We start from the raw sequence: 56,211 nt of genomic DNA on the forward strand, positions 1-56,211 counted from the left end.
CCGGAAATCGTGGCGAGCCCGCGCCGGCTGACCGTGCCGCTCAAGCGTACGAATCCGCGCGATGCCGCCGACCCGGGCTGGGTCGCGGTATCCTGGGATGAGGCGCTGACCGAGATCGCCGGGCGGCTCGGCGCGATCCGCGCCGAGAGCGGCGCCGAAGCGGTCGCCTTTGGTGTCACCACGCCGAGCGGCACGCCGATGGTGGACAGCTTCGAGTGGGTCGAGCGCTTCATCCGCGGCTTCGGCAGCCCAAATCTCATCTACGCGGTCGAGATCTGCGGCTGGCACAAGGACTATGCCCACGCCCTGACCTTCGGCCGGGGCATCGGCTTTCCCGATTACGACAATGCGGATGCCATCGTGTTGTGGGGCCACAATCCGGCCCGCACCTGGCTCGCCCAGGCGACGCGGATCGCCGACGCGCGGCGGCGTGGCGCGAAGGTGGTGGTCGTCGATCCCAAGCCGAATGGATCGGGCCAGCAGGCGGACCTCTGGCTGCGCATCCGACCGGGTGCCGATGCCGTGCTGGCGCTGGGCGCGATCCGTCACCTCATCGCGACCAGCGCGTACGACGTGGATTTTGTCAATGCATGGACCAACGGGCCGCTGCTGGTCGATTGCGCGACGGGACGCCTTCTTCGCGCCGACGCGCTATGGCCGGAAGGCGCGCCGGACAGCTTCGTTCGCCTCGACGCAACAGGCTCACCTGTGCCTTGCGATACGCGCTACGCACCAGAGACCGGCGGCCAACTGCACGGAACATTGTCCATCCGCGCGCGCGACGACCGCCTGATCGCGGCGAAGACTGCGTTCGAACTGCTGGCGGAGAGGGTCGCCGACTACACGCCTGAGCGTGTCGCCGCGCTGACCTGGCTTCCTATTGACGACGTTGAAGCCTTCAACGCTCTGTTCGCTGGTCGGCCGCGGCTGGCCTACCACTCCTGGACCGGCGTCGGCCAGCACAGCAACGCGACCGCAATTGAGCGCGCGATCGCGACGCTCTATGCGCTGACGGGCGCCTGCGATCGGCCCGGCGGCAATCGCTGGCCGGTCGCGCTGCCGACCCGCACCCTCAACGACCACGACATCCTGCCGCCGGAGCAGCAGGCCAAGGCGCTTGGCCTTGCCGAACTGCCGCTCGGCCCGCCGGCGAAGGGGTGGATCACGGCGCGCGATTTCAGCAGGGCCGTGCTCGATGGCGAGCCTTACCCGGTGCGCGCGCTGGTCGCCTTCGGTACCAATTTCGTGGTCTCGCAGGGGCACTCGGAGCGAAACCGCGCGGCGCTCAATGCGCTCGAATTCCAGGTTCATATCGATATGTTCATGAACCCGACCGCGGAGAGCGCCGATTTCGTTCTCCCGGCGAGCACGCCGTGGGAGCGGGACGCGCTTAAGATCGGTTTCGAGATCACGCAGGAGGCGGTCGAAACCGTGCAGTTTCGTCCGCGCATGGTCGAGCCTGTCGGCGACGTGAAGGCTGATTATGAGATCGCCGCGGCGCTGGCGCTGAAGCTCGGGATGAGTGAGTTGTTCTTCGGCGGCGACATCAAAGCCGGCTGGAATTATCAGTTGGCGCCGCTCGGCATCGGCGTCGACGACTTGCGCCGCCATCCGGAGGGACGCCGCTTCCCGCAGAGCTTCCGCGACGGGAAATACGCCACGGTGCGGGACGATGGGACCGTGACAGGCTTTGCAACGCCGACGCGCCGCGTCGAGCTCTATTCCGAGCTTATGCTCGGACACGGCTATGATCCCTTGCCGGATCACGTCGAACCTGCCGAAAGCCCACTCGTGGCGGCGGACGAACGCTTCCCGCTCGTGCTCACGACGGCGAAGAGCGGATGGTTCGTGCACACGTCATATCGCCACGTCGCCTCGCTGCGGCGAAAGTCGCCCGATCCCGCCGTCGAGATCAGTCCGCAGCTCGCCGCAGCGCGCGGGCTTGTGGAAGGCGACTGGGCCGTGGTGGCGACGCGCGGTGGCGACGTGCGCTTGAAAGTGCGGCTCAATGCGGCGCTCGACGAGCGGGTCGTCGTTGCCGAATTCGGCTGGTGGGAGGACTGTCCGCCGCTTGGCCGCGATAGCTCCGCGGCCGTCGGCAGTCGCACGCGCAACATCAATGCGGTGCTGCACGACGATGCGCGCGATCCCGTCAGCGGCTCAGTTCCGCTGCGCGCGACGGTCTGCGACATCAAGCGCGACGCCGTGGCAAGCCGTGGCGTGTGGAGCGGTCGACGGCGGTTCGTCGTCGGCGGTCGGCGCACTGAAACGGACAATGTCGTTGCATTTGATTTGCTTCCGCACGACGGCTGTCCGTTGCCGGACTTCCTGCCGGGCCAGCATGTCATGACCTCGCTGCCCGGTTTTCCGGAGGAGCGGGCCTATTCCTTGACCGGGCCTGGTGGCACGCCGGGCGTGCTCTCGATCGCAGTGAAAGGGCGCTTCTTCGACGAAGCGCGCGGTAACGACGCGCCGTTCTTCATGCCGGATCGCCTGCACGGTCTCGCCGTTGGGGACGAAGTCATGGTGGAGCCGCCGGGTGGCATCTTCACGCCGCCACTGAGAGGGCCACGCCCGTTGATCTTCCTCGCTGCCGGCATCGGCATCACGCCGTTCATGAGTCATCTCGAGACGTTGCAACGCGTTGCGCCGCCCGACCGCGTTCCCGAGATCCTGCTGCTCCACGGCTGCCGCAGCAGCCGCGAGCATCCGTTTGCACAACGGCTCGCGGAGCTGGAAGCCGCCACGCCCGAGCTGAAGCGGGTGACGTTCTATTCCGCGCCGCTTGCACATGATCGGGTCGGTCGCGATTCGTTGCTCGAGGGGCGGCTTGATCTTGAGCTGGTCAAGCCATGGTCGGCGCGGCGTCCGCTTGTCTACATCTGCGGCTCGCCGGAGTTCGTCGCGGCTCAGGTCGAGGCGGTGGCGGCGCTCGGCGTGCCGCGCTTCGACATCTTTGCTGAAAGCTTTGTGTCGCCGCCAACGGTCCCGAGTGACCTCGTTCCGCGCACCATTCGGCTCGCCCAGAGCGAGCGGAGTTTTTCCTGGGGGCCGGAGCAGGGGACGCTGCTCGACGCGGCGAATGCGGCTGGCGTCTCGCTGCCGAGCGGCTGCCGCGTCGGTCAATGCGAGAGCTGTGCGGTGCAGGTCGTCGATGGGCAGTTCACGCATCTCACGCCCGTCGATGGAAGCGAGGGACAATGCCTCGCCTGCCAGGCCGTGCCCCTGACCGATCTCACGCTCGCACTTTGAATACCAACGCAGACCTGAAGGCTGTCGCCGCGTCACCAGAAGGGGGATTAGATTGATGACGAACGCAACGCATGACCAGACCATAGCCTTACCAAAACCTGTTGCTGATAACATCATGGCCCGCTTCTCGCAGGCTCTGGTGGCCTTCGCGGAGCGCTGGTTTCCGGATGCTTATGTTTTTGTATTGATCGCGGTGATTGCGGTTGCGGTCGGCGCGATCCTGCATGGCGGCTCGCCGCTCGCGGTCAGTCGTGCCTTCGGCGACGGGTTCTGGAATCTGATTCCGTTCACCATGCAGATGGCGCTGGTCGCGATCGGCGGCTATGTGGTGGCGATGTCGCCGCCGGTGGCCGCGCTCCTTGCGCGGCTCGCCAGTGTGCCGAAGACCGGCCGCGGCGCGGTGGTCTTCGTCGGTATGCTCAGCATCTTCCTGTCGTTGCTGAACTGGGGGCTGAGCCTGATCTTCTCCGGTCTGCTGGTGCGCGAGATCGCGCGGCGCTCTGACATCCGGCTCGACTACCGCGCGGCCGGAGCCGCCGGCTATCTCGGGCTTGGCTGCGGCTTCACGCTCGGCATCACGTCGTCGGCCGCGCAGCTTCAGGCCAACGCCGGCAGCATTCCTGCGTCGCTACTGCCGATCACCGGCGTGATCGGTTTCTCGGAAACCATCCTGACTTGGCAGAATATGGTCACCGTCGTGGCGGTGACGGTGATATCGGCGATGATCTGCTATTTCACCACGCCGGCACCTGAACGGGCCAAGACCGCGGAGGATCTCGGCGTTGCTCTCGGCGACGATCGCATCGAGGCGAAGAAGCCGGCCCGCCCCGGCGACTGGCTGGAGTTCAGCCCGATCCTGACGATCCTGATTGCCGTTCTCGCCTGCGGGTGGCTCTGGCAGACGTTCGAATCCGGCAATCCGCTGATCACCCTGTCGGGGCTGAACACCTACAACTTCGTCTTCCTCATTCTCGGCATCGTGCTGCACTGGCGGCCGCGCAGCCTGATCGAATCTTTCTCCAAGGCGATGCCGAGCGTTTCGGGCGTGCTGCTGCAGTTTCCATTCTATGCCGGCATCGCGCAGATCCTGACCAAGGTGCCGAACAGCCACGGCACGACCTTGTCCGACACGATCGCGCACTGGTTCGTCGGCGCCTCCAGCAATTCTACCGTGTTTTCGTTCCTGGTCGGAATCTACTCGGCGCTGCTCGGCTTCTTCGTGCCGTCGGCCGGTGGCAAGTGGATCATCGAGGCGCCTTATATCATGAAGGCAGCCAACGACATCGGCGCGCATTTGGGCTGGACGGTGATGGTCTACAACATCGCTGAGACCCTGCCGAACTTCATCAACCCGTTCTGGATGCTGCCGCTGCTCGGTATTCTCGGGCTGAAGTCGAAGGATCTGATCGGCTATACGTCGGTGCAGTTCTTCATCCACTTCCCGATCGTGATGCTGCTGGCCGCCATCCTGATGGCGACCTTCAGCTATCACCCGCCGATTCTGCCCTGAGTCGGCCTGGCCGGACGCTGGGCGTCCCGACGTCGGGTCGGCGAAAGGCCCGCAGATAATACCTCGCCATGAAAATACGAGGCGGTGGCCGCTGCGGCCACTGCACGCCATGGAATGGACGCATATCTCCAGCTCAGATGCATCGGCCTTGGCGCGGCAGGATGCCGAGGCCTGAATGCCGAAAACCGGAGAATGAAGCGTTATGATTAACACTATGGGCGCATCACAGGGCAGTGGGAATCATCCCGAGCCCACCCGTCACGACTGGACCCGCGCTGAGGCCGAAGTCTTCTACGACCTGCCGTTCTCCGACCTGATGTTTCGCGCGCAGACGATCCATCGCGCACATTTCGATCCCAATCATGTCGAGACCGCGAGCCTGCTCAGCATCAAGACCGGCGGCTGCCCGGAGGATTGCGGCTATTGCTCGCAGAGCGCTCACTACGACACCGGCCTGAAGGCGACACGCCTGATGGACAAGGCGGACGTGATCGCGACCGCGAAGCGTGCCAAGGATGCCGGTGCGGAGCGCTTCTGCATGGCCGCGGCGTGGCGCAATCCGAAGGATCGCGATCTCGACCAGGTCTGCGAGATGGTCAGCGCCGTCAAAGGCCTCGGCATGGAGACCTGCGTCACACTGGGCATGCTGACGCCTGCGCAGGCGAGCCGACTCCACGACGCCGGGCTCGATTTCTACAATCACAACGTCGATACATCCCCGGAGCACTACGACCGGATCATCACCACGCGGACACTGCAGGATCGGATCGATACGCTCAGCCATGTGCGCGAGGCCGGCATCAAGGTCTGCTGCGGCGGCATCATCGGCATGGGTGAACAGGTCACCGACCGGCTCGGCATGCTCGTGCTGCTCGCCAATCTGCCGACCCATCCCGAGAGCGTTCCGATCAACCTCTGGAACGAGGTCAAGGGCGTCCCGGTCAATACCACCGCGGAGCGACCGGATCCAATCGCGGTTGCACGCCTCGTCGCGGTCGCCCGCATCATGATGCCGAGGAGCGTGGTGCGGCTCTCCGCCGGACGGCAGTACATGACCGACGAATTGCAGGCGCTCTGTTTCCTCGCTGGCGCCAATTCGATCTTCATCGGCGACGTGCTTCTGACCACGCGCAATCCGCAGCGCGACCGCGACGCCGAGCTGCTCGATCGGCTCGGCATCAACTCAGGGTTGGAGCGGAACAGGCAGGTTGTGCCCGCCGAGCAATCAACGCGCATCGCTCAAGCGGGATGACGCTGATCTCGCGCAGAGCCCGAGCCGTGTCCTGTGCGAAACAGCCTTGCGTCCGCGGGTCAGGATGCCGCAGCAAGCGGCGGCGACACGACCTCCGGCTCCGCCGTGACCTGCGCGGGCGCGGTTGCGAGCCGGAAACGGATGCCGTGCAGGCTGTAGGTCAGGGGGATGCCGCGGAAATCGTCGTGGAACGCCCTGATGCGGCGAGCCAACTCGGCGGCGCTGATGCCGGCGGGAAGCTCGCACATCTCCCGGTACATCCGCCGCGTGCTCTTGACCCCGCACCAAACGATCGGCAACGCGCTCGCCGGCGAGGGATCGCAGGCGAGGTCGCCCGACATCCGCCAGAACAGATGGGCCAGCCGCACATAGGCCATCTGCTCCAGCCCGCGCACGCTGATCTTGTCGGGGATGATGAAGGACTCGACCCCGATGATCGGGCCGGAATCGACCTGCTCGGCCATCACATGGGCCGTGGCGCCGAACGTGCGCGACCCATCGTAGAGCGCAAAATGCGCCGGTGCCCAACCGGGATATTGCGGTGGGCCGGGATGGAAGTTGTAGGCGCCATGGCCGAGTGCCGCGAGGATCGTGTGCGGCACGATCACGCCGGTGGTGAATGCCAGCAGGCGAGCCTCGCGCAGCACCTCGGTCTCGATCGCGGCGAGGTCATCGGCGGTGACCGCGCAGCGGAACGACAGGGCGGTATTGTGTGCCTTCAACAGCTCGCGGAGTGCGAATTGCTGGTCGGCAACGCCGGTCAGAAGGATGATGGTCTTCATGATGCTTTTCGTCCTCCCCTCTGTCATTTGCTGGCCGAGATCATCCACGTTGTCCGGTCATGACCACAACGCTTCCGCTATTCCGCGATTGCCCTACCGTCCGGAACAGATCGGCGGGGAGCGTCTGCCACGGCGCAATCTCGATGATCCGGTTATTCGCGCTCCGGGCTGCCGACTTGGCCGCGCGAATATCGTCCTGCCAGGAGCACAGCGAGAGCTCGAGCCGGCCGAATCCGCCACAATCGGCGGCGAACGCGCCGGTCAACGCTTCGATGCTGGCCGCTACCTCGCGCGCATCGCTGGTTGCGATGTCGCGCATGATCACGGTGACCACGTCGCTCGCCATTGCCTCTGACTTCACCACGATCATGGAGTCGCGACCGCCGCTGCGGCTGGCGCGTCGTGCGGTTCGCATCGCCATGCCGAATTCGGCGTCAGGCCCGAGGTCGGAGTTGTCGGCAGGCAGATTGTGAACGACCGTGGTGTGCCGGGGCGTGCCGACGTCTTCGGCCGGCACATGATACGAGCGTGGCAGCCACACCGTATCGAGCGGCATCTGCGACGAGGTCAGGCTCCAGGCCTGATCGAGCAGGTAACCTTCCCAGACCTGCGGATAGGCGCTGGCGATATGATGCCAGGTCTGCAGCAGCGCCTCGGCTGCGGGGGAGCGCCCGAGAAAGAGGGTGCGAGCCGACATCTCCCACCGGTTCCACTTGTGAAGCGCGACGTCGCAATCAAGACTCGAAGGTAGCCGCGGCGGCTCGGTGAGCGTTGCGTTGGCCTCGATGAAGAGCAGCGGCTCGCGGTGCTCGTGCCACATCCGCAGCATGAAGGCGGTCTTTTCGGATGCGCGTATGTGCCCGCCGTCGGCCGTCTCGATCGGTGCGATGTCAGAGGCGATCTCGAACTCGGCCAGCTTGTCGCGAAGCCAGCGTACTTGATCGTCCCCACATGCGCGGGGATAGCAGGAAACCACGCGCAGCGGCGTATCGTTCGGAGGACCGCCGTCGAGCGCGATCGCGCGCCAGTTGAGACCGCCCCACCACATCTCATGCGGGCCATCGAGGCTCGGCCCGATCGTCCCGAAGTCTGTCAACTTGGACTTCAGGAAATCGAACGCCGGATTTTCGCCGAAGGGGATTACAACCGCAGAATTGGCCCGAAGCGACCGATAAAGCATTTCGGCAGCGGGCCCGCTGGGCGGCTCGACGACCACGACGACGCCGCTATCCCGGACCGGATCCGAGGCGCCTTGATGGCAGGTGGCGTTGCCAAGCCGCTCTACCAGCCATACGAGCCGGCGGCGCTGGGCTGCACCGAGGCGGATGCCGTTCGACGACAGCAACTGGTCGAGATTGTCCCGCAAGCCTTCCGCTTGCGTCATGTCAGCCGATGTCATGCCCACGCCTACCCCTCGTTAACTATTACGTGCGGGGCGGCCAGATCAGGCGGACAAATCAATGGCTGTTCGTCGCGGACGCACGCCAGGAGAGCGTTGCGGCCGGGGCGCCGTCGATGCTGCAGTCTTCGACCGCAAGAATGCGGTCGTGGCTCAACGATGCCAGGGCCACGGTGTAGATCGCGATATCGTCCTCGAAGGCATCGACCGGGATGAGCAACATGCCGTCGTCGTTGGTGGCGCGGAAGTGACGGCCGTTCCTCTCGATGCCTGCATAGACGAGCCGCCCCTCGCGGATCGCCGCCACATTCGAAGCTTCGGCAGCCTTCGCGGTGGTCTCGCCGGACTGGACGACCACGCCATGGAGCATGCCTTCGCGCACGAGCTTCGCCAGCGGGAGCGCGATCGTCGTGATGGCCATGCGGCGCGACAGCGGGATGCGCAGCCGAAGCTCGCCGAGGCCGCTGTGATAGACGTCGACGGCTTCGAGAGAGGCCTTACCGTCACCGCCAAACAGGCCGACCTGCAGCGTGCCGCATCGCGCCTCGCCGAATACGTTCGGCGGCAGACGGTTGGCGCCGAACAGCGCGTAAAGGTAGCCGTACGATGGCGACAGCGCCGCAAAACTGCCGGCAAGCCACATCGGGGGCGCTGGCGCCGTGCAGGCAGTGCCGATACCGCGCGCGATGACGCAGTTGTTGGCGAAGTTGGCGTCGAGCAACGGTGCCAACGCCTGGGTGCCGAGATTGACGTCGTGCATGAATCCGCCGAGCAGCACGAGCTCGTCGTCGTCGGGCAGCAGCAGGAGGCGTCCGAGGATGGCGGCGGTCCAGCGTGCGGTCGTTGCCGCGTCGTCATAGGGTCGCAATGCGTAACGCGGTGCGAGCTCGCGGGCACGCGAGGTGTAGCTCAGCGCTCCGGCCTGGATCTCGGCGCCGAGAGCCAGTTGCGTGGCCGGGCGCTGGTCGCCCTCGCGCAGGACCGCGCCATCCCGATAATCTCGCGCCGATCCTTCGCCGGAACAGCAGAGCTGTTCGAGCAATGCGACGTTGCGGATCAGCATGCGCTTGACATGCGGTGTGACGATGCGATCGGAGATCAATCCTTGCGCGGTGTCGTCATCTGCGATGTCGTCGAAGGCATCGTCGAGCGTCAAAAGATAGGCACCGTGCAGGCGGATGCGAATGCCTTCGCGGTCGAAGATGCGCCGCAGCGACTTCTGAACGCTGGCGGAATAGCCGAGGTCCACGAGGATCAGGTCGGTGCAATGGTCGAAATCCGGGATCGTCGCGCGCAGATGAGCGAGCAGACGCGCGCGGACGCCGGCGGCCATGTCGGTGATCTCGCTTGTGTCCATCAGACTAGGCAGGGCGTCGGCGAGATCACGGCCGCTTGCGATGCCATCGGGATATTGCGCGAAGAATGCCATCACCGCCGGTGACTGCACCTTGACGATATCCACGAATGTCGCTGCGTCGATCTTGACCACCCGGCTCAGCAACTCGATGAGAGGTTCGAGTGTATCGGCCGATCCGACCAGGCTGACGCGGCGGTTGATCTCGAGGTAGGCGCCGCTTCCGTCGTGAGCGTCTTGCCAGACGCGATGCGGCAGAAATCCGTCGCGGCCGAGAAAGCCGACTGCGACCCGCGCGCCTTGCTCGGCCAGAACCGTGCGTCGCGCGTCAATGAACGCATCGAATGCCGCCATCACCGGCCCCAGCACGGTCACTCCGAGATGAAAGCCGGAGGACTGTTGTGCGCTTTGCGCCGTGACCGCGCGCCGCAGTGTGCGGGCGCCGTGATCGAGCCGCGATGGCTGCGCAGGGCACAGTAATTCGAACATCGATGTCTCGCGCTGCAACTTCGAGGCTAGTGCCGCGCTCGCCTGCGGATAGTAGCGCGGGCGGATGCCGTGACGCCGCGCGCTCTTGATGTCGGCTTTCTCGTTGTCGCCGATGTGGAACGAGCTTGCTGCGTCGACGCCCTGCTCGGCGAGATAGGTCGCAAACAGCGTCTCGCTCTTGCTGCTGTGATGGTCGCAGGACGCGTAGAGGAAGTCCCAGGTCAGCCCGGGGCTGCAGACGCGGAGCAGCTCCGCGAGCTGATCGGAGTTCCAGTAGGTGTCGGAAATGAAGCCGACGCGAAAACCGCTGCGTCTCATGTCCAGATATTGCTGGATCATTTCCGGATTGACGCGACAGAGCTCGAGTTCGGCCTGAAACTCGATCTCGGCGAGATCCTGCAACGCATCGCGGTTCAGGCCGAACAGCTTGAACGGAAAGTACTTGTAGATGTCTGCGATGTGGACTTCCGCAGAATCGCGACGTTCCGCGGCGAGCTTGCGCGCGCGTGCTTCGGCCTGGATTCGATGCTGAACGAAACTGACGGACATATGCGGAAATTTTTCAGCAATGCACGAAAGCTGAAAAACTCTTTCAAATACGCCATCCGGCGTCGTGCATGCGCGCAACAGAAATGTATCGAAAACATCGAACGAACATGCAGAAACATTTCGCGCGCGACGCGTCGCGTCGAGCGTCATGATCGTCATGCGCAAAGCCTCGCCAATCCTCATGCGTTGAACGCATCGTTGCGACAAATCAGGCGCGACGATTCAAAAAAGTTGCCGCGAGATTCCAAAACGCGCGCTTCACGACTGACAGATTCAAAAAAATCGATAACGTCGAATTGGTGATTCGGAAAAAATTGCCTAGTCGCTTTCATCGAATGCAAGCGAGCGACCACGCGATGATCGATGATCCGCATGCTGCGCGCATGCCTGTGTTCGAGTAGCGTTAGTTGGTGTGACCACAGCGTTTTCCGGCGCGATCATCTGTACCGCGGAAATCAAGGCGATGCTGAACGACCGCTCTCAACCATGCCGAAGTCTTCCCCGCGCGCCGGCGAGCCGGCATCTTTTGCCGGGCGGGCGGCAAAAATCGCCAGCTAAGCATTTGAAAAACAACGAAAAAAGTTCGCCTGAATTGCTCAGCCTCTGCGTTCAACGCTCAGAAGCCGCATGGGATGTGTGCCATCGGCGTGGGTTGGAGAGTGGGGGATGAGCTACGCGCTTGATATAAGGGCACCGGCCGAGGTCGAGACGGCGAGCGCTGCGGTCGCGCCGATTGAGGCGACGACCTCTCCATGGAGCGACGTTCCCACGGTCGCCGATGCCGTCCCGCTCGACACCGTCGAGATCCACGACGAAGACAAGGAGTTGCTGGACCGTCTTGCCGCCGGCGACGAGGCAGCCTTTCGTCTGCTCGTCGAGCGTCACGTCGATCGTGCTTACGCCATCGCGCTGCGCATCGTCGGCAATGCCGCCGATGCCGAGGACGTGGTTCAGGACACCATGCTGAAGGTGTGGACGCATCGCGGCCGCTGGCAGCACGGCCGCGCCAAGTTCTCGACCTGGCTCTATCGCGTGGTCAGCAACCGCTGCATCGACCTGCGCCGCAAGCCGCGCACCGAGAATGTCGACGCGGTGCCCGAGGTCGCCGACACGCAGCTCGACGCCTCGAGCGTCATCGAGCGCAACGAGATCGGCAATCTCCTTGAAGTTGCGATGCAGCGGCTGCCCGAGCAGCAGCGTGTCGCGGTGATCCTTTCCTATCATGAGAACATGAGCAACGGCGAGATCGCCGAGGTCATGGACACCACCGTGGCTGCGGTAGAGTCGCTGTTGAAGCGTGGGCGGCAACAGTTGCGAGAGATGCTGCGAAGACACGAGCGCGACTTGCGCAAGGCGTTTACCGACTGCTAACCATAAGCCTGGCTTCTGAAGATTTCGCGCCTGACCACCCGCGGCCGCTCCGTTTGATCGGTCGGACGGGGGCTGGATCCGCGTCACCTCTCTTTCACGATGCGGCATCCATGCCCATCAGCACAGGAGCTCTATATGCCCGCAATTTCCACCAATACGGCGGCCAACGCCGCGGTGCGCTACCTGAATATCAACTCGCAGCAGGAAACCAGCGCGCTCTCGAAGCTGTCGAGCGGTTCGCGCATCACCTCGGCGTCCGACGACGCTGCCGGCCTCGCGATCTCGACCCGCATCTCGTCCGACATTACCACGCTGCAGCAGGCCGCGACCAACGCGTCGCAGGCCACCTCGATCCTGCAGACCGCCGATGGCGGCGCGTCCAACATCTCCGACATCCTCGCCCGCATGAAGTCGCTGGCCTCGGAGTCCGCCTCGGGTACCGTGACCGACTCCAGCCGCGCCTATATCAACTCGGAATTCTCACAGCTCAAGGGTGAAATCGACTCGATTTCCTCGGGCACTCGTTACAGCAGCCAGAGCTTGCTGGACGGTTCGAGCGTGTTCTCCTCGGGCGTCTCGGTGCTGGTCGGGTCGACCTCGGCCGACACCATCACGATCACCCTGTCGACCCTGACCGCGTCCTCGCTCGGCCTGACCTCGCTCGACGTCAGCTCGCTGTCCGACGCCACCAGCGCGCTGTCGGCGCTCGATACCGCGATCGACACCGTGTCGTCCGCCCGCGCCGAGATCGGCGCCCAGGAATCGCGCTTCAACTTCAGTGCCGACTCGATCTCGACCCAGACCCAGAACCTGCAGTCGGCCAATTCGGCGATCAGGGACGTCGATATCGCCGCCGAGCAGGCGACGCTGTCTTCGGCTGAAGTGAAGACCCAGGCCGCGGTGTCGGCGGAAACCGCGGCAAACCAGATGCCGCAGTACCTGCTGAAGCTGCTCGGCTAATAGCCAACCTGGAGCGGGCCGGCCCAGTGCCGGCCCGTTTCCCATTGCGATGGACGTGTTGACATGACGGTAAGCAGCGCGACCACGGGCAGCACGTCTTCTGCCAGCACGAGTGCAGCGAGCTCGGCGAGCAACGTCACGACCACCGGCACGACCAATTCGACCAGCATCGACTGGAGCGCTCTGATCCAGGCCGAGGTCGACGCCAAGCTGGCGCAGGCGACCTCGATCACGACCAAGATCACGGCGAACCAGGCCAAGATTTCCGCTTACCAGACGCTGCAGACCGAGCTTTCGACGCTGGCCTCGGGGCTGACATCGCTCTCTACGTCGATCGTCAATTCGCTCGCGACCAATGCCTTCGCGACGCGCGCGGCCACCATCTCCTCGACCGGCGATGTCAGCGCCTCCTCGGCGCTGTCGATGAGCGTCAACAACGGCGCGGCGACCGGCGACCACACGCTCCAGATCACCCAGCTTGCGACCGCGCAGAAGGTGATCGGCGCCGCGCAGTCGAGCGCCACGACCGCGCTCGGCTATTCCGGAACGTTCTCGCTCGGGCTGGCTGGCGGCAGCAGCGCCGCCATCACCGTTAACAGCGGCATGTCCATGCAGGACGTCGTCGACGCCATCAACGCGCAAAGCTCGACCACCAATGTGCAGGCCTCGATCGTTCAGGTGTCGAGCGGCTCCTATGAGATGGTGCTGACTGGAACGGAGGATGCGGCCGACATCACCTATTCATCGACATCGGGCGACGACGTTCTCAACAAGCTTGGCGTCACCGATTCGACCGGCGCATTCACCGATGTGCTGCAGAAGGCCCAATCGGCGGAGTTCGCTCTCGACGGCATTTCGCTGACGCGCAACAGCAACGATATTTCCGACGTCCTGTCCGGGGTCACCTTCGACCTGTTGCAGCCGACGCCGACCGGCACGACGCTGAACATCAGCATCGGCGCCGACACCAGTCAGATAACCACGGCGCTGCAGACGTTCGTGACGGACTACAACGCGTTCCGCGATCAGGTCATCGCACAGTCCGCCACTAACTCGGACGGCACGGCATCGTCGAGCGCGGTGCTGTTCGGCGACAGCACGATGCGCGATATCATGACGCAGCTCCAGCAGGTGTTGAGCGGTTCGGTCGGCGGCATGACCATGGCCGACCTCGGCCTGTCCTTCAACTCGAACAACGAGCTGCAGCTCGACACCGGAACTTTATCCACCGTGCTGTCGACCAATCTGAGCGGCGTGACACAGCTCCTGTCGGCGCAAACCACCACGTCGTCGAGCCAGCTCAACGTCGTCAACACCGGGACGTCGCCGCAGTCATTCACGCTCGACCTTGCGGTTGATTCCAGCGGCAATTTGACGTCGGCGTCGGTCAATGGTGACAGCTCGCAATTCTCGGTGATGGGCGACAGCATCATCGGCAATGCGGGAACGATCTATGCCGGCATGGCCTTCACCTACACCGGCTCGACCTCGCAATCGATCACCGTCACCTCGACCTCGGGCCTGGCGGCGCAGATCTATCAGATTGCCAACACCAATGCGATCACCACCGGATCGCTGCAGACGATGATCTCCAATCTGCAATCGCAGGACACTGACATGCAGCAGCAGGTCAGCACCATCCAGAGCAACGCCGCGACCTATCAGGCGCAGTTGCAGACCCAATATGCGAACTACCAGGCGGCGATCGAGAGTGCGAACAACACGCTCGGCTACCTGCAAGCGCTCCTGAACGCGGGATCCAAGAACTGATGACACAAAACGCCACGGCCCATCGCGCCAACAATGCCTATCGATCCGCCGCGGTGGCGGTCCCGCCGCTGAAGGCGGTGGTGATGTTGTGCGACGGTGCGATCACGCTGCTGCAGAAGGCGCAGGAGGCGCACGAGGCCAAGCGGTTCGAGGAAGGTCATGACTACCTGACCCGGGCCACCGCGATCCTGCGCGGGCTGAGCCACAATCTCGACTTCACCCGCGGCGGCGCCCTGGCTGACCGGCTGTACCGGACCTACAACGCCCTGATCATGGCGTGCCTGCGCACCTACGGACGGCCGCACGCCAAGGAAAGCTTCCGGCGCATCATCGCCAGCCTGACGGAACTCCGCGACGCCTGGAAGTATGTCGACGCGACCGCTGGGGCCGCCAAGGCCAATATGGCCGAATCAGTCCTCCGGGGCTGAGCCGTCCGCCGGATTGCGAATCAGCCGGCGTGGCCCGAGCCCGAGGCTCGGAGTGGCCGACAGCCATTCCGGCGTGAAACGACAGTTCGGTGGACACGATGTTCGGTCTGATGCCTTGACGGCGGAAATTGATTTCCGCCGTCCCGCGAATGCTTTATGACGGCCTTGGCGACGAGGCTGGATCTGCGCGCGCGATGGATGTTGCGACATTCGAGGACCTGATCGACCGGCTGGGGGACGACTTGTCCCGCTGGCCCGACGATCAACGGCTGGCTGCCGGGCAGCTTCTGGCGTCTTCGGCGGAGGCGCGGGCGCTTTACGAGGAGGCGGGCACGGTCCGCCGGGCATTGCAGGCGCCGCCGGTCCGGGCGCCTGCCGGCCTTGTCGATCGCATCGTGCTTGCGGCAGAGAAATTGCCGAGGGAGCCGGCCGCTCCTGTGGACGAGCCGAAGGACGCTGAAACTTCGGGCGAATCCGCGCCGGCCGGAAAGGTCCTACCTGTGCTGCTCCTGGCACTCTGCCTGTTTCCCGCACTGGCGCCGCCGGCGCTGCTGGGCGAGCCGGGCCCGCCGATCAGCCTGTCGCTCTGATCACCTCGGGCTTGGTCCCGTCTGACTCTCGCGCTCCACTCCGCGCGCGTATGGCAAGCCGCCAAAAGAGCCTGTTGCGCGACGCGCACGGCAAATTCTGCCGATTAATCAAGTGATTCCGTACGCATGAATCCGCGCCTGAATTCGGCGCGTCATCCGTTTCATCTGCGAACGACCTTCTCGACCACGATGTTCACACGCGTTCCGTCGCTTTAGCCCGCGGCGAAGAGAGTCTTGTCATGACCGTATCCTCGGCCACATCAGCAGCAACCTCGTCCGCGGCGTCGACGTCAGCGTCGAGCGCGTCGATGGGGATGAGCTCGACCGACTTTCTCAATTTGCTGGTCAGCGAGTTGCAGAACCAGGATCCGCTCAACGCGACGAGCACGACCGACTTCATCAATCAGCTCACTTCCTACGCCAATTTCACCGAGCAGCAGTCGATCAACAGCAGCATGACGTCGCTCGCGAGTTCGTTCTCGAGCCTCGTGACGCTCAACTCGGTCAACTATATCGGCCACACCGTTGAAGCGAAGACGAATACGGCGGAGCTGACCAATGGCTCGGCCACGTTCGGCTACTCGCTCTCGTCGGCGGCGTCCAACGTGTCGATCGCGATCCAGGACTCGTCGGGCAATACGGTGTGGACCGGCAGTGGCACCGGAAACGCTGGTTCGAACACCTTCACCTGGAATGGCCAGACCACGAACGGCACGCAGCTCAGCAATGGCGGCCAGTACACGATCCAGGTGACGGCGACCGACTCCACCGGCAACTCGCTGCTCAACTACGCGACGATGACCGGAACGGTGACCGGGATCGATGCTTCCGGCTCGACGCCGTCGCTGCTCGTGAACGGCGTTCCCATCAGCGCCGCCAACATCATCGGCGTCTCGTCCTGATTGTATCCGGAGTGACATCATGAGTCTTACTGGCGCACTTTCCTCGGCAATTTCGGCGCTCAACTCGCAGAGCCAGTCATTGGCGATGATCTCCGACAACATCTCCAATGCCGATACCACGGGTTACAAGACCACCTCGGCGATGTTCGAGGATCTGGTGACCGCGTCGAGCAGCGCGACCTCGTACACGTCGGGCGGCGTCACGGTGTCCGGCCGCGCCAATATCACCCAGCAGGGGTTGCTGTCTGCAACCACCAACGCCACCGACGTCGCGATTCAGGGCGCAGGCTTCTTCGCGGCGACCGACGCGAAAGCCGGCGGCTCCACCTACTATACCCGAAACGGCGCGTTCACTACTGACAATGCGGGCTACCTCGTCAACAACGGCTATTACCTCGAGGGTTGGCGCACCGACGCGCAGGGCAATATCGTCGGCAACGCCTCGGCCGCGAGCCTGACGCCGATCAACACACAGGTGGCTTCCACCAGCGGCAGCGCGACTACCAAGACGACGATTGCGGCCAACCTGCCGTCGGATGCGGCGGTGAATGCCACATTCACCAGTTCGATGACCGTCTACGACTCGCTCGGGACCGCGAACTCGATCCAGATCACATGGGAGAAGACGGCTGCCAACACCTGGACCGCAAGCCTCGGCAATCCGACACTCGCCGCCGACTCGAGCACAACGACCGGCACCACGAGCGGTTCGGTGACGATCGAGTTCAATAGCGACGGTTCGCTTGCCTCGACGACGCCGAGCCCACCGACGATCTCCGTAACCGGCTGGACTGACGGAGCCAGCAACAGCGCGATCGCGCTCAATCTCGGCACCGTCGGCAAGACCGACGGATTGACCCAGTACGCGTCGGGCCAGACCACGCCGGCGGTCAATCTGACGGGCATCAACTCGGATGGCCTTGCCTACGGCAAGTTGAGCAGCATTTCGGTCGGCAAGAACGGCGTGGTCAATGCGACGTACTCCAACGGCCAGACCATCGCGATCTACAAGATCGCGGTCGCGACGTTCAGCGATCCGAACGGGCTGACCGCGGGCAGCAACGGCATGTATTCGTCGACGGTGGATTCCGGCAATGCAACGCTGCAGACCTCGGGCACCAATGGTGCTGGCACGATCTACGGAAGCGAGCTCGAATCGAGCACCACCGACACCAGCGGCCAGTTCTCCAACATGATCTCCGCGCAGCAAGCTTATTCGGCGGCCTCGCAGGTGATCACCACTGTCAATAAGATGTTCGATACGCTGATCTCGGCGGTGTCGCGATGATAGTCCCCGCAAACAATGAGAGCATGCACTTGCTGCTCAGGCTTCGGCGGCTTCAGGCGCGCGCTGCTTCCGTGCAGCCCGATGACCGGGCCCAGCTCTGCGCGCTGCTCGACGACATCGCAATAGTGCGAGACCGGTTGATGCGCGAATGTGTACGGCTCGACAATGAAATCAACCGGGCAATGTCTCGGGCAACGGCCATCACCGCTTACGGGCGCGGCGCGCAATCGGTCCGCGCCCTGCGCCGCGGACACTAACACGGACGGGAGTGACAACATGAAACCGGCAGCCAACATCAAGCTCAATCCCGCTGACGGCGACGGGCGTGCAAAGGCGTTGATCGCGCTGATCGACGGCCTGATCGCTGTCGTGAACGAGGAGAACGCCGAACTCGCCAAGGGCCTGCCGGCGTCGCGATTGAAGCAGGTCGATGAAAAGAACAGACTTGCCAACTTGTTCGAGCAGAGTGTGGCCGAGGCCGTGGACAAGACGGCAAACCTCAATGTCCCGGATCGCGTACTGCGCGAGCAGCTCATGGAACGGATCCTGCGGCTGCGCGCAGCCATGGACGAGAACGTCATGCGGCTGCGCGCGGCGATCGAGGCCAGCAACCGCCGGATCGAGGCGATCATGCAGGCGATCCGCGAGCAGATCGCCACCGTGTCGCCGTATGGCGCCAGCGGCCGTCGCGTTACTTCCGCGATGTCCTATGGGACCAACGTACAGGCCTGATCGAGCCCGCCAGGGGAGTTCGTCGTGTCTTCGCTCAACATCGCGCAAAGTATTGCGTTTAGCGGGCTCTCGGCCACGCAGGTGCAGATCAGCGTGGCCTCGGCTAACATCTCCAACGCCGACACCAAGGGCTATACCGACAAGACTGCCAACCAGATCAGCAACGTCACCGCCGGCGTCGGCACCGGAGTCACCGTCACGGGAATCAGCAGTGCCGTCGACAAGTTGCTTCTGAAGTCGCTGGTCGGGGCCACGTCCGATCTCGGCGCTGCCAACACCGCCAACAACTATTTGACCCAGCTCGAGCAGCTCTACGGCAGCACCTCGAGCGCTAGCAGTTCCTCGACCGGGACATCGCTCGCCAATTCGCTGGCGGCATTCCAGACGGCGCTGACATCACTTGCGAGCACGCCGAACAATGCGTCGCTGCAATCAAATGCGATCGCGGCGCTCGATGCCGTCACGACGCAACTGCAGAATACGTCTAGCGGAATCCAGAAGCTGCGCGCCAATGCCGACAAGGATATCGCATCGTCGGTCACCGACATCAATTCGGACCTGCAGCAGATCTCCGACCTGAACGCGCAGATCAAGCAGGAAACCGCGGCGGGGCAATCGACTGCGGATCTGGAGGACCAGCGCAACTCTGCGGTGCAGGACCTCGCGGCGATGATGAATGTGAGCTACTTCACCGCGTCGAACGGCGATCTGCAGGTCTATACCAGTTCGGGGCAGGCCCTGGTCGATAGCACCGCGCACCCGCTGAGCTATACGCCGGCATCGAGTGTCACGGCGTCAACCGCCTATACCCCAGGATCCTCCTCAAGCGGCTTCAGCGGCATCACGGTGAACGGCGTCGACATCACCTCGCAGATCACCTCCGGCAATGTCGGCGCCCTGATCACGCTGCGCGACCAGACGCTGCCGAACGCGCAATCGCAGCTCGACGAGCTGGCGCAGCAGCTTGCCTCGAGCGTCAACGCGGTCTCGAACCAGGGCACCGCGGTGCCGCCGCCGACCAGCCTGACCGGAGCGACCACGGTGAGCAGCACGACACCGCTATCGGCCACCGGCACGGTGCGCCTCGCGGTCGTGGACCAAAACGGAAACCTGGTCTCCTATCAGGACATCAACTTGGCATCTTATACGAATGTCGGCGATCTCGTCGACGCGATCAATCACGGGACCTCTGGGGTTACGGCGTCGATCAATGCCAACGGACGGCTGATGCTCACGGCAAGCGGATCAGGCAACGGCGTCTCGATCAACGAGATGACGAGCTCGGTCGGCTCAGGCCAGGGATTCTCGGACTACTTCGGCCTCAATGACCTGATCACCGGGACGAATGCATCGAGCATTGCGGTGCGTAGCGACATCCTGAGCGGGGCCGCCGGGCTGCCGACGGCGACGCTGGATTCGTCCTCGTCGCCGAGCGTCGGAAATTCCGTGCTGTCGTCCGGCTCCGTCACGGTGCTCAATGCGCTGCAGGGCACGCTGACGGGATCGACGAACTTCGCCATGGCCGGCGGCTTGGGGGCCACGACCGCCTCGTTCTCCGATTACGCAGCCTCCATCGTAGCCAACGTCGCCAGCAAGGCGACCCAGGCGTCGGCGACCTATGCCGCGAAGCAGACGGCACAATCGACCTACGCGAGCTCGCTGTCCTCGCAGTCCGGTGTCAATATCGACGAGGAGACGGCAAATCTGAGCACGCTGCAGAACAAGTACACGGCGGCTTCCGAGCTGATCCAGGTGATCAACAGCATGTTCTCGTCATTGATCACCGCACTGCAGTCGACGGGCTGAGGTGGAGGGTACGGTCATGGTGATGCGTGTAGCCACCTTTGCGCTGTCAGACCAGATGATCGCGAGCGCGCTGCGGATGCAGGCGGTGATGGCCAATGAGCAGGTCCAGGAATCGTCCGGGCAGAAATCGCAGGATTTCGCCGGCTATGGCGCCGACGCCGAGCGCGTGATCAACCTGCAGGTCTCGGTGACGCGTTCGCAGTCCTACATCGACGCCGCCAACGTCGCCGATAGCAAGGTGCAGGTGATGTATTCGGCGGTCGGAACGATGACCAACATCATCACCCAGCTTCGCACCCAGCTCAGCGCCGCCACCACCGGCAGCAGCACGGCGACCACGTCGGTGATCAACTCGGCCCAGCAGGCGCTGTCGCAGATGGGCGGGCTGCTCAACACGCAGTGTGACGGGCAGTACGTCTTCAGCGGCGCCCGCACCGATACGGCGCCGGTTGATTTGACAGGTTTTTCGAGCGGGACAGGATCGCTGACGACGTCCGATACCAGCTACTACCATGGTGACAGCGAGATCGCGTCGGTCCGGGTCGCGGACAACCAGACCGTCTCCTACGGCGTCACCGCGGACAATTCGGCCTTCGAGCAGGTGATGCGGGTGCTGAAATTCGTCGGCAACAGCACATCGCTGTCATCGAGCGATATCTCGCAGGCACTGGACCTCGCGGGCAGCGCGCTCGATGCGGTGTCCACCGTGCAGGCGAAACTCTCGACCGCGGCATCGCAAATCGAAACGGCGGGCGCGAGCCAGAGCGACTACCAGAATTTCGCCCAAACCCTGGGCGGCGACCTCACCAATGTCGACGTCGCGGCCGTCACTGCGCAACTGTCGACCTACCAGACGCAGTTGACCGCGTCCTACTCGGCGATCGCCAAGATCCAGAGCCTCAGCCTGGCGAACTACTTGAAGTAGCCGGCCTCGACGCGTGGTCCGGTCCTACCGGTTCAGGATCTTCAGCCATACGTCGCCGAGGATGATCGGCTCGCGTGGAGCGAGGTAGGTGAGGCCGGCCGCCTGACCGAGCTCGGCGATCTTGCCACCGGCCTGCAAGTCCGAGAGTACCTTGTTCACCGCGTCCAGCAGCGTCCTGTCGCTGTCGAGCGCGACGTAACCGCGATTGGCGCCGATCGGATAGTAATATCCGGACGCAGTGATCTTGGTGTCGGGATGGCTTGCGCGGTAGGCATCGAACCGACGCATGTCGAGCAGCGTCGCATCGAACTCGCCGCTTTCGATCGAGCCGAGCAGATCGCTGCGGCCCGGAACAAGGTGAGTGATATCGTCGATCAGCTTGCCCTTGTCGAAGGTCATGAGGACGGCATCGCCCAGCGCTCCGCTCTCGATTCCGATCCGGAGGCCGGCGAGATCACCGATGCCGGCGACCTTGCGGTCCCTGGCCTTGGGGCCGAGCACGACTGTCATCGGCGAATAGATGTAGGGCTGGCTCGGCACCAGCACGCCAATCGGAATCCTCCGGCGATGGTCGTCCCGGGTGGCGCCGTCGAAGTCCGGCAGCTTGGCGGTCTTGACGCCGGGCACCACGAGGGAATCCTTGGTCAGGGCGTAGCCGCCGACCAGGGAGCACCGGCCGTCCGACAGCAGCGCGTTGGCCTCGAGCGAGGGGCTGGAATCCTCGTCGAGCTTGGTTTCGAACCACTGGATCTTCAGTGGGCGCCCAAGCCGTTCGGCGATCGCTTGCGCGAGCGCCACATCGAAGCCCTGGTCGGGCTTGCCGCGATGATGCACGGAGAGAGGTGGAAGATCCTCGTCGAGGCACACCTTGAGCGGTTCGTCGGCGGCCCGCACCGCGGTCGCCATCGCCAATGCAAGGAGGAGGGCGGTCACCGAGCCGGCGAGGAAGGCCCTCATGGACTCCTCCGGCTCGACACGAAGGCCCAGACGTCGGCGATTTCCTGGTCCGTTAGAATGTCCGCCCAGGGCGGCATCCTGCCGTTCTTTCCCTGCTTCACGGTGGTCACGAAGCGCGTCTTGTCGTCAGGAAATGCGCGCAGGTCCGGCGTGATGGTTCCGGAGTTGACCATGTTGGGGCCATGGCAATGCGAGCAGTTCTTCGCGTAGGTCACCTTGCCCTGGTCGACCTGACCCTGAAGGTCAATTGCACTGGGTTGCTGAGCGGCGGCCGCAATCTGCACGATCGAGGCCGTCGCGACGGCGGCGAGGATCGCCGCCGTCAACAGAGTTGCTCTTTCCGTCACGTCCGCTCCGCGCTCAGTGCTTGACCGCGAAGACCCAGAGCGAGCCGCCGGGCGGCACCTTGGCAAGCCGCTCGTCACCGGAGAACAGCGAGTAGACACCGCCATAGCCTGACGTGACGGCGACGTATTGCACGCCGTCCTGCTGCCAGGTCACCGGTTGACCCTCGATGCCCGAGCCGGTCTGGAACTGCCACAGCTTCTTGCCGTTCTCGGCGTCGAAGGCCTCGAACTCGCCGGTTAATGCGCCGGTGAAGACAACGCCGCCTGCGGTCGACAGCACGCCGGAAAAGCGCGGAATGTCGCTCGGTGCTTCCCACTTCGCTTTGCCGGTCAAGGGATCGATCGCCTTGAGATGACCGCGCGGGCCGTCACCCCATTCCCAGGGATCGGTCAGGTCCATGCCGAGATACCACTCGCCCTGCTTGAAGGTGACGGGTTCGGCCTTGTACCTGCCGCCGAATGCGAGCGTGTTCGCGTAGGCGAGGCCGGTCTGCGGGTTGTACGACATCGGCTCCCAGTTCTTGCCGCCGAGGATCGACGGGTAGACGGTGACCTTCTTGCCGTCGCGCGCGTCCTTGGCGACGTCGGTCTCGATCGGGCGGCCGGTTTTCATGTCGATACCGGTGGCCCAGTTGACCTTCACATAAGGATTGGCCGCGAGCAGCTTTCCATTGGTGCGGTCGAGCACATAGAAGAAGCCGTTGCGGTTGGCGTCCATCAGCACCTTGGTCGGCTTGCCCTCGACATTCATGTCGGCAAGCACCATTTCGGCCACCGAGTCGTAGTCGAATGGGTTGTTCGGCGAGAACTGGTAGTGCCACCTGATCTTGCCGGTCTTCGGATCGAGCGCGAGCACCGAGCAGGTGTAGAGGTTGTCGCCGGGGCGCACGGCCGCATTGAACGGGCCGGGATTGCCGATGCCCCAATACACCGTGTTCAGCTCCGGATCGTAGGAGCCGGTGATCCAGGTCGAGCCGCCGCCGAGCTTCCAGGTGTCGCCCTTCCAGGTATCGCCGCCGGGCTCGTCAGGGGTCGGGATCGAGTAGGTGCGCCAGAGTCGCTTGCCGGTCGCCGGATCCCAGCCGTCGATGAAGCCGCGGGTGCCGAATTCGGCGCCCGAGATGCCGGTGATGACCACGCCGTCGGCGACCAGCGGGGCCACCGTCATCGAGTAGCCTTCCTTGATGTCGGCGGCCTTCTGACGCCACAGCTCCTTGCCGGTCTTGGCATCGAGCGCGATCACATTGGCGTCGAGCGTGGTGCGGAACACCTTGCCGTCGTACAGCGCGGCGCCGCGGTTGATGATGCCGCAGCAGACGATGCGTGGCGTCTCTGCGGGATATTCGACCTTGCTCTTCCAGATCTGCTTGCCGGTCTTGGCGTCGACCGCGATCGTCGCGTTGTGCGTGGTGAGGTAGATGACGCCCTGATAGACCAGCGGTTGCGATTCCTCGCTGCGGTCGTCGTTGAGACTGTAATTCCAGACCGGGACCAGATTCTTGATGGTCTCCTTATTGATCTGGTTCAGCGTCGAGAAGCGCTGAAGATTGTAGCCCATGCCGTAATTGAGAACATTTGAAGTATCAGTCGAACCCTTAACCAACTGCTCGGTGGTTTGGGCGCTTGCACCGTACGATGCAAAGACTACGAGGCTTGCGGCCAGCGCAATGCGTTTCATCCGTTCCTCCCAATGGACTTTAACTTGCACGCCTATTCCTGACGTTGCAGTTGCAACCATCCGCTGGAAAGCAAAACGCGTCAATACGGAAACGCGCGTCAAGCCGTGCTGTCGGAGCAGCGAAGCTTCGAGCGCTCGTTTTTTCCACAAATGCCTCGACGGCTTACCGCGCCGTGGAATACTCGGCACCAGCGGGCGCGACCGCTCGCAGCCGTCCTGGAATGGATCAACTCGATGGTGCGTGCCGGCAGGCGGTCGGACGTGGCTTGGTGCCACGCTTGTCGGGCGGCACGTTGCAATTGTCGATGCGCTGCTCGTCCGTCCATTTGCGGCCGAGCCGTTCCTTGCCGGTCAGCGTACCCTGCAGGGTCGTCTGTCCCACTGGAGCAGGGTGCCCGCCCTGGGCGGACGCGGATGCGACCAGACAGAGTGCGAAGAAGCAGCCCAAGGCGTTCCGATCAATGCAGCACATGATTGGCCTCGTTCGCTTATATAGTGCGTTGCAATCGAGAAGCATCGCGAGATGATCACATGGGCTGTTTCTTTCCACCCGAAACCCGACAGCAGCCCGCGGTCTGTACAAGCTGTGCAAAGCTGCGCTGAAATCTGCTATGATCAGCCTCGACGAGTAGGCCACGTTTCGCGTCGCGGTCCGAGCGAGAGGGGACGAATGATGATATCGCGTCGATCCGTTGCTCTGGCGTTGCTCGCAGCCGTTCTGTCCGGCCCCGCACTGGCAGCATCCCGCCGCACCAGTGCGCTCAAGATGCTCGACCCGGACAATGACGGCACCGTCGATCTTGCCGAGGCCAAGAAGGCTGCTGCCGACCTGTTTGCAAGGCTCGATCATGATCACGACGGTACGCTCGACGCGCGCGAACTGAAGGGGCGGCTGACCGCAAAGGAGCTGGCTGCGGCAGATCCCGATCACGACGCCACGCTCACGCTCAACGAATATCTCGCGGTCGTCGAACAGCGCTTCAACGCAGCCGACCCGGACAAGGACGGGACGTTGGACGCGAAGGAGTTGAATTCGCGCGCCGGGCGTGCGTTGCTGCGCCTGCTCAAATAACGGTGCGGGCGCCGGTCTCTGCGGTCTATTGGGGGCGCGTCGCAGGCTACCTCGCTCCGGCTGCAGCCATGACAAAAAAAATTGCGATTTCGCTCCTGGACAAGACACGATTGAAATGGCTGGGGGACAGGGATTGCCTCCGCGCCTGGCCGAAGCCGGAAAATGCCTGACGGAACAGTGTCGGCCGTTGCCCTGGACCGCTTGTGCCCAGGCGGATCCGGCTGCGCCATCGGTCAAGGCACATGTCCAGCAGGGAAGTCGGCCGTTATCGCGTCGGCTTGCGCCGGGCTGGAGGCGGCCCTAGCTTTCGCCCCCGGCGCGAGTCTCGCGCCAGCTTACTTGGGAGCACGCGAATGACCTGGAAAACTCCGAAGATCGTCGAAGTGCCGGTGGGCATGGAAATCAACATGTACGCCTGCGCAGCGCGCAAGTGAGTCGAGACGATCTGCCCGGCTCGTGCAGCTTGCTGTATCGAGCCGCGGCAGGCGTCCGCGCTTCGGCAGCGAATGTGCTGCCGTTCTAAACCATCGATCGCCGCGATCGGCACGGAGAGCGGCTTGCGAGCCGATGTGCGCCCGTAGCCAGATTTGCTTACCGCCATACGCCTGAGCTAGGGTGGAGCCTCCTTGCAGGGGCGGGTTTTCAAGTCGATCCGATGGCTTTCGGACTGAACCAGGTTCGGTGGACAGAGACCATATGTGCTGCGACCGCGATCGTCGCCGCGCTGCTGCCGTTTGCCGTGCGAGCCGAAGGCATCGATACCGAGCACATCTTCGGGTTCATGATCGGATCGGATGTCGGCACCGTCGGCGAGCGCGAATTCCAAAGCGTGACTACGGGTCGCTTCGCCAAGGATAGCGGGACTTATCGCGCGATGAGCCAGCAGCTCGAAGCCGAGTTCGTTCCAATGCAGGATTTCCGCGTCGAGGTCGGAACGACGTTCATGGCCCATGACATCGCCGGCGTACCGGGGCTCGATGATCGCCGCCAACTATCCTGGCAAGGCCTGTCAGTCGATCTCCGTTACCGCTTTCTTGATCGCGAGACCGCGCCGTTCGGCATGACGCTGGCGATGGAGACACATGCCGATCGCGTCGACGAGACGACCGCGGCGGTGGTTCGCAGCTATGGCACGGAATTCACTGCGGCGTTCGACCGCGAGGTGATCCCGAATGTTGCCGTGGCCGCTCTCAATCTGAGCTACGAGCCGGAATGGACCCGCGTGCCCGCGACGGGCTCGGCCGAACGGGATGCCACCGTCGGCGCGGCATTGGGGCTGATGGTGCAGGTGCGGCCCGGCGTCCTGCTCGGAGGCGAGGCGCGCTACTTCAGGAAATATGACGGGATCGGCCTCGATGCGTTCGCGGGACAGGCGCTCTTCATCGGCCCCACCGCGTATTTTCAGCTCTCGGAGAGCTCCCGCCTGACCGCCGCCTGGGGCATCCAGGCCTGGGGGCAACGCCCAGGAAGCAACGCCACGCTGGACCTCGTCAACTTCGAGCGCCACCAGGCACGCCTGGTGTTCGGCGTCAATTTCTAGAGCATGATCCGGAAAAGTCTGAAGCGGTTCTCCGAAAGGATCGTGTCAAACAAATAGCTCTCGCTTTAGGGGCCGGTTCCTGCGTTCTTTCACGGGGCTGTGAAACCGCGGATTGCGTGATTGCGGACTTCGCCGCATTATCCGGCGATGGGCACGTTTTGAGGAGTGCACATGAACCTGATCGACCTAATCGTCACGGTATGTGCCGTGATGTCGCCTGCCACCTGCGAGGAGAAGCACCTGGTGTTTGACTGGCAGGGATCGCTGCAGCAATGCGCGATGGCTGCGCCGCCCTATATCGCGCAATGGATCGGCGAGCACCCGAAATGGACAGCGGTGAAATGGCGGTGCGAATACCCGCATGCCAACGACCACGCTGGCGCGGGCGGCGATACGCCGGCGGGTTAGAGCCGTTTTTCGGGTCTGATTGAATCAGAACCGAAGCTCTAGATTCTTGTTTTGACGCGCTCACGCGAACCGGTATCGACTTCGCTCGAAAACGCTCTAGGCGCTTACTTGTTGCAGTCCTTCAGGTCCTTGTCGGAGACCGAGAACACCGCGTCGGCCTTGATCTCGATGTCGCGGACAAAGCACTGCCTGGAGCCGGCGTAGCTGACCTTGGCATCATAGCGGCCGGGCTCGACGCCGATGATGCGCAGGCGCTCGTCGTGGTCGACCTCCTTGTCCTTGTCGTTCAGTGTCTGGTTGGGACCCCACTCGTTCTTGCCGGCCGGCGACAGCTCAAAGCCCGAAATCGTCGCGCTGGTCAGATTCCACAGGCGGATGCCTTTGCCCTTGCTTTGCGCGAGCGCCAGGCCCGGCACGGCGAGCAGCGAGACAGCAACCACGATCAACGCACGCGACATCGAGAAGCCTCCCTGGAGTTTCCTGAAGGATGAACGCGCCTCACATATTTGCAAGGTCCAACTGCAAGAGCCGCGTCTTGATTTCGGTGATCTCCTGCTCGCTTCGCGTCGCCCGCGGTGTGGCAATCGTTTCGACGTGGAGGATCCGGGCCGGCCGTGCCGACAGGAAGAACAGCCGGTCGCCGAGGCGGACCGCATCATCAAGATCGTGGGTAACCAGCAGCGTCATCATCTTTCGGCTGGCGACCAGCGTGGCGATCTGGTCCCGCAGCCGTCCGGCAAGTGCGCTGTCGAGCGAAGCCAGCGGCTCGTCGAGGATGAGGAAATCCGGCTCTATGGCAATGGCCCGCGCCAGCGCGACGCGCCGGGCGAGGCCGAGCGACAATTCGCCCGGGAAATGGCCGCGGTGCGCGCTCAATTCCAGCAGCGCGAACAGCGTCGCCAGCCTGCTGCCGTCGACATGAGGCGCGGCAAGTCGCACGTTCTCCTCGACAGAACGCCAGGGCAGCAGCCGCGGCTCCTGAAACACCATGCCGAGCCGAACGGCTGCTGAGCGCACGACCTTGCCCTGGTAGTTGCGGTCGAGGCCGGCGAGAATCCTGAGCAGGGTGCTCTTGCCGCAGCCCGAGGGACCGAACACCACGCCGACTTCGCCGGCGTTCAGCGTAAAGGTGATGTTGCCGAGCACGTCGTGGCGCTTGCCGGCCGCGTTCTCGAAGCTCTTGCCCGTGATATTGACGTCAAGCTGCACGGAGCCGCCACCGCGATAGCCTGGTTTCAAACGGCTGCACCAGCAGGGTTTCGATGACCAGCACGACCGCCGCAAAGCTCAGCGAGTAGGCAAGCAGCAGCGGGATGTCGAAGAGCTGGAAGGCGACGCCGATCTCGAAGCCCACGCCATTCGGCCGGCCCAGCAGCTCGGCGACCAGTACGATCTTCCAGACCAGCGAGAGTCCGGATCGCGCAGCGGCCGCGACGTAGGGCGCAAGCTGCGGCAGGATCACGTGCCGGTACAGCCGACCGCGCGGAAACGCAAACGCCGTCGCCATCTCGTCCAGTGCCGGGTCGAGCGCGCGGGCGCCCTCGCGCAGGGTGACGACGGCGGTCGGCAGCTTGTTGATGGCGATCGCCGCGATCGCCGCAACCTCGGTGAGCCCGGCCCAGATATAGGCGAGCACGATGACGACGAGCGCCGGCAGGTTGAGCAACAGGATCAGCCAGGGATCACCGAGCCGGTTGACCAGTTGGACCCGGCCCATCGCGTAGCCGATCGCCGAGCCGATCGCCATCGCCAGCGTGAAGGCCAGCGCGACGCGCGCCAGTGTCGCGCCGAGATTGAGGAACAGGGCCCCGGACCGCGCCTCGGCGATCATCGCCGTCAGCACCACGGGCGGCGCCGGCAATTTCGCCTCGCCGATCAAGAGCGAGGCAATCCACCAGGTCGCAATGAACAACACGAATGACAGGAGACGCAGCACCTCAGTCTCCGGGATTGGCTTGATAGAAGGTGCCGGGGTCGAGCTCGGCCGCGGTCCCGACCAGCTCGCGACCGTCGATCTGCGCCAGCACGCGGTACAACACGCGCGCATCGGCCTCCTCCTCGGCGACCGTGCGGCGCGGAATGCCTTCGCGATAGCGGTCGCGATAGGCATGCAGGGTGGCGGCGTCGGGTGCGCCGGTCAGCGGCGCGATCACATCCCATTCGGCATCCGATGTGGCAAGGATTTCCTTTGCCGCGCGTGTCATGGCGATGAAGCGGGCGACCATGTCACGGTGGGCGCTGGCCCAGGCTTCGTCGAAGACGTAGCCGATCATCGCAATCCGTCCTTTGGCGCCGAGCTTCTTGAGGACGTCTTCCATGCCGGCGAGGCGGCGAAAGCCCTTGGCCTCGAGCGCGGCACAGAAATTCCAGTAGTTGAGGACAGCGTCCATCTCGCCGCCGAGCGTCTTGGCAGCGAGTAGCGGCGGGGCGCCGTAGACGACGGTCGATTGCGACTTCAGGTCGATGCCGTCCTGCTTCAGCGACGCCTGCAGCAGCAGCCAGTTTTTGTCGATCGCCCCACCGGCGACGGCGAGCTTGCGCCCCCTGAGGTCGGCGAGCGTCTTGATCGGGGAAGAGGCCGGGACCATCACGGCGCCGAGTGCGCTCGAATAGGGGTAGAATTGCAGCTTGGCGCCGAGCGACCGCTCGCGCGATACCCAGGGCCAGTCGGACACCATCACATCGGCCGTGCCGGCACGTAGCGCGATCTTGCCGGCCTCGGGACTTGCGAGCTCGACGATGTCGATCGACAGATTGGCTTTCTTGTCGAGACCGTGGGAGCGGATGACCGCCAGTTCCCAGGCCAGCGTCCCGGTCTTCTGCGCTGCAATGCGGATTGTCTCCGCGCCACAGGAGGTGCCGACCTGCATGACGGCCAGAACGGCCGCGGCCAGCAGCATGCGAACAGAACCCTTCATCGTCTCGTGAGCCACTTCCCCGAATGTTTTCTTTTCTGTCGTCGACTCATAGCATAGCCTGCGGCCGAAGAAGAGGAAGCAGGACCATGGCACGAGCTGGCATGCTAGGACCGATTGTCGCCGTCTCGGCCGTGCTCGCCGCGACCGGCATGCGCGCGCGGGCCGACGAGATCAACGACTATCCGACCTCGGCACGTGCCGAATACGTGTTCGGTTGCATGAAGGCCAATGGCGAGACCCGGCAGACGCTCGACCAGTGTTCCTGCTCCGTCGACGTCGTTGCCTCGCTCATCCCCTATGAGCGCTACGTCACCGCCGAGACGGTATTGAGCATGTCGCAGGTGCGCGGCAATCTGGGAACGCAGTTCCGCTCGTCCGAGCAGGCGACGAGTGCGCTCAACGACTTGCGGCGCGCGCAGGCGGAAGCCGAAGTCAGGTGCTTCTAACGGCCCGTCGTGGTGCAGAGAGTCGGGCGAACCGCGAAGCCCGGGGTGCGCCCTGCGTTCTTCGAGGCGGCCGCGTTGTGGCACCCTCAGGAGGAGGGAAACCAGTAGAATCTCGCGGCTGAAACGTCAGGTCCCGGAAGCGTCGGCATTCCATTGGTGCTCGAAGACATGCCCGTCGGTGTCCTTGGCCTCGGCGCGGAAGTGCTTTGCGCCGTTCGAAACATAGGTAAAGCGGATATTGGGATCCTCGGAAATCGAGATTCCTCCCTCCATGGCGAGCACCGGGCTGTCGTCCTGCCAGAGGTGCAGTTCATTGATGAAGAAGGCAGGGATGTAGAGGTGCGTGATCTGGTCCATCTGAAGGCCGGAATTGTTGGGATGGCCGATCATGATCTGGGCATCCCGGATATTGCTCGCGGGCCCCTGTTCCGGCCTTGCGAACTGCCGGTAGCGCATCTGGCCCAGCCGGTTCTTGGCTTCTTCGGCATTCTTGACCGCCGGCGCCGAGCAGCCGCCGGATGCCTTCACATAGGTCTTGGTCACGTAGAGCTTGCCGTCGCTGAGCTCGGCGACCGCGTGCACGTCGGTGTAATTGTTGACCCTCACCCGGGTCGAGATCTCGGTGACGTTGGCGTCCGGGCCGAGGGTGAATTTGGCCGCCATCGGCGCTGGGTTCTGGTCGATCACGAGGGTGATCGTCTTGATGCGACGGTTGTCGCCGGGCGACAGCTTGGTGCGCAGCGTCACCGGCACGATCGCGGCATCTTCCGCCCGCGCCGGCATCTCGATGCCGATGACGTCGCTGCCGTCACTCATCGGGCGGTTGTTGAAGATGTCCTGGACGAGCCCAGGCCAGGGATCATAGGCATCCGTGCTTGCCGCGGGCGCGGCAGGCGCAGCCAGCGCAATCGATACGGTGCCGGCGAGGCAGAGCTGACGGATGCGATGTCGAAGCATGGTCACTGATCCAATGTGGCAGCGTCACTATAGGGCAGTGCGCCAGCTATTCCCATTCCATTTCTGAGAATGCTGCAGTTGCGTTGCGTGCGTTGTAATCGTCGAAGAGCTCCCAGCGAGTCCGTTCGGACGCCGCGGCATGTTCGGCGGCCGCCGAGATCGGCTTGCCGCTTGCGATCAGCGCGCGAATGTCGGCCGCCAGCGTCCCGAGATAACGCCGCTCGTCCGCGAGCGCGGCAGGCCATCCGCTCACGGCTCCGTGACCGGGAACCACGCGTTGCGCAGGGATGGCCGCAAGCTCGTCGAGCTCACCCAGCCAGCCCTTCAGGCTGCCATCGACCACGGGAATGTGAGTCAGAAACGCCAGATCGCCGGCGAACAGGGTTCTCGTCCGCTCGTCGAGCACCGTGAGATCGTTGTCGCTATGGGCGGTCGGCCATGCCTTGAGCGTGAGGGTCCGGCCGCCAAGGTCGAGCTTGAGCGTATCCTCGATCAGCACGGTCGGCGGAATGATCCGGACCTCGTCGATCAACTCGTCGCCCATCGTCCGGCGAAAGCCGTCGAGATAGAATTGCCCGCGCACGGCCAGCGCACGCGGCAGGTTCTTGTGGCCGACGAAGCTCGTCCCCTCGTTGACGAAGGCGGCGTTGCCGAAGCTGTGGTCAGGATGGGCATGGGTGTTGATCACATAGCGGATCGGCTTGTCGGTATGACTGCGGACCGCGGCCAGCAACCGGCGGCCCTCGCGGACGCTGCCGCCAGTGTCGATCACGGCGACGGCGCTATCACCGACGACAAACCCGACATTGGCGATGGCGCCTTCGTTCTCACGCGTCATCAGCGCTACGACCCCGACGTGCACGAATATTCCGGGGGCGACTTCGCTTACAGGCAATTCCGGCTCCTGCGCCCGCGCTATTGTCGAGGCAGCGAGCGTCAGGAGCAGCGCCATCACTGAAATGCCATGAACCATGATTCCGCCTTGGTTTCACCGGGACGCACGATCGAACGCCTGAGCGCCCGGTTTGCATTGCAGCAAGCAACGCGACGCGGTCGCGATGATTATTCCTGTTGCACGCCATGGTGCGGCGGGCAATCTATGGATGGCGGCGACCCATCCGATCGAGAGGAGACCACGTGATGAGAATTGTCGGATGTCGTCCCGCATTGTTCGCGCTTGCCGGAATCATCACCTGCTTCGTCGGACGCGACGTGGCGCTGGCCCAGGTCAACGATCAGGGCGAACTCTCCATCGAACTCGTCGATCCCAAGGTTCTGCGCATCTGTGCCGACCCGCGCAACCTGCCGTTCTCGAACGACAAGGGCGAAGGATTTGAGAACAAGATCGGCGAGCTGTTTGCCGCGAAGCTGCAGAAGAAGCTCGACTACATGTACTTCCCGCAGGCGACAGGCTTCGTGCGGGTGACGCTCGGGTCGCATCGCTGCGACGTGATCATGGGATTCCCACAGGGCGACGACCTCGCGCAGGGGACCAATCCCTATTACCGCACGGCTTACGCCCTGGTCACCAAGCCCGGCGGTGGGCTCGAAGACGTCGCAACGCTGGAAGATGAGCGGCTGAAGAGCAAGCATATCGGCATCATTGCGGGGACGCCGCCGGCGACCAATATGGCTATCGCCGGGCTGATGGGGAATGCGAAACCCTATCCGCTGATGATCGACACGCGCTTCGATTCCTCCGCGGAGGCGATGATCACCGACCTGACCAAGGGCGAGATCGACGCCGGCATCCTGTGGGGACCGATGGCAGGGTTCTACGCCAAGAAATCCAATCCGCCGCTGCATGTCACACCGCTGGTCAAGGAGACCACGGGACCGAAGCTCGTTTATCGTATCGGCATGGGCGTGCGGGCGGCTGATCAGAACTGGAAACGGCAGCTCAATCGTCTGATCCAGGAGAACCAGCCGGCGATCAACAAGATACTGCTCGATTATGGCGTTCCGCTGCTCGACGAGCACGATCAGCCGATTGGTCCGGAGACCGCAAACAAGTCGCCATGATCAGGCTGTCCGCAGCCGCACTCGCCACGCTTCTGGCAATTGCCATGCCTGGCAATGCGCAGGATCGTCCCGCGGAACCCGCGGGTTATCGCACCGAGGACTACCGCGCTCCGGTGCCCGCGACGCTGGCAGGCGCGCGCGTGCTCACCACGGAGGAGGCTGAGGCCATCTGGCGCGAGAAGTCGGGCAGCTTCATCGACGTGCTGCCGCGCGCGCCGAAGCCGGCAAACCTGCCTGCCGGCACGGTGTGGCGTGACAAGCCGCGCCTCGATATCCCCGGCAGCATCTGGCTGCCCGATACCGGCTACGGCGGGCTCGCCGCATCGACGGAGGATTATCTGAAGCGCGGGCTGGTCCATGCCTCCGGCGGCAACACCGCGACGTTGCTTGTGATCTACTGCCAGGAGAATTGCTGGATGTCCTGGAATGCCGCCAAACGCGTGCTGTCCTACGGCTATCGCAACGTCGCGTGGTATCCGGATGGAACCGACGGCTGGGAGCGTGCCCTCCTGCCACTTGCACCCGCCGAGCCCGAACCGCGGCCCGGCGAGGAGAAATGACTCCCGTGGCTCGCGTCGGTCCGTGAGCCGCTACGGCTTCTTCTTCTCGAGCTTGTCGATCGTCTTGGTGCCGTTGCTCTCGGTGGTCGAGTAGCTGACTTTGTCGCCAGCGTGGAAGGCTTCGAGCGACTGGCCCTTTGGCACCTTGTATTCCGGAGCGCCGCTGGCCGCCCCGACCGTGCCGGACTCCGTCTGCTGGATGGCAATCGTTCCGGCCAATCGGTCAATCTTGGTGATTATTCCCGACATGGATTGCTGGGCCAAAGCCGCTGACGTGACCAGACTTGCAGCCGCTAGGCTGGTCAGGGCGATCTTAGCTGCTCTCATCGGTGTCTCCCAAGCTCAGACATAGTTGGAGACAACGAGGAAGCGGACCGGTTGGTTCCGCACTTTATCCTGGGCCTTTGTGTGGCGTTTTTGTCTGGCACATTTGCCAGGGAGACCCGAGGTGCCCTGCCGCAAGCGTCAGTCCAGCTCCTGCTGGATCGCGCGGCTGAGTGCAAAAAGGCGCTGATCGATTGTGGTCGGCACCTCGCAGACATATTTCACCACGTGCCGTCGATCCTCGAAGATCCGCGTCTCCCAGGTCAGTTGGTTGCCGAGCTCGTCGACTTTGGCCTGATCCGGCGGCGTCGCGTCCTGCAGCGCCTGCAGCGCGAGAGTATCGGTGCGGATCTTCTCCGCTGCCTGGCGCTGTTTGCGCATGACGCGCTCCAATCCGTTCATGACGGATGCGCGCTGCGCGTTGAGCGTGTCGAAAAGGCCGGCAAACAGCAGCTTTCCGGCGTTGGTCTTGTCGGCCGCCGAGGCCGACAGGAAACTGGTGATCTCCTTCTGCGCCTCGTCGAGCGGGACACGTCGCGCCGAAAGCTTTGCCACCAGGGCGCTGACCTTCGGATCGTCCTTCCACTTGCTTTCCGCATCGTCGAGCGGCGGCCCCGCCCAGACGGCGGCGACCGAGATTTCAGGCACCTTGGCCTGGGCGCATGGCCAGTCGGGATAGCGCGGGTCGGCGGCCAACGCCGCATGGTTCGACAGCGTGATGGCGAGCAGCGCGCCGCCCGCAATCGCCCACGTCTTGAGTGGCCATCTCATGCCTCGCCTCCACCAGGACCGCGGCGTACGAGGCCACGCGATGGATCGTAAGCGACGATCGCGCCGATCATGAAGACCACGGTGCAGCCTCCAACCACTGCGAGCGAGATCCAGTTCATCTTGCCGTACAATGCAAACCGTATCAGCTCCACCGCATGCGTGAATGGATTGCATTGGCAGACATAGTACAGCAACGGGCTACCCTCCTGCACGCGCCAGAGCGGGTAGAGGGCCGATGAGGCAAAGAACATCGGGAAGATCACAAAGTTCATCACGCCGGCGAAATTCTCGAGCTGCTTGATGACGGACGAGATCAGCATGCCCAGCGCGCCGAGCATCAGCCCGGACAGCACCAACGCCGGCAGCACCGTGAGATAGCCGATCGTTGGCGGCGCGATGTCCCAGAACCACGCGATCAGCAGGAACGCATAGACCTGCAGCAGGGAGACGGCGGTGCCAGCCAGCAGCTTGCAGAACAGCAAGTAGCCACGCGGCAACGGGCTCACGAGCAGCGTCCGCATGTTGCCCATCTCGCGGTCATAGACCATCGACAGCGAGGATTGCATGCCATTGAAGAGTTGGATCATCGCCATCAGGCCGGGCGCGATATAGACCTCGTAGAGGATGTAGGTCTCGTAGGGCGGGATGATCGAGATGCCGAGCACCTGGCGGAAGCCGGCGGCGAAGATGAACAACCACACCAGCGGCCGGACCAGCGCCGAGACGAAGCGCTCGCGCTGATGCAGGAAGCGCAGCGCCTCGCGCCATACGATGCCGTTCAGGCAGACGATGTATTCCGACAGCGAGAAGCCGCTTCGCGCCGAAGTAACCGTCGTGCTGCTCATGCTGGCGGCCTCCCGGTGAGCGTCTGCGTGCCGGTCAGGCGCATGAACGCGGTGTTGACGTCCTGAGCCCCGGCATCCGCGATCACGCGCGACACCTGGCCGTGCGCCAGCATCCTGCCCTGATGCAGCACGACGAGATCGTCGCTCGGCATGATTTCGTCGAACAGATGCGTCGCCCATAGAACGCCGATGCCCTGCTCGGTGACCAGTTGCCGGACGTAGTCGAGGATGTCGGCGCGCGCCTTGACGTCGAGCCCGACGGTTGCCTCGTCGAGCAGCAACAGGCGCGGCCGGTGCAGCAGGGCGCGGGCGATCTCGAGCCGCCGCATCTGGCCGCCGGAGAGGTTGCGCACTTTGCTGCCGGCGCGATCGGCAAGGCCAATGCGGCCCAGCACCTCCTCGCTGCGCAGACGCGCCTCGCGGCGCGAGATACCGTGGAGGGCTGCATGATAGAGCAGGTTCTGCGTCAGCGAGAGATCGAGGTCGAGCGTGCGCGGCTGGAACACCACGCCCAAAAGCCGCAGCGCTTCGCCCGGCGTCCGGCTGATGTCATGGCCGAAGATGCTGATCCGGCCGGTCTGGATGCCGAACAGCCGGGTCACCAGCGAGAACAGCGTGCTTTTCCCCGCACCGTTGAGGCCGAGCAGGGCCGTGAAGCTGGCGGGCGCGACCGTGAAATTGACGTCGATCAGGGCGCGGCGCGAGCCATAGTTGTGGCTGATATTGTCGATCGACAGCGCAGGCTGCACGGCAGCGCCGGGGCCGGGAGCGGGGTTCGGCAAAGGCTGGCTTGCAATATGCGCGTCGGTTGCTGTCATGGTTTTCCGATCGTGACGCCCCAGGGCAACTCACCGACCTGGATGGTCTTGATCACCTTCTGCGCGGCGACATCGATGACCGAGACGTCGTTGGAGACACCGTTGGTGACCATCAGGTACTTTTCGTCCGGGGTGAAGTCCATGTGCCAGACCCTCTGCCCGACCAAGAGATATTTGAGCACCTTGTGCGCGGTGGCGTCGACCACCGCGACGCGATTGGCGGGGCCGAGCGCGACGAATGCAGTCTTGCCGTCCTTGGTCATGCCGATGCCGACGGGCTGGATCGCCTCGCTGCGCAGACCGGGAATGGCGAAGGTGATCTTGCCGGTCACCTCGTGCTTGGCGGGATCGATGATCGACACCGTGCCGCCGATCTCGGAGGAGACCCACAGTTCCGAGCTGTCCTGCTTGAAGACGGCGAAGCGCGGTCGCGAGTCGACCAGCACATTGGCCACGACCTGGCGCGTCGTCGTGTCGATGAAATGCGCCATGCTGGTGGTTTCGGACGTGTTGATCAGGATCTTGCCGTCGGGGCTGACGGCCATGCCTTCCGGTTCGACGCCCACCTGGATGTCGCCAAGCCGGGTCCGCTTTTCGAGATCGATCACCGTGACTGTGTTGTCGTTCTCGTTGGCGACGTACATGATCTTCCCGGCGGCGTCCTGGGTGAACAATTCAGGGTCGGGGCCGGAGGGCAGGGTATCGACGATCTGCTGGGTCTTGGTATCGATCACCTGGATCGTGTCGTCGTCGCCCACCGCGACCCAGACGAACTTGCCGTCGTGCGAGAATTCGATGCCGCGCGGCCGCTGGCCGACCTTGATCGTGTTGGTGACGGTCCAGTTGTCGGTGTCGATCACCGTGACGGTGTTGCCCTTCTCATTGGAGACGTAGGCGACGTATGCGGACGCCGGCGCGGTGGCGGCGAGCCAGACGAGCATCCCGGTGAACAGACAACGGCGCCACATGCGTTAAATCTCCCTCACTGCAGCTTGCATTTCGTCTCGGGCCGGTCAACACCGAGCGTGTCGAGCTCGGAAACCTGGTGCAGGAAGCCTTCCTGCGGCGACACCGAGACGACCATGCGTCCGTCAGCCAGCAGGATCGGCTGACGGAGCTGCAGATTCCAGTCGCGCAAGGTCAGCCGCGTGCCCTTGAAGGCGGCGACCGAGAAGTTCGGCCCCTTCAAGAAGGCGATGACCTTCTTCGGGTCGCCTGAATTGGTGCGGGCCGTTGCCTCACCAATCATGCGGGCTGCGGTCCAGGCTTGCATATCGAGCGCAGTCATGTGCCGCATGTTCAATTTCATGAAGCGGTTTTGAATCTGGACAGCGCCCCACTGGTCATGTGCGGCGTCCCAACTGGTCGGCACCAGGCCGGCCGAACCGGCCACCGGCCGCGGGTCCCAGGTCCTATAGGGCAGATAGTCCGCGAACACCTGGCTCTCGTCGGCCGCGACGAGAACGTCATAGGCCGGTGCCTGCTGCGTGAACACCGGCATCTGACGCTGGATCAGCGTCACGCCGCTGTCGGTGCGGCGCGCTCCACCGGTGTCCTCGAAGGTCCGCTCCTGGACGATCTTGGCGCCGAACCGCGTGGCGGCGCGGCGCAGCGCGTCGGCGTAAAGTTTGTCCGGATCGTGCGAACCGACCACCAGCAGCCAGCGCTTCCACTGCTTCCACACCAGATATTGACCAAGCGCATCGGCGAGCATCGATCGCGTCGGCGCGACATGGACGATGTTGGCGCGGCAATCCTGCTCGCGCAGCCGATCGTCGATTGCGCCGGCGTTCAGGAGCAGGGTGTCCCGATCGTGTAATGCGTCTGCGGCCTTGAGCAGCGCATCAGCAGGCAGATCGGTGATGATGTAGTCGTTACGGCCGGCGAGATCGATCGCGACCTTGGCGATATCGTCGCCGGGTTTGATTCTGACTTCTTCGAGCGTGAAGTGCTGGTTGAGGAATTTGCCCGTCGTGTTGTTGTCCTCGATCGCAAGGTGTGCGCCGGCGATGCCATCATTGTCGGCGGGCTGTTCGGCAAGCGACAGCGTTGTCTTCACGCCGGCATGGCCGAGATAGCCGATATGGATCTCGATCGGATCCGCCGCCAGCGCCTGGCTCGTTGCCAGCCCGAGCGCGATCGCGGCAATCAGCCATCGGAACATAATTCCTCCCGTCACGTCGTTGTTCGAGCATGAACACCGGATGCACTCTTCCGGATCGTGCCTTGGCTTGCAAGATGACCGAATTGCCCGGGCTTGCAACCCCACCTTTGGGTGCTTCGAGGTTACAAATTTCGCTGGTTCACAATCATGAGATCGACGTTCATTGTCCTCGTTGCAGAGCTGGTGATGCCGGCGGCGGCGCACGCCGAGCCGCCGAACTACTGGTGCCGCGGTTGCGATTGAGCATCCGGGAACGCGTGGGCCGGCTTTGCCTCTCGGCAAACGCACAGCGTTCGCGCGCCGATCGTGCTCAAATCACGGGGCGAGGGATCACGCCTTCAGGCGGGCCGCATGCCAGCGCAGGTGATCCGCCATGAACGTTGAAATGAAGTAGTAGCTGTGGTCGTAACCCGGCTGGCGCCGCAGGGTGAGGGGAATGCTGGCCTTCTCGCACGCGGCCTTCAGCAGTTCAGGCCGAAGCTGCTCGGTGAGGAATTGGTCGGCATCGCCGTAATCGACGAGCAGGTCGGAGAATCGGGCGCCGTCCTCGATCAGCGCGACCGCGTCGTGCTTCCGCCACGCCGCCTTGTTGCTGCCGAGATAGCCACCGAGCGCCTTGTTGCCCCATGGCACCTGTGATGGCGCCACGATCGGCGCGAAGGCGCTCGCCGCGCGGTAGCGCTCGGGATGGCGCAGCGCCACGGTTAATGCGCCATGGCCACCCATGGAGTGGCCAAGGATCGATTGCCGTGTCGTATCGACAGGGAATTGCTCGGCGATCAGCTTCGGCAACTCCTCGGTGACATAGCTCCACATGCGATAATTGCGGGCAAACGGCGCTTCCGTCGCATCGACATAGAAGCCCGCCCCGAGACCGAAATCGTATGAGTTGGCGGGATCGCCAGGCACGCCTTCGCCACGCGGGCTGGTGTCCGGCGCGACGAAGATCAGGCCGAGCTCGGCGCAGGCTTGCCGGAATTCACCCTTCTCCGTGACATTGGCGTGGGTGCAAGTCAGCCCCGACAGATAGGTGACGACCGGCAGCTTCGCGCCGGCCGGATGGGCCGGGACGAAGACCGAGAAGGTCATGTCGGTCTTGGTCTCGCGGCTCGGATGCCGATACACGCCCTGGATGCCGCCATGGGATTTGTTCTGGGAAACCATCTGCATTGTCATGTTCCTTGACGGTGGAGCGTAACGTCAGGCGACGCCACTTTCGATCGCCAATCGCACCAGCTCCGCCGAGGTGCGCACGCCGAGCTTCTGGCGCATGATCGAAGACGTGTTGGCGACCGTCTTGTAAGACGAATGAACCAGCCAGGCGATCTCCGACAGGCTCTTGCCCGAGGAGAGCAGGCGCAGAATCTCCATCTCGCGCGAGGTCAATCTGGACAGCGGGTTTTGCGCGAAGGCCGGTCGCGCGAAGGCGACGCGGCGGGCGATCGCGGGTGGCAGATAGACACCGCCATTGCCGACTTCGCGCACCGCCTCCGCCAGATCGTTGGGGTCACCGGTCTTGGAGACGTAGCCCTTGGCGCCGATATCGATGGCGCGGGCGGCAAACACCGGATCATCATTCATGCTGAACATGATGATGCGCGCTCCCGCCTCGCGCGCCAGGATGCGGCGCGCCAGCTCGAAACCAGAGACCGTCGGCAGGTTGATGTCGATCACGCAGATATCGGGCTTTTCGGTAACGAAGGCCCGTTCGCCGCTCTCGGCGTCCGGCGCTTCCAGCAGCACGACATCGGGATCGTCGGCGAATACGGTGCGGCAACCCGACGCGACGATGGGATGGTCATCAACGATCAGAATGCGCATGGCGTTGTCCCGTCGACCCGCTTCGATCCGTTCATCATCGCATCAACTCGCACGACGTGCCGGCGAACGCCGGTTCCAGTCCGGTTGTACACCTCGTGCAAGATAGCAGTAAGGTGGGATTAGATAGCCGGGCAAGTTTGGCTGTCAACGATCCTCTGGGAGGAGGACCTCGCGATCAGGGGCAACGCAATGTGGCGAAAACTATCCTTGCGCGCACGGATCAACCTGCTGCTGGCGCTGATCCTGTTGATCGGGTTGGGCGTCAACATTGCGCGGCTTGTGCTGGAAGCAGGACCTCGGGTGCAGGCCGAGGACCAGAGCACGATCCGGCTGGCACGCGAGTTCGTGGGGACGATCGTCGCAGGTCTCAAGGAGGCGCCAGATCCCGGTGCGCGGCTCGACCAGATCGTCCAGGATCTGAGCCGGCTGCGCCATGTCAGCATCACGCGGCAGGATGAGGCGACGACCAAAGCATCCAAGCCAGCCGAGCAGGCCAGCGATCCGCGCGCGCCGCCCGCATGGTTCGTGGCGCTGGTGCACCCCGAGCAAACCTCGGTGCGTGTGCCGATTTCGATCCGCGGCGAGGCGCAATCGCTGCTGATCACCTCGCACCCCGACGACGAGATCGCCGAGATCTGGGACGGCATTGTCACCCAGGTCGAGGTCGGCTCTGCGATCGCGGTCGCGCTCTTTCTGGTGACCATGCTGGTGGTCGGCCGCGCGCTTGCGCCGCTCGAGGGGTTGTCGAAAGCCATGACCAGCATCGAGGCGGGGTTCTACGATGTGCGGGTCGAGCCGGGCGGATCGCCTGAACTGGCCGCGATCTGCTCCAAACTTAACCATCTGGCGGCAACCTTGGGCGAGGCCGTTGAGGGCAAGCGGCGGCTCGCCGAGCGCGCGGTGTCGTTGCAGGATTCCGAGCGCAAGGAGATCGCACGCGAGCTGCACGACGAGTTCGGGCCCTATCTGTTTGCGCTGCGCGCGCATGCCGGCGCGCTGATGCGCCTGTCCGAGGTCGACAAGCCTGATCCGGTGGCGCTGCGCAAGCATGGCAATGCGATTCTCGAACAGGTCAACGCGCTCCAGCAGTTCACGCGTCGTATCCTCGAACGGTTGCGGCCCGCCGGTCTCGCCGAGCTCGGGCTTCGCGACGCGCTCGGCGCATTGGTACGGTTGTGGAGCGAGACGCATCCCGAGGTAGAGATCGAGAGCAGCGTTTCGAGCGCGCTCGGCGATACCGGCGAGACGGCCGACCTGACGATCTATCGCATCGTGCAGGAAGCGCTCACCAACGTGTTCCGGCACGCCGGCGCGACCGCAATCAGCATCACCGTCGAACCGGCGGAGCGGCAGACCGGCGTGCGCGACAGCAGGGTATGTGCGCTGGTGAGAGTGAGCGACAACGGCCGCGGTCTTCGAGCGGACTACAGGCTGGGGCGAGGTCTGACCGGCATGCGCGAACGAATCCTCGCGTTGGGCGGGACGCTCAACGTCAACTCGGGCGATGACGGCGTGACGGTCGAGGCGCTAGTTCCCAAAGGCGTGGTGGCCTGAACGCTGTACCAGCTTGGGAAACTATCGCTCGCCTTCATTCGGGAATTATTCCCGAATCTTTCGGGAACAGATTTCGGTGGCGTGGCGCGCAATCTGCTCACTAGTATCGTGCTGCGAACCGGCGGGGATAAGCAAAGGCCGGCCCTTGGTGGGTGGGAGTATGGGCGGCGTGCGATTTGTAGTGGTCGCATCAATCGCGACAAGCGTGTTCGTCGGCAAGGACGTTGCCTTTGCCCAAGGCGGATCCGAGCACGTTCAAACGCTGCCGCCGGTCGAGGTCACGGCGCCGAGCGATGGTGCAAAACGCGGACGCTCGCGGGAGGCGGCACGCATCGTTCGTCCCCGGCCAAGAGTTGTGATACCGACCGCGCCGGCCTCCACAGCGTCGTCCGCTTCCGAGATCGATGCCGACAAGGTTTCTGCCGGCGTCAACGTCGTCGACAGCAAGCAGATCGAACGGACCGGCTCGCCCAATGTGACAGACGCGCTGTTGCACAATGTGCCGTCTGTCAACATCAACGAAGTCTCCGGCAACCCATTCCAGCCGAACCTGGAGTTTCGCGGCTTCGTCGCCTCACCGGTGTCGGGCACGCCGCAAGGCCTCGCAGTCTACCAGAACGGGGTTCGCATCAACGAGGCCTTCGGCGACACCGTCAACTGGGATCTGATCCCGACCGCTGCGATCAGGTCGGCCACCATCGTCACCAACAATCCGGCCTTCGGCCTGAATGCGCTCGGCGGCGCAGTCGACCTCCAGATGAAGGACGGCTTCAGCTATCACGGCACCGAGGTCAACGTGATGGGCGGCTCGTTCGGCCGCATCCAGGGCTCCGCGCAGTGGGGCAAGCAGATCGACAACAACTATGCCGTCTACGGTGCGCTCGAAGGCGCACATGACGATGGCTTCCGCAACTTCTCGCAATCCGACGTCCGGCGCTTCTACGGCGACATCGCCTACAGGAACGATGTCAACGAGTTCCACCTCAACATGGGCGTTGCCGACAACAAGTTCGGCGCCACCGCGACCGTCCCCAACGAATTGCTGCAGCAATATTGGGGTGCCACCTACACGACGCCCCAAATCACGACGAATCGCGTCGGCTACCTGAACCTGACCGGCAAGGTCGAGGCCACCCCGACCTGGACAATCGAGGGCGCCGCGCATCTGCGCTTCTTCGGGCAGAAGACCGTGGATGGAAATCCGACCCGCGTGCAGCCATGCGACGATCCGACGCTGCTGTGCTTCGGCGACGGTGCAACGCCGGCCAACGACGTGAACGGTCTCCAGCTCGGCAATCCGTTCCCGTCCAGCGCTTTCCTTGGCGAGATCGACCGAACCTCGACGCGGTCGACCACTGCGGGCTTGTCGTTGCAGGCGACCAACGACGACAAGCTGTTTGGGCACGATAACCGCTTCACCATCGGCGCCAGCTACGACACCAGCGTCACCTGGTTCAACGCCAGCGCCGAGCTTGCCACCATCGGCACGAACTATGTCCTGTCAGGCAGCGGCATCTATCTCGGCCCATCCGGCGATCCCACCGTCGGTGAGATCGGCCCGGTGTCGCTGCGGACCACCAACCAGTACACCGGCATCTACGGGCTCGATACGTTCGACGTCACAAGCCGCTTTTCGATCACCGGAGGCGGTCGGTTCAACGCAGCTCACATCTCGCTCGAGGACCAGCTCGGCACGGCGCTGAACGGCACCCACGAATATGACCGCTTCAATCCGATCATCGGCGGTACCTTCAAGATCACGCCCGAGGTGACGGCCTATGCCGGCTATTCCGAGGCCAATCGCGCCCCGACGCCGCTGGAGCTGGGCTGCGCCGACCCGGCCCATCCCTGCACCATTGCGGCCTTCCTGGTGTCGGACCCGGACCTCAAGCAAGTGGTTTCGCACACCGTCGAAGCGGGGTTGCGCGGCAGCAAGGACCTCAACATTGGCACCCTGAGCTGGAAGCTCGGAGGATTCCGCGCCAAGAACACCGACGACATCCTCGCCATTCCGAGCCCGCTGCTGCCGGGCCACGGTTATTACCAGAATGTCGGCTCGACGCGCCGGCAGGGCATCGAGGCCGAGGTCAAGCTGAGTTCGTCGGCGTTCCAGGTCTATGCGAGCTATGCCTTCGTCGATGCCCGCTTCCTGGACTCGCTGCAAGTCGGCTCCAACAGCCCGTTTGCGGATGCCAACGGCAACGTCCAGATCCTGCCGGGCAATCAGATCCCCGCCGTACCCCGCCATCGCGTCAAGGCTGGCTTCGATTACGCGGTGACCGACAAGTTCAAGGTCGGTGGCGACGCGCTCTGGGTCAGCAGCCAGTATTTCGTCGGCGACGAATCCAACCAGGCGCCAAAGCTGTCGTCCTATGCCGTCTTCAACGCGCACGCTTCGTACCAGATCAACAAGACGTTTCAGATCTACGGTCGCATCGACAACATCTTCGACAAGCGCTACGCGACCTACGGCACTTTCTTTGAAACGGATACGCTGCCGAACTTCGCCAATGGCGGCGCACCATTCACCGATCCCCGTTCGCTTAGCCCCGCGCGACCACGCGCCTTCTATGCCGGCCTGAAAGCGACATTCTAGGATTGTCGCGGCCAGTGCGCGACGATCGACCACGCCAGCGCGATCGCACAGGCAACCCAAAGCAGGATGATTGCGATCATTCCGGCCCGGCTTGTCGGGCGTTGCAGCGCGCTGCTTGCGTTGGCGCGGCACTCGGCCATGACCTCGGGTGGAATGAGCGAGATCGCAAGCCAGATGCCGAGCGGCAGCAGGATCAGGTCATCGAGATAGCCGACCACCGGAATGAAGTCCGGGATCAGGTCGATGGGTGAGAGCGCATAGGCCGCGATCGCGACCCCGAGCGCCTTGGCGTACCACGGCACACGAGGGTCACGTGAGGCGAGGTAGAGGGCGTAGCTGTCCCGCTTGAGGTTGCGCGCCCAGGCTTTGAGGCTGGAAAGCATGACAAAGAGAGGCCCGTCGGCGCGCCCGCACGCCGACGGAGATGTTACTCCAGCACCACGTCCGCCGGCATGCCGCCGTGCTGACCCTTGTGGACGGACGAGGGCGCAATGCCGAAATACTTCCGGAACACGCGGCTGAAGTGCGAGGAGCTCGAGAAGCCCCATGAGAACGCGACGTCGGTGATGGTCTTGCCGTTCTGCGATTCCAACTCCTGCCGGCAATGCTGCAACCGCGCCTTCCAGATGTAGTCGCTGACGGTCATGCCGCGGTCGCTGAACAGCATGTGCAGATAGCGCTTGGAGCAGCCGAGCGCCGCGGAAATGCGGTCGATGCAGAGATCGGGATCGCGCAGATGCTCGCGGATGAAGCCCTGCGCCCGGACATAGGTCGCCTCCGCGCTGCCGCGGTCGAACATCGCGCCGGTCTCGCGTAGCGGCAGCAGCAACAGGTCGATCAGCGAATCGGCGACGCCGACCGCGTTGAGCGGAGACAGCTTCGACGCTTCGCCGAAAGCAGCGTGCACGAAGTCATAGGCGATTCGGCCCGTGCCGTTGCGCGCCGACAGTTTGCACGGCGCCATCTTGGAAAGCTGGAAGCCGCGCTCTTTCAGGAGGTCCTTCGGCACGATCACGACCTCATGCCGCGTCAGCGAAGGGCTGATGATAGTGTGCGGGCAGGACACGTCGTAGGCGAAGCAATCGCCGGGCATGATGTCGAAGTGCCGGCCTTCCTGCTCGAAATGCGACACGCCATAGGTTTGGAAGAGAATCTTGATGTAGGGATGCTCGCTCAACTTGATGCGCGAGACCGTGTGCGCGATCCGGTGTTGGCTTGCCTCGATTTGGCACAGCTTCAAGCGCGACACCGTCGTGTAGTTGATCCTTCCTTCGAGCGAAGCCCCCTCCAGGGCATCGACCTCGAACTGACCACACAGGTCGGTCAACGCATCTGACCAACGCTCGATTTGCCGTTTGGGCGTCAAACCGGTCGTGTTGAGCGAATGGATTGTGTCGGACATTTTTCCAGCCACCGATTTGATCCCCAAGCGTGACTGCTTATCGCGCAAAGCCTGGCCCGAGATACCGCGCCATTTTACCTCATGTCCCGAGAGTTCAGATAATGGCGGCGGGATTCTTCCCGGTCAATGTCGGGCAATCCTCCGACTAAGTTCTTGCGTCGTCAAGCGCAACCTTGGAGGGCACCGAGGCCGGCCAAGTCCGCCGCTCGCCGTGATGCTCTGCAGCATAGATGCAGGCTCCCCAAGCGGATTCAGATCGGAGCGGCAAATTTTTTGCGAAGGTTCGCTTTCGAGCAAACGCGTGTTCTCTCTTGGGCAAGTCGTGGAGAACCGATCGCGGTACGGCTAGGGAACCAAAATGGAAGAAGTGGGCCGTTTCAACGGAAACCCTGAACTCTTGAAACTGGGAGGAATCCACGATGCGCAAGGTGCTTTACGCGACGGGTGTTGGGGCAATGGCGATGATCGCCGCCGGCGCTGCCAATGCCAACGAAGAGCTCAGCAAGATGGCAAAGAACCCGAAAGACTGGGTAATGCCAGCCGGGGACTATGCCAACACCCGCTATTCGAAGCTGAATCAAATCAACGCGCAAAACGTCGGAAAGTTGCAGGTCGCCTGGACGTTTTCGACCGGCGTGTTGCGTGGCCACGAAGGCGGCCCGCTCATCATCGGCAACACGATGTATGTGCACACGCCATTCCCGAACAAGGTCTATGCTCTTGACCTATCTCAGGACAACAAGATCATCTGGAGCTACGAGCCCAAGCAGGATCCGAATGTCATCCCGGTGATGTGCTGCGACACGGTGAACCGTGGCCTCGCCTATGCGGACGGCAAGATCTTCCTGCATCAGGCGGACGATACGCTGGTCGCGCTCGACTCCAAGACCGGCAAGGTGGCCTGGTCGGTGCATAATGGCGACCCCAAGAAGGGGCAGACCGGCACGTCGGCGCCTCTGGTCGTCAAGGACAAGGTGCTGGTCGGCACCTCCGGCGGCGAGTTCGGCGTTCAGTGCAGCATGACGGCCTACGACGTCAAGGACGGCAAGCAAGTCTGGAAAGCCTACTCGGAAGGGCCGGATGACCAGATCCTGTTCAACGACAAGACCACCTCGCTCGGCAAGCCGGTCGGCAAGGATTCCAGCCTCAAGACTTGGCAAGGCGATCAGTGGAAGATCGGAGGCGGCTGCACGTGGGGCTGGATCGCCTACGACCCCGAGCTCGACATGGTCTATTACGGCTCGGGCAATCCTTCGACCTGGAATCCGAAGCAGCGTCCGGGCGACAACAAGTGGTCGATGACCATCTTCGCGCGTAATCCGGATACCGGTATGGCCAAGTGGGTCTACCAGATGACGCCCCACGACGAGTGGGACTATGACGGCGTCAACGAGATGATCCTCACCGACGAGAAGATCGGCGGCAAGGATCGCAAGCTGCTGACCCATTTCGATCGTAACGGCCTTGCCTACACGCTCGATCGCACCGACGGCGAACTGCTGGTCGCCGAGAAGTATGATCCGAAGGTGAATTGGACCTCCGGCGTCGACATGGACAAGAACTCGCCGACCTACGGCCGGCCGAAGGTTCTTGACTCCGCGTCGACCGAGAAAGGCGGCGAGGATCACAACACCAAGGGCATCTGCCCGGCCGCGCTCGGCACCAAGGACGAGCAGCCGGCGGCCTATTCGCCCGAGACGCAATTGTTCTACGTGCCGACCAACCACGTCTGCATGGACTATGAGCCGTTCAAGGTGAGCTACACCGCAGGTCAGCCCTATGTCGGCGCGACGCTGTCGATGTATCCGCCTCCCGGTGAGTCCAACATGGGCAACTTCATCGCCTGGGACGGCAAGACCGGCAAGATCGTCTGGTCGAACAAGGAGCAGTTCTCGGTCTGGTCGGGTGCACTCGCGACCGCCGGTGGCGTGGTGTTCTACGGCACGCTGGAAGGTTACCTGAAGGCGGTCGATGCCAAGACCGGCAAGGAACTCTACAAGTTCAAGACTCCGTCCGGTATCATCGGCAACGTCACGACCTATGAGCATGGTGGCAAGCAGTACATTGCCGTGCTCTCGGGTGTCGGTGGTTGGGCAGGTATCGGCCTCGCGGCTGGTCTGACCGATCCGACAGCCGGTCTCGGTGCCGTCGGTGGTTACGCAGCGCTGAGCAACTACACCGCGCTCGGTGGAACGCTCACCGTGTTCTCGCTGCCGCAGCAGTGAGCTGACCAGCCTCGTTCCGGCGCATGGGGTGCTCTCCATGCGCCGGTCCGTCTTCAAATCGCACGCGAGGACAGGCTTTTGCGCAAGATCTGGTTTGTGACTGCTGCGATCTTTGTCGTGGCAATGGGAGGAGTTGCTTCCGCCGAAGACGCTGGTGATCCGACCGCCGTCAAGTCTGAGGATGGAAAGTATTTGGACAAGGATGGAAACCCGACCTTCAAAGTGGCACCCGATGGCACCGTGGACTGGTACACCTACTCCGGATTCCGCCGCTATCATTCGGAGTGCCATGTCTGCCACGGTCCGGACGGCATGGGATCGACCTATGCGCCTGCGTTGGCGAATTCGCTGAAGACGATGAGCTACGCCGACTTCCTCGGCACGGTCGCGAGCGGACGCAAGAACGTCAACACGGCGCAGGAAAACGTGATGCCTGCGTTCGGCGATAACCCGAACGTTGCTTGCTACATGGACGACCTCTATGTGTACCTGCGCGCCCGCGCCAACAACGCGGTCCCGCGCGGCCGGCCAGCCAAGCATGAGGACAAGTCGGACGCCTATACAAAGGCGGAAGACGCCTGCATGGGCAACAGCGAGAAGAAGTGAGCGTGGCCGGCGCGAATGACAAACCCTAAGAGTGTTTTGGAGAGACCAAGATGAAAACGCGCGCCGCAGTCGCATTCCAGGCAAAGAAGCCGCTCGAGATTGTCGAGCTTGATCTGGAAGGACCCAAGGCCGGCGAGGTCCTCGTCGAGATCAAGGCGACGGGCATCTGTCACACTGATGCCTACACGCTGGATGGATTCGACAGCGAAGGCATCTTTCCCTCGATCCTCGGCCACGAGGGTGCCGGCATCGTTCGCGAGGTCGGCCCCGGGGTGACGTCGGTCAAGCCGGGCGATCATGTGATCCCGCTCTACACGCCCGAATGCCGTCAGTGCAAAAGCTGCCTGAGCCAGAAGACCAACCTCTGCACGGCGATCCGCGCCACCCAGGGCAAGGGCGTGATGCCCGACGGTACCTCCCGCTTCAGCTACAAGGGGCAGACCATCTACCACTACATGGGTTGCTCGACTTTCTCGAACTTCACCGTGCTGCCCGAAATCGCGGTGGCGAAGATCCGCGAGGACGCACCGTTCGACAAGAGCTGCTACATCGGCTGCGGCGTTACCACCGGCGTCGGCGCGGTGGTCAACACAGCCAAGGTGACCCCGGGCTCCAACGTCGTGGTGTTTGGGCTCGGCGGCATCGGCCTCAACGTGATCCAGGGCGCCAAGATGGTCGGCGCGGACAAGATCATCGGCGTCGACATCAACGACTCCAAGGACAACTGGGGCCGCCAGTTCGGCATGACGCACTTCGTCAATCCCACCAAGGTGAGCGGTGACATCGTGCAGCATCTGGTGACGCTGACCGATGGCGGCGCCGACTACACCTTCGACTGTACCGGCAACACCAATGTGATGCGCCAGGCGCTCGAAGCCTGTCACCGCGGTTGGGGCGTCTCGGTCGTGATCGGCGTGGCGGAAGCGGGCAAGGAGATCGCAACCCGGCCGTTCCAGCTCGTCACCGGCCGCGTCTGGAAGGGCACCGCCTTCGGCGGCGCCCGCGGACGCACCGACGTGCCGAAGGTCGTCGACTGGTACATGAACGGAAAGATTCAGATCGACCCGATGATCACCCACGTGCTGAAGCTCGATGAGATCAACAAGGGGTTCGACCTGATGCACGAGGGAAAATCGATCCGCTCGGTCGTCGTATTCTGAAATCAAAACACCAAGCACTAGGAGGATAGACCAATGACTGTTCATATCCACCCATCGGTCGACAACGGCGTCAAGCAAGGCTCGGGCAACTTCGCCGGCGGGACGCTTGTCTGCAAATGCAAGGACAAGCCGGTCAAGATCGGGATCAAGGGCGATGTCGCGCACAATCATGCCTGCGGTTGCACCAAGTGCTGGAAGCCGGATGGGGCGATCTTCTCGGTGGTCGCGGTGGTCCCGCGCGAGAACGTCACCGTGCTGGAGAACGGCGACAAGCTGAAGATCGTCGACACCGCGGCGGTGATCCAGCGCTACGCCTGCACGGGTTGCGGCACCCACATGTACGGCCGGATCGAGAACAAGGGCCATCCGTTCTACGGCCTCGATTTCATCCATCCTGAGCTGTTCCAGGAATCCGGCTCGGCGGCGCCCGGATTTGCTGCATTCGTGTCCTCGGTGATCGAGTCGGGCGTCAAGCCGACCGAGATGGCCGGCATCAGGTCGCGGCTGAAGGAGCTTGGGCTCGAGCCCTATGACTGCCTGTCGCCGCCTTTGATGGACGCGATTGCCACCCACGTGGCGAAGGCCAAGGCGGCTTGAGACGGCCGGGTTGACGACATCCCGTGCCGGCGGCTGCCGCCATCGGCACCGGACGATCCGCGAACGCGCGTCAAGTGACGTGAACGCGGGTCCGCGCGTAGAAGGCGCGCCAAGGCAAGAATCTTGAGCTTCGGTCCTGATTCAACGTCAGGCCGAAGCTCCAGTACCCCCCGTGACCTTTGAACCTTGCATGCCCTGCGGGCGACCACAGGGCATGCATTTGTTCATACGGCTGTCCCTTTGCCTCGCTCCGATCCTTGTCCCGACGCGCGCCAATGCCGTGTCGCCGGAAGATCGGTACATCGCCACCCGTGATGCCGCCGTCGTCAAGTTCGCCAGGCAGATGGACGCCGGTCAGACCGGCGACGCCGTCGACAAGGCCGAAGCTGCGGCGAGGGACGACCTCAAGTCCCAGCTCACCGTGATCCTGTCCGAGCCCGCTCGCCCGGGCTTTGCGCCGGCGCAGCTCAATCTCGACACTCTATATAAAGGCGACGAGGGCTTCGGCATGCTGGACGGGCTGCGCTTCGATGCCGAGACAGGTAAAGGCGGCGCGAAGGTCGGACAGGCCGCCGACGGCAGCTACGTCGAGCCGAAAGCCCATATCGTCGTCACCACGGAATCCCTGTTCACCCGCTGGCTGCACGCGCACAAGGCTTGGTGGGATAAGGGCACCAAGAATGTGCCGCAGCAGATCGATGCGGCCTTGAAGTTCGAAGGCCTCTACACGCAGGCGATTTCAACGGATGCGGCGGTGATCGATTTCAACGAGCTGCCGATCACCAAACCGGCCGCAGCGACATCGACTTACGCGTTCTTGGCCGGCCGCACCCAGGACGAGCCCCCCGATCTGGCCGACGAGGTGTTCGTGGCCGCCCAGGCCAACGGCAAGATCTATATCGCCTACGGCACCATCGAACCGGCCGTGCACATTTCCGCCTGCACCGCGATCCGCGCCGGCTACACCAGGAGGGCCGAGGTGGCGGAGGAGAAATTCCGCCAGAAGCGGATCGACAAGCAGGCCTACGACAAGCTCGGCAAGCTACGCGAGCAGGGCGACGAGGCCTTCAGGCACTGCTTCGCAGAGCGCGCGCCGCAGCAACCCGCCTTTGCCGAGGCTACCAGGCAGGCACAGGTGCTGCTGGAAACGGCCCTCGGCCCATAGCGCCGCGCGCCGGTTTGATCGGCAGACGACCCGGCCCTATCTTCTCCCGAGGTCTGTGCCCCGGGGAGACGCCATGAACACCGCCATCAGCCCGTTCCGCATTGCCGTCAGTGACGATGTTCTGGAGGATCTCCGCACCCGACTGCGCCGGACACGTTGGCCCGAGGCTGAGCTGGTCGACGACTGGAGCCAGGGCGCGCCGCTCAAATGGATCAAGGACGTCTGCCGCTATTGGGCCGACGACTATGATTGGCGCCAGCGCGAGGCACTGCTCAATCGCTTCAGTCAGTTCACGACCGAGATCGACGGGCTCGACATCCACTTTATCCATGTCCGCTCGCCACACCCGGATGCCAGGCCGCTGATTATCACTCACGGCTGGCCAGGATCGGTGGTCGAATTCCACAAGGTGATTGAGCCCTTGACCGACCCGACAGTGCATGGCGGCAACGCAGCCGACGCTTTCCATGTGGTGTGCCCGTCATTGCCGGGCTTCGGCTTCTCCGCCAAGCCGACCACGACGGGGTGGGGCGTCGACTTGATCGCCAAGGCGTGGGCCGTCCTGATGGAGCGGCTGGGTTATGCCAATTATTTCGCGCAAGGCGGCGATTGGGGCTCGGCAGTCACGACCGCGATCGGCGGACAGGACGCGGCGCATTGCGCCGGCATCCACATCACGCTGGCGATGTCGACCCGGCCCAATGTCGAGGGACAACCGACGCCGGAAGAAACCCGCGCGCTCAACGGCATCAAATACTATGCCGACTGGGACTCCGGATATTCCAAGCAGCAATCCACCCGGCCACAGACGCTGGGCTACGCGCTGACGGATTCACCCAGTGGGCAGGCTGCGTGGATTCTGGAGAAGTTCTGGGCCTGGACGGATTGCGACGGCCATCCCGAAAACATCCTCAGCCGCGACGAGTTGCTCGACAATGTCATGTTGTACTGGGTCACCGCGACGGCGGCGTCGTCGGCGCGGCTTTACTGGGAGAGCTTTGGCGCGAACAAGCGAACCGTGCACAAGGTGACGGTGCCGACCGGCGTCGCGGTGTTTCCGAAGGAGATCGTGACGCCAGTCCGCAAGTGGATGGAAGCGAGCTACACCAACATCCAGCACTGGAAGGAGATGCCGAAGGGCGGGCACTTCTCCGCGTTCGAGCAGCCTGAGCTGTTCGTCCGTGAAGCGCGCGAGTTCTTTGGGATGCTGCGCTGATATTGTGTGACTGAGGGCATCCGCTGCATGAGCGGCGGCTCCGCGACGACGGCGAAGGCGCGCGCCGATATCATGCGGAGAATGGGGACGCGCGCCGCTAGGTAGGAGTCATTCGGGCGAGGTCGTGGATTCCGAGCGCCTGCTCGAGCGCCGCCACCTGTGCGACGTAGCGCTCGAAGCCGTCCTCACCGAACTTGCGCCGCTCGTCTCGCTCGAAATCCTCGGCCATGGCGTCGAATTCATGGGGCGAAACGATGCTTCGCAGCCTGGGGAAGAGCTCGGTATCTTCACGCGCCTCGTGCGGACGATACATCGCAATGAAGCTCTGCAGGCTCGTGATCAGGCGGCCGCGGCTTTCTCCCGGCGCCTGACTTCCCGGCGCAAGCGCGAGAATCGTGTCGGTGAGACGGCGGCCGGTCTGATGCTGCTGGTAAAGCACATTGACCAGCTCGACCATTTGCCCGGCTTTGCGAAATCGAGGAAAGAGCTGCCGCTCCTCGTTGCGCTCGTGATAGTCTTCGATGAATTCATGCACGATCGTTGCCGCGCGAGACAGCATGCCGACGTCGAAATCTTCGCCCCGGGCAAGCTTCTGCAAACCCGCTTCGTAAACCAGCAGCACGCGATTGAGCACGCCATGCTCTCGCATCAAATCTTCCGGTGGCGTCACGTCGGCAGGCTTATCGGCCTCCGCCGCATGCGCGCCGTGCGTGCGTGCGGCGCTCGCGATCAATAATCCCGATGCCGCATGAACGAGCGTTCGTCGATCGAAGGCGGACTTCATCCCTGAACTCCCTGCTGACGGCGGGGGGCCGCACTGCGCCTTGATCGGCGCGAGCCGTGGCGGGTTCAATCCAACTGGTCTATCGCGGCGTAGTTCCTCGATGAGCGCCTTCGGCGAGGAACGGACCCTTGCGGAACGTGTTGTAGCCGCGATCAGCAACGGGAGCCATGCCCGTGCGCCAAGCGTTGTTTGCGCTCACGCGTCTCCTCGCCCTGTCAGCGGTGACAATTTCATGCGGCGCCGGCGTCTGCTTTGCGGCAGGCGATCCCGTGAAGGGCGCCGCGATTTTCAGCCGCGAATGCGCGCTCTGCCACACGATCGGCAAGGGTGAACCAAATCGCTTTGGACCCAATCTGTTCGGAATCACCGAGCGCAAGGCTGCCACGGCGTCCGGATACGACTATTCGCCGGAATTCATCACCATGGCGATCTGGACCTGGAGTCCGGACGCCATTGCATCTTTCGTCACTGCGCCCGGCATCACGATTCCCGGCAACCGGATGTCCGTGTTCCCGGGCGTTCCCGATGCAGAGATTGACGATCTCATCGCCTATTTGGCGGCCCAGAAATAGAGGTGCCCATGAGACTGCCGATCAGGTTGCTCGGAGCCTTCGCCATCATTCAATTGTTCGTGTGTCCGGCGCCGGCGCAAGTGGCTGCTCCGGTCGAGATCGGCGCCCACGACATCGGCGGCGTCGTCAACAGCGCGAAGGGACCGGAAGGCGGCGTCTGGGTGATTGCCGAGACCAGCGATCTCGGGACCCGCTTCGCCAAGATCGTCGTTACCGATGACGTGGGCCGCTTCGTCATTCCGGATCTGCCCGAGGCGCACTACCAGGTTTGGGTCCGCGGCTATGGTCTGGTCGACTCGCCGAAAGTTGCGGGCGAGAGAGGGCAGCATCTCAACCTCGATGCGGTGATTGCGCCGGATCGCGCCGCGGCGGCGCAGTACTATCCCGCGATCTACTGGTTCTCGCTGCTCCGGCCGCCCGGCTCCGACAAATTTCCCGGCACCGGTCCGAACGGCAACGGCATTCCTAGCGAATTCAAGACCCGCGATCAATGGCTCGACGTGATCAAGACCAATGGCTGCGGCAATTGTCATCAGATCGGAAATTATGCCACGCGCACGATGCCGCCGGCGTTCGATCATTTTCAATCCGGAATTGCCGCATGGGCGCGCCGCCTGCAGTCGGGACCCGGCGGCACCACCATGGTGCATACCATGGGCCGATTGCTGGCGCCTGATGGCGGGCACCTCGCTGCGCTTGCGGACTGGACCGACCGCATCAAGGCGGGCGAGCTTCCGAAAACCGCGCCGCCGCGCCCGGTCGGCATCGAGCGCAATCTCGTCGTCACGGTGCGCGACTGGCTCGATCCGAAACATTATCTCCATGATCTCTTGGCGACTGACAAGCGCCAGCCGACCGTGAACGCCAATGGACCGCTTTATGGTGCGACCGAGCTTTCCAGCAACACGATGCCGGTGCTCGATCCGCTGGCCAATCTCAAGCGTGTCGTCCCCATGCCGGTCCGCGATCCGGCGAACACGCCGAGTTCGGCACTGGCGAATCCGGTATTCGCGTCCTCGCCCTATTTCGGGCGCGAGCAGGTGTGGGACAGCCAGGTCAACGCCCATTCACCGACGATGGATCGGGAAGGGCGCGTCTATTTCACGGCACAGATGCGCCCGCCGACCGAGGTCCCCAGCTATTGCGGCAAGGATTCGCTGCTCCGCTCCGCACAGCTCTATCCGCTGACGACCAAGCTCGAAGGATTCAGTCAGAACTCGCGGCAGGTGACGGTGTATGATCCCCGCAACGGCAAGTTCACGTTCATCGACACCTGCTTCGGCACCCAGCATCTGAACTTCGCCGAGGACGACGCCAACACGCTCTG

General features: G+C 63.4%; 56 protein-coding genes (2 of these 56 only partly in view). 31 read left to right on the forward strand and 25 right to left on the reverse strand.

Annotated elements, in window-relative coordinates:
- The 3 genes from P6U25_RS11510 to bioB all read left to right on the forward strand — a co-directional run.
- Positions 1-3,252, forward strand: the 3' portion of a protein-coding gene (locus P6U25_RS11510) for a molybdopterin-dependent oxidoreductase (RefSeq protein ID WP_407151285.1). 201 nt of this gene lie to the left of the window's left edge; the window shows 3,252 of its 3,453 coding nt (coding positions 202-3,453); the start codon falls outside the window, past its left edge; it ends in the stop codon at positions 3,250-3,252.
- A gap of 55 nt (positions 3,253-3,307) precedes the next feature.
- Complete coding sequence (locus tag P6U25_RS11515) at positions 3,308-4,762, forward strand: short-chain fatty acid transporter (protein WP_407151286.1); 1,455 nt, start codon at positions 3,308-3,310, stop codon at positions 4,760-4,762.
- Between the two features lie 202 nt (positions 4,763-4,964).
- The gene (gene bioB, locus P6U25_RS11520; RefSeq protein ID WP_407151287.1) at positions 4,965-6,014 is read left to right on the forward strand and encodes a biotin synthase BioB; all 1,050 of its coding nucleotides are present in this window, start codon (positions 4,965-4,967) and stop codon (positions 6,012-6,014) included.
- Positions 6,015-6,073: 59 nt separating this feature from the next.
- Here bioB and P6U25_RS11525 read toward each other — a convergent pair whose 3' ends face one another.
- The 4 genes from P6U25_RS11525 to P6U25_RS11540 all read right to left on the reverse strand — a co-directional run bounded on the left by P6U25_RS11525 (position 6,074) and on the right by P6U25_RS11540 (position 10,961).
- Positions 6,074-6,799: a formyltransferase family protein gene (locus P6U25_RS11525; RefSeq protein WP_407152495.1), complete on the reverse strand. Its 726-nt coding sequence runs from the start codon at positions 6,797-6,799 to the stop codon at positions 6,074-6,076.
- Positions 6,800-6,836: 37 nt separating this feature from the next.
- Positions 6,837-8,195 (reverse strand): hypothetical protein, encoded by a 1,359-nt coding sequence (locus tag P6U25_RS11530; protein ID WP_407151288.1) that lies wholly within the window; start codon positions 8,193-8,195, stop codon positions 6,837-6,839.
- 58 nt (positions 8,196-8,253) lie between these two features.
- Entirely contained in the window at positions 8,254-10,587 is a 2,334-nt protein-coding gene (locus P6U25_RS11535) for a hypothetical protein (RefSeq protein ID WP_407151289.1), read from the reverse strand.
- A 179-nt stretch (positions 10,588-10,766) separates the two neighbouring features.
- On the reverse strand, positions 10,767-10,961 hold the full coding sequence (locus tag P6U25_RS11540; RefSeq protein WP_407151290.1) for a hypothetical protein: 195 nt from the start codon (positions 10,959-10,961) through the stop codon (positions 10,767-10,769).
- Positions 10,962-11,253: 292 nt separating this feature from the next.
- On the opposite strand from P6U25_RS11540, the gene P6U25_RS11545 reads away from it, so the two are divergent.
- The 11 genes from P6U25_RS11545 (at position 11,254) to P6U25_RS11595 (ending at position 21,359) form a co-directional block, all read left to right on the forward strand.
- Positions 11,254-11,958, forward strand: coding sequence for an RNA polymerase sigma factor (locus P6U25_RS11545; RefSeq protein ID WP_407151291.1), 705 nt, complete (start codon positions 11,254-11,256; stop codon positions 11,956-11,958).
- Positions 11,959-12,093: 135 nt separating this feature from the next.
- A complete protein-coding gene (locus P6U25_RS11550; RefSeq protein WP_407151292.1) occupies positions 12,094-12,918 on the forward strand; it encodes a flagellin in 825 nt (274 codons plus the stop codon).
- 63 nt (positions 12,919-12,981) lie between these two features.
- Complete coding sequence (gene fliD / locus P6U25_RS11555) at positions 12,982-14,688, forward strand: flagellar filament capping protein FliD (protein ID WP_407151293.1); 1,707 nt, start codon at positions 12,982-12,984, stop codon at positions 14,686-14,688.
- A complete protein-coding gene (gene fliS, locus P6U25_RS11560) occupies positions 14,688-15,116 on the forward strand; it encodes a flagellar export chaperone FliS (RefSeq protein ID WP_407151294.1) in 429 nt (142 codons plus the stop codon). Before fliD ends, fliS begins: the two co-directional genes overlap by 1 nt.
- Positions 15,117-15,310: 194 nt before the next feature.
- A complete protein-coding gene (locus P6U25_RS11565) occupies positions 15,311-15,706 on the forward strand; it encodes a hypothetical protein (RefSeq protein ID WP_407151295.1) in 396 nt (131 codons plus the stop codon).
- A gap of 239 nt (positions 15,707-15,945) precedes the next feature.
- Positions 15,946-16,608 (forward strand): flagellar hook assembly protein FlgD, encoded by a 663-nt coding sequence (locus P6U25_RS11570; RefSeq protein WP_407151296.1) that lies wholly within the window; start codon positions 15,946-15,948, stop codon positions 16,606-16,608.
- A gap of 19 nt (positions 16,609-16,627) precedes the next feature.
- Positions 16,628-17,896, forward strand: coding sequence for a flagellar hook protein FlgE (gene flgE, locus P6U25_RS11575; RefSeq protein WP_407151297.1), 1,269 nt, complete (start codon positions 16,628-16,630; stop codon positions 17,894-17,896).
- A 23-nt stretch (positions 17,897-17,919) separates the two neighbouring features.
- Positions 17,920-18,153, forward strand: a complete 234-nt coding sequence (locus tag P6U25_RS11580; RefSeq protein WP_407151298.1) for a hypothetical protein — start codon at positions 17,920-17,922, stop codon at positions 18,151-18,153.
- Positions 18,154-18,172: 19 nt separating this feature from the next.
- A complete protein-coding gene (locus P6U25_RS11585) occupies positions 18,173-18,628 on the forward strand; it encodes a flagellar protein FlgN (protein ID WP_407151299.1) in 456 nt (151 codons plus the stop codon).
- A 24-nt stretch (positions 18,629-18,652) separates the two neighbouring features.
- Positions 18,653-20,434, forward strand: a complete 1,782-nt coding sequence (flgK, locus tag P6U25_RS11590) for a flagellar hook-associated protein FlgK (protein WP_407151300.1) — start codon at positions 18,653-18,655, stop codon at positions 20,432-20,434.
- A gap of 16 nt (positions 20,435-20,450) precedes the next feature.
- Positions 20,451-21,359, forward strand: a complete 909-nt coding sequence (locus P6U25_RS11595) for a flagellin (protein WP_407151301.1) — start codon at positions 20,451-20,453, stop codon at positions 21,357-21,359.
- Positions 21,360-21,383: 24 nt separating this feature from the next.
- Here the strand turns inward: P6U25_RS11595 and P6U25_RS11600 are convergent, their stop codons facing one another.
- The 4 genes from P6U25_RS11600 to P6U25_RS11615 form a co-directional block, all read right to left on the reverse strand.
- Positions 21,384-22,316 (reverse strand): substrate-binding periplasmic protein, encoded by a 933-nt coding sequence (locus P6U25_RS11600; protein WP_407151302.1) that lies wholly within the window; start codon positions 22,314-22,316, stop codon positions 21,384-21,386.
- Positions 22,313-22,642 (reverse strand): c-type cytochrome, encoded by a 330-nt coding sequence (locus tag P6U25_RS11605; RefSeq protein WP_407151303.1) that lies wholly within the window; start codon positions 22,640-22,642, stop codon positions 22,313-22,315. The genes P6U25_RS11600 and P6U25_RS11605 overlap by 4 nt, the downstream gene beginning before the upstream one ends.
- Positions 22,643-22,676: 34 nt before the next feature.
- The gene (locus tag P6U25_RS11610) at positions 22,677-24,341 is read right to left on the reverse strand and encodes a methanol/ethanol family PQQ-dependent dehydrogenase (RefSeq protein ID WP_407151304.1); all 1,665 of its coding nucleotides are present in this window, start codon (positions 24,339-24,341) and stop codon (positions 22,677-22,679) included.
- Between the two features lie 226 nt (positions 24,342-24,567).
- Positions 24,568-24,723, reverse strand: coding sequence for a hypothetical protein (locus P6U25_RS11615; protein WP_407151305.1), 156 nt, complete (start codon positions 24,721-24,723; stop codon positions 24,568-24,570).
- A gap of 291 nt (positions 24,724-25,014) precedes the next feature.
- Between P6U25_RS11615 and P6U25_RS11620 the strand changes: the two genes are divergently transcribed.
- The 4 genes from P6U25_RS11620 (at position 25,015) to P6U25_RS11635 (ending at position 27,361) form a co-directional block, all read left to right on the forward strand.
- Positions 25,015-25,413 carry a calcium-binding protein gene (locus P6U25_RS11620; protein ID WP_407152496.1) on the forward strand — a complete coding sequence of 133 codons (399 nt, stop codon included), beginning with the start codon at positions 25,015-25,017 and terminating at the stop codon, positions 25,411-25,413.
- Positions 25,414-25,766: 353 nt separating this feature from the next.
- Complete coding sequence (gene pqqA / locus P6U25_RS11625) at positions 25,767-25,847, forward strand: pyrroloquinoline quinone precursor peptide PqqA (RefSeq protein WP_035721241.1); 81 nt, start codon at positions 25,767-25,769, stop codon at positions 25,845-25,847.
- 221 nt (positions 25,848-26,068) lie between these two features.
- Entirely contained in the window at positions 26,069-26,953 is an 885-nt protein-coding gene (locus P6U25_RS11630; RefSeq protein WP_407151306.1) for a hypothetical protein, read from the forward strand.
- A gap of 171 nt (positions 26,954-27,124) precedes the next feature.
- Complete coding sequence (locus P6U25_RS11635; RefSeq protein WP_407151307.1) at positions 27,125-27,361, forward strand: hypothetical protein; 237 nt, start codon at positions 27,125-27,127, stop codon at positions 27,359-27,361.
- Between the two features lie 104 nt (positions 27,362-27,465).
- On the opposite strand, the gene P6U25_RS11640 is transcribed toward P6U25_RS11635, so the two are convergent.
- The 4 genes from P6U25_RS11640 to P6U25_RS11655 are packed head-to-tail and all read right to left on the reverse strand — an operon-like array spanning position 27,466 to position 30,261.
- A complete protein-coding gene (locus P6U25_RS11640; RefSeq protein ID WP_407151308.1) occupies positions 27,466-27,819 on the reverse strand; it encodes a hypothetical protein in 354 nt (117 codons plus the stop codon).
- Between the two features lie 40 nt (positions 27,820-27,859).
- The gene (locus P6U25_RS11645; protein WP_407151309.1) at positions 27,860-28,570 is read right to left on the reverse strand and encodes an ABC transporter ATP-binding protein; all 711 of its coding nucleotides are present in this window, start codon (positions 28,568-28,570) and stop codon (positions 27,860-27,862) included.
- Positions 28,560-29,297: an ABC transporter permease gene (locus P6U25_RS11650; RefSeq protein ID WP_407151310.1), complete on the reverse strand. Its 738-nt coding sequence runs from the start codon at positions 29,295-29,297 to the stop codon at positions 28,560-28,562. The genes P6U25_RS11645 and P6U25_RS11650 overlap by 11 nt, the downstream gene beginning before the upstream one ends.
- Position 29,298: 1 nt before the next feature.
- Positions 29,299-30,261 (reverse strand): ABC transporter substrate-binding protein, encoded by a 963-nt coding sequence (locus P6U25_RS11655; RefSeq protein WP_407152497.1) that lies wholly within the window; start codon positions 30,259-30,261, stop codon positions 29,299-29,301.
- Positions 30,262-30,365: 104 nt separating this feature from the next.
- Here P6U25_RS11655 and P6U25_RS11660 point away from each other — a divergent pair, with 104 nt between their 5' ends.
- A complete protein-coding gene (locus P6U25_RS11660; protein WP_407151311.1) occupies positions 30,366-30,725 on the forward strand; it encodes a hypothetical protein in 360 nt (119 codons plus the stop codon).
- 126 nt (positions 30,726-30,851) lie between these two features.
- On the opposite strand, the gene P6U25_RS11665 is transcribed toward P6U25_RS11660, so the two are convergent.
- Together P6U25_RS11665 and P6U25_RS11670 are read right to left on the reverse strand one after the other, a co-directional pair.
- A complete protein-coding gene (locus tag P6U25_RS11665) occupies positions 30,852-31,682 on the reverse strand; it encodes a quinoprotein dehydrogenase-associated SoxYZ-like carrier (protein ID WP_407151312.1) in 831 nt (276 codons plus the stop codon).
- Between the two features lie 46 nt (positions 31,683-31,728).
- Positions 31,729-32,655, reverse strand: a complete 927-nt coding sequence (locus P6U25_RS11670; RefSeq protein ID WP_407151313.1) for a quinoprotein relay system zinc metallohydrolase 2 — start codon at positions 32,653-32,655, stop codon at positions 31,729-31,731.
- A gap of 167 nt (positions 32,656-32,822) precedes the next feature.
- Between P6U25_RS11670 and P6U25_RS11675 the strand changes: the two genes are divergently transcribed.
- Together P6U25_RS11675 and P6U25_RS11680 are read left to right on the forward strand one after the other, a co-directional pair.
- Positions 32,823-33,704: a substrate-binding domain-containing protein gene (locus tag P6U25_RS11675; protein ID WP_407151314.1), complete on the forward strand. Its 882-nt coding sequence runs from the start codon at positions 32,823-32,825 to the stop codon at positions 33,702-33,704.
- Positions 33,701-34,264, forward strand: coding sequence for a PQQ-dependent catabolism-associated CXXCW motif protein (locus P6U25_RS11680; RefSeq protein ID WP_407151315.1), 564 nt, complete (start codon positions 33,701-33,703; stop codon positions 34,262-34,264). Before P6U25_RS11675 ends, P6U25_RS11680 begins: the two co-directional genes overlap by 4 nt.
- A gap of 30 nt (positions 34,265-34,294) precedes the next feature.
- Here P6U25_RS11680 and P6U25_RS11685 read toward each other — a convergent pair whose 3' ends face one another.
- The 8 genes from P6U25_RS11685 to P6U25_RS11720 all read right to left on the reverse strand — a co-directional run bounded on the left by P6U25_RS11685 (position 34,295) and on the right by P6U25_RS11720 (position 41,007).
- A complete protein-coding gene (locus P6U25_RS11685) occupies positions 34,295-34,591 on the reverse strand; it encodes a copper-binding protein (protein ID WP_407151316.1) in 297 nt (98 codons plus the stop codon).
- Positions 34,592-34,729: 138 nt separating this feature from the next.
- Positions 34,730-35,359 carry a hypothetical protein gene (locus P6U25_RS11690; RefSeq protein WP_407151317.1) on the reverse strand — a complete coding sequence of 210 codons (630 nt, stop codon included), beginning with the start codon at positions 35,357-35,359 and terminating at the stop codon, positions 34,730-34,732.
- Positions 35,356-36,204 (reverse strand): ABC transporter permease, encoded by an 849-nt coding sequence (locus P6U25_RS11695; protein ID WP_407151318.1) that lies wholly within the window; start codon positions 36,202-36,204, stop codon positions 35,356-35,358. The genes P6U25_RS11690 and P6U25_RS11695 overlap by 4 nt, the downstream gene beginning before the upstream one ends.
- On the reverse strand, positions 36,201-37,022 hold the full coding sequence (locus P6U25_RS11700; RefSeq protein WP_407151319.1) for an ABC transporter ATP-binding protein: 822 nt from the start codon (positions 37,020-37,022) through the stop codon (positions 36,201-36,203). The genes P6U25_RS11695 and P6U25_RS11700 overlap by 4 nt, the downstream gene beginning before the upstream one ends.
- The gene (locus P6U25_RS11705; RefSeq protein ID WP_407151320.1) at positions 37,019-37,990 is read right to left on the reverse strand and encodes a YVTN family beta-propeller repeat protein; all 972 of its coding nucleotides are present in this window, start codon (positions 37,988-37,990) and stop codon (positions 37,019-37,021) included. Before P6U25_RS11705 ends, P6U25_RS11700 begins: the two co-directional genes overlap by 4 nt.
- A gap of 14 nt (positions 37,991-38,004) precedes the next feature.
- On the reverse strand, positions 38,005-39,186 hold the full coding sequence (locus P6U25_RS11710; protein WP_407151321.1) for an ABC transporter substrate-binding protein: 1,182 nt from the start codon (positions 39,184-39,186) through the stop codon (positions 38,005-38,007).
- A 330-nt stretch (positions 39,187-39,516) separates the two neighbouring features.
- Positions 39,517-40,362, reverse strand: a complete 846-nt coding sequence (gene fghA, locus P6U25_RS11715; RefSeq protein WP_407151322.1) for an S-formylglutathione hydrolase — start codon at positions 40,360-40,362, stop codon at positions 39,517-39,519.
- Positions 40,363-40,386: 24 nt separating this feature from the next.
- Complete coding sequence (locus P6U25_RS11720) at positions 40,387-41,007, reverse strand: response regulator (RefSeq protein WP_407151323.1); 621 nt, start codon at positions 41,005-41,007, stop codon at positions 40,387-40,389.
- A gap of 189 nt (positions 41,008-41,196) precedes the next feature.
- Here P6U25_RS11720 and P6U25_RS11725 point away from each other — a divergent pair, with 189 nt between their 5' ends.
- Together P6U25_RS11725 and P6U25_RS11730 are read left to right on the forward strand one after the other, a co-directional pair.
- Complete coding sequence (locus tag P6U25_RS11725) at positions 41,197-42,561, forward strand: histidine kinase (protein WP_407151324.1); 1,365 nt, start codon at positions 41,197-41,199, stop codon at positions 42,559-42,561.
- 160 nt (positions 42,562-42,721) lie between these two features.
- Positions 42,722-45,157 (forward strand): TonB-dependent receptor, encoded by a 2,436-nt coding sequence (locus tag P6U25_RS11730; protein ID WP_407151325.1) that lies wholly within the window; start codon positions 42,722-42,724, stop codon positions 45,155-45,157.
- Here the strand turns inward: P6U25_RS11730 and P6U25_RS11735 are convergent.
- The gene (locus P6U25_RS11735; protein WP_407151326.1) at positions 45,154-45,540 is read right to left on the reverse strand and encodes a YkvA family protein; all 387 of its coding nucleotides are present in this window, start codon (positions 45,538-45,540) and stop codon (positions 45,154-45,156) included. The two genes, P6U25_RS11730 and P6U25_RS11735, sit on opposite strands and share 4 nt — an antisense overlap.
- A gap of 44 nt (positions 45,541-45,584) precedes the next feature.
- Positions 45,585-46,559, reverse strand: a complete 975-nt coding sequence (locus tag P6U25_RS11740; RefSeq protein WP_407151327.1) for a helix-turn-helix domain-containing protein — start codon at positions 46,557-46,559, stop codon at positions 45,585-45,587.
- 419 nt (positions 46,560-46,978) lie between these two features.
- Here P6U25_RS11740 and xoxF5 point away from each other — a divergent pair, with 419 nt between their 5' ends.
- The 6 genes from xoxF5 to P6U25_RS11770 all read left to right on the forward strand — a co-directional run bounded on the left by xoxF5 (position 46,979) and on the right by P6U25_RS11770 (position 53,528).
- On the forward strand, positions 46,979-48,784 hold the full coding sequence (gene xoxF5 / locus P6U25_RS11745) for a lanthanide-dependent methanol dehydrogenase XoxF5 (protein WP_407151328.1): 1,806 nt from the start codon (positions 46,979-46,981) through the stop codon (positions 48,782-48,784).
- 123 nt (positions 48,785-48,907) lie between these two features.
- Positions 48,908-49,390, forward strand: coding sequence for a c-type cytochrome, methanol metabolism-related (locus P6U25_RS11750; protein ID WP_407152498.1), 483 nt, complete (start codon positions 48,908-48,910; stop codon positions 49,388-49,390).
- 50 nt (positions 49,391-49,440) lie between these two features.
- Positions 49,441-50,550: an S-(hydroxymethyl)glutathione dehydrogenase/class III alcohol dehydrogenase gene (locus P6U25_RS11755; protein ID WP_407151329.1), complete on the forward strand. Its 1,110-nt coding sequence runs from the start codon at positions 49,441-49,443 to the stop codon at positions 50,548-50,550.
- A 33-nt stretch (positions 50,551-50,583) separates the two neighbouring features.
- The gene (gfa, locus tag P6U25_RS11760; RefSeq protein WP_407151330.1) at positions 50,584-51,147 is read left to right on the forward strand and encodes an S-(hydroxymethyl)glutathione synthase; all 564 of its coding nucleotides are present in this window, start codon (positions 50,584-50,586) and stop codon (positions 51,145-51,147) included.
- Between the two features lie 214 nt (positions 51,148-51,361).
- Complete coding sequence (locus P6U25_RS11765) at positions 51,362-52,312, forward strand: hypothetical protein (protein WP_407151331.1); 951 nt, start codon at positions 51,362-51,364, stop codon at positions 52,310-52,312.
- A 73-nt stretch (positions 52,313-52,385) separates the two neighbouring features.
- Positions 52,386-53,528, forward strand: a complete 1,143-nt coding sequence (locus P6U25_RS11770; RefSeq protein WP_407151332.1) for an epoxide hydrolase family protein — start codon at positions 52,386-52,388, stop codon at positions 53,526-53,528.
- 97 nt (positions 53,529-53,625) lie between these two features.
- Here P6U25_RS11770 and P6U25_RS11775 read toward each other — a convergent pair whose 3' ends face one another.
- Positions 53,626-54,312 (reverse strand): hemerythrin domain-containing protein, encoded by a 687-nt coding sequence (locus P6U25_RS11775; protein ID WP_407151333.1) that lies wholly within the window; start codon positions 54,310-54,312, stop codon positions 53,626-53,628.
- 173 nt (positions 54,313-54,485) lie between these two features.
- On the opposite strand from P6U25_RS11775, the gene P6U25_RS11780 reads away from it, so the two are divergent.
- Positions 54,486-54,884, forward strand: a complete 399-nt coding sequence (locus tag P6U25_RS11780) for a c-type cytochrome (RefSeq protein ID WP_407151334.1) — start codon at positions 54,486-54,488, stop codon at positions 54,882-54,884.
- Between the two features lie 8 nt (positions 54,885-54,892).
- Positions 54,893-56,211, forward strand: the 5' portion of a protein-coding gene (locus tag P6U25_RS11785) for a carboxypeptidase regulatory-like domain-containing protein (protein ID WP_407151335.1). It continues 904 nt past the right edge of the window; the window shows 1,319 of its 2,223 coding nt (coding positions 1-1,319); the start codon lies at positions 54,893-54,895; its stop codon lies off the right edge, out of view.

This window comes from Bradyrhizobium sp. ORS 86, from assembly GCF_045571475.1.
In the GTDB taxonomy this organism is placed as follows: Bacteria; Pseudomonadota; Alphaproteobacteria; order Rhizobiales; family Xanthobacteraceae; genus Bradyrhizobium.

Bases quoted from the DNA above. Each gene is read 5' to 3' on its own strand.
- P6U25_RS11515 (WP_407151286.1), top strand. From the start codon at position 3,308: ATGACGAACGCAACGCATGACCAGACCATAGCCTTACCAAAACCTGTT.
- bioB (WP_407151287.1), top strand. From the start codon at position 4,965: ATGATTAACACTATGGGCGCATCACAGGGCAGTGGGAATCATCCCGAG.
- P6U25_RS11530 (WP_407151288.1), bottom strand. From the start codon at position 8,195: ATGACATCGGCTGACATGACGCAAGCGGAAGGCTTGCGGGACAATCTC.
- P6U25_RS11535 (WP_407151289.1), bottom strand. From the start codon at position 10,587: ATGTCCGTCAGTTTCGTTCAGCATCGAATCCAGGCCGAAGCACGCGCG.
- P6U25_RS11540 (WP_407151290.1), bottom strand. From the start codon at position 10,961: ATGCGGATCATCGATCATCGCGTGGTCGCTCGCTTGCATTCGATGAAA.
- P6U25_RS11545 (WP_407151291.1), top strand. From the start codon at position 11,254: ATGAGCTACGCGCTTGATATAAGGGCACCGGCCGAGGTCGAGACGGCG.
- P6U25_RS11550 (WP_407151292.1), top strand. From the start codon at position 12,094: ATGCCCGCAATTTCCACCAATACGGCGGCCAACGCCGCGGTGCGCTAC.
- fliD (WP_407151293.1), top strand. From the start codon at position 12,982: ATGACGGTAAGCAGCGCGACCACGGGCAGCACGTCTTCTGCCAGCACG.
- fliS (WP_407151294.1), top strand. From the start codon at position 14,688: ATGACACAAAACGCCACGGCCCATCGCGCCAACAATGCCTATCGATCC.
- P6U25_RS11565 (WP_407151295.1), top strand. From the start codon at position 15,311: ATGGATGTTGCGACATTCGAGGACCTGATCGACCGGCTGGGGGACGAC.
- P6U25_RS11570 (WP_407151296.1), top strand. From the start codon at position 15,946: ATGACCGTATCCTCGGCCACATCAGCAGCAACCTCGTCCGCGGCGTCG.
- flgE (WP_407151297.1), top strand. From the start codon at position 16,628: ATGAGTCTTACTGGCGCACTTTCCTCGGCAATTTCGGCGCTCAACTCG.
- P6U25_RS11580 (WP_407151298.1), top strand. From the start codon at position 17,920: ATGCACTTGCTGCTCAGGCTTCGGCGGCTTCAGGCGCGCGCTGCTTCC.
- P6U25_RS11585 (WP_407151299.1), top strand. From the start codon at position 18,173: ATGAAACCGGCAGCCAACATCAAGCTCAATCCCGCTGACGGCGACGGG.
- P6U25_RS11595 (WP_407151301.1), top strand. From the start codon at position 20,451: ATGGTGATGCGTGTAGCCACCTTTGCGCTGTCAGACCAGATGATCGCG.
- P6U25_RS11600 (WP_407151302.1), bottom strand. From the start codon at position 22,316: ATGAGGGCCTTCCTCGCCGGCTCGGTGACCGCCCTCCTCCTTGCATTG.
- P6U25_RS11610 (WP_407151304.1), bottom strand. From the start codon at position 24,341: ATGAAACGCATTGCGCTGGCCGCAAGCCTCGTAGTCTTTGCATCGTAC.
- P6U25_RS11620 (WP_407152496.1), top strand. From the start codon at position 25,015: ATGATATCGCGTCGATCCGTTGCTCTGGCGTTGCTCGCAGCCGTTCTG.
- pqqA (WP_035721241.1), top strand. From the start codon at position 25,767: ATGACCTGGAAAACTCCGAAGATCGTCGAAGTGCCGGTGGGCATGGAA.
- P6U25_RS11630 (WP_407151306.1), top strand. From the start codon at position 26,069: ATGGCTTTCGGACTGAACCAGGTTCGGTGGACAGAGACCATATGTGCT.
- P6U25_RS11635 (WP_407151307.1), top strand. From the start codon at position 27,125: ATGAACCTGATCGACCTAATCGTCACGGTATGTGCCGTGATGTCGCCT.
- P6U25_RS11640 (WP_407151308.1), bottom strand. From the start codon at position 27,819: ATGTCGCGTGCGTTGATCGTGGTTGCTGTCTCGCTGCTCGCCGTGCCG.
- P6U25_RS11655 (WP_407152497.1), bottom strand. From the start codon at position 30,261: ATGCTGCTGGCCGCGGCCGTTCTGGCCGTCATGCAGGTCGGCACCTCC.
- P6U25_RS11660 (WP_407151311.1), top strand. From the start codon at position 30,366: ATGGCACGAGCTGGCATGCTAGGACCGATTGTCGCCGTCTCGGCCGTG.
- P6U25_RS11665 (WP_407151312.1), bottom strand. From the start codon at position 31,682: ATGCTTCGACATCGCATCCGTCAGCTCTGCCTCGCCGGCACCGTATCG.
- P6U25_RS11670 (WP_407151313.1), bottom strand. From the start codon at position 32,655: ATGGTTCATGGCATTTCAGTGATGGCGCTGCTCCTGACGCTCGCTGCC.
- P6U25_RS11675 (WP_407151314.1), top strand. From the start codon at position 32,823: ATGAGAATTGTCGGATGTCGTCCCGCATTGTTCGCGCTTGCCGGAATC.
- P6U25_RS11680 (WP_407151315.1), top strand. From the start codon at position 33,701: ATGATCAGGCTGTCCGCAGCCGCACTCGCCACGCTTCTGGCAATTGCC.
- P6U25_RS11685 (WP_407151316.1), bottom strand. From the start codon at position 34,591: ATGAGAGCAGCTAAGATCGCCCTGACCAGCCTAGCGGCTGCAAGTCTG.
- P6U25_RS11690 (WP_407151317.1), bottom strand. From the start codon at position 35,359: ATGAGATGGCCACTCAAGACGTGGGCGATTGCGGGCGGCGCGCTGCTC.
- P6U25_RS11695 (WP_407151318.1), bottom strand. From the start codon at position 36,204: ATGAGCAGCACGACGGTTACTTCGGCGCGAAGCGGCTTCTCGCTGTCG.
- P6U25_RS11700 (WP_407151319.1), bottom strand. From the start codon at position 37,022: ATGACAGCAACCGACGCGCATATTGCAAGCCAGCCTTTGCCGAACCCC.
- P6U25_RS11705 (WP_407151320.1), bottom strand. From the start codon at position 37,990: ATGTGGCGCCGTTGTCTGTTCACCGGGATGCTCGTCTGGCTCGCCGCC.
- P6U25_RS11710 (WP_407151321.1), bottom strand. From the start codon at position 39,186: ATGTTCCGATGGCTGATTGCCGCGATCGCGCTCGGGCTGGCAACGAGC.
- fghA (WP_407151322.1), bottom strand. From the start codon at position 40,362: ATGACAATGCAGATGGTTTCCCAGAACAAATCCCATGGCGGCATCCAG.
- P6U25_RS11720 (WP_407151323.1), bottom strand. From the start codon at position 41,007: ATGCGCATTCTGATCGTTGATGACCATCCCATCGTCGCGTCGGGTTGC.
- P6U25_RS11725 (WP_407151324.1), top strand. From the start codon at position 41,197: ATGTGGCGAAAACTATCCTTGCGCGCACGGATCAACCTGCTGCTGGCG.
- P6U25_RS11730 (WP_407151325.1), top strand. From the start codon at position 42,722: ATGGGCGGCGTGCGATTTGTAGTGGTCGCATCAATCGCGACAAGCGTG.
- P6U25_RS11735 (WP_407151326.1), bottom strand. From the start codon at position 45,540: ATGCTTTCCAGCCTCAAAGCCTGGGCGCGCAACCTCAAGCGGGACAGC.
- P6U25_RS11740 (WP_407151327.1), bottom strand. From the start codon at position 46,559: ATGTCCGACACAATCCATTCGCTCAACACGACCGGTTTGACGCCCAAA.
- xoxF5 (WP_407151328.1), top strand. From the start codon at position 46,979: ATGCGCAAGGTGCTTTACGCGACGGGTGTTGGGGCAATGGCGATGATC.
- P6U25_RS11750 (WP_407152498.1), top strand. From the start codon at position 48,908: ATGGGAGGAGTTGCTTCCGCCGAAGACGCTGGTGATCCGACCGCCGTC.
- P6U25_RS11755 (WP_407151329.1), top strand. From the start codon at position 49,441: ATGAAAACGCGCGCCGCAGTCGCATTCCAGGCAAAGAAGCCGCTCGAG.
- gfa (WP_407151330.1), top strand. From the start codon at position 50,584: ATGACTGTTCATATCCACCCATCGGTCGACAACGGCGTCAAGCAAGGC.
- P6U25_RS11765 (WP_407151331.1), top strand. From the start codon at position 51,362: ATGCATTTGTTCATACGGCTGTCCCTTTGCCTCGCTCCGATCCTTGTC.
- P6U25_RS11770 (WP_407151332.1), top strand. From the start codon at position 52,386: ATGAACACCGCCATCAGCCCGTTCCGCATTGCCGTCAGTGACGATGTT.
- P6U25_RS11775 (WP_407151333.1), bottom strand. From the start codon at position 54,312: ATGAAGTCCGCCTTCGATCGACGAACGCTCGTTCATGCGGCATCGGGA.